Origin of the sequence: Staphylococcus sp. GDY8P131P (assembly GCF_017891975.1) — a bacterium.
In the GTDB taxonomy this organism is placed as follows: domain Bacteria; phylum Bacillota; class Bacilli; order Staphylococcales; family Staphylococcaceae; genus Staphylococcus; species Staphylococcus nepalensis.
Map to the genome: position 1 here is coordinate 1 of NZ_JAESKF010000010.1, position 57,671 is coordinate 57,671.

At 30.7% G+C, this 57,671-nt stretch carries 67 protein-coding genes and 1 riboswitch; of the genes, 46 read left to right on the forward strand and 21 right to left on the reverse strand.

The genetic code is table 11. From position 1 onward, the window contains the following. Nucleotides 1-405 precede the first annotated feature (405 nt). Nucleotides 406-768: a hypothetical protein gene (locus tag KA894_RS09405; protein WP_115342347.1), complete on the reverse strand. Its 363-nt coding sequence runs from the start codon at nucleotides 766-768 to the stop codon at nucleotides 406-408. A 581-nt stretch (nucleotides 769-1,349) separates the two neighbouring features. On the opposite strand from KA894_RS09405, the gene KA894_RS09410 reads away from it, so the two are divergent. Further along, the gene (locus KA894_RS09410) at nucleotides 1,350-1,556 is read left to right on the forward strand and encodes a hypothetical protein (RefSeq protein WP_096810646.1); all 207 of its coding nucleotides are present in this window, start codon (nucleotides 1,350-1,352) and stop codon (nucleotides 1,554-1,556) included. Between the two features lie 529 nt (nucleotides 1,557-2,085). Next, complete coding sequence (locus KA894_RS09415; RefSeq protein WP_119488195.1) at nucleotides 2,086-2,685, forward strand: short chain dehydrogenase; 600 nt, start codon at nucleotides 2,086-2,088, stop codon at nucleotides 2,683-2,685. A gap of 236 nt (nucleotides 2,686-2,921) precedes the next feature. Here the strand turns inward: KA894_RS09415 and KA894_RS14720 are convergent, their stop codons facing one another. Continuing rightward, nucleotides 2,922-3,359, reverse strand: a complete 438-nt coding sequence (locus KA894_RS14720; RefSeq protein WP_315969031.1) for a LysE family translocator — start codon at nucleotides 3,357-3,359, stop codon at nucleotides 2,922-2,924. A gap of 290 nt (nucleotides 3,360-3,649) precedes the next feature. Beyond that, nucleotides 3,650-4,243: an NUDIX hydrolase N-terminal domain-containing protein gene (locus tag KA894_RS09425; protein ID WP_199194476.1), complete on the reverse strand. Its 594-nt coding sequence runs from the start codon at nucleotides 4,241-4,243 to the stop codon at nucleotides 3,650-3,652. A 554-nt stretch (nucleotides 4,244-4,797) separates the two neighbouring features. On the opposite strand from KA894_RS09425, the gene KA894_RS09430 reads away from it, so the two are divergent. From KA894_RS09430 to KA894_RS09455, 6 genes are all read left to right on the forward strand, one after another. Then, entirely contained in the window at nucleotides 4,798-5,478 is a 681-nt protein-coding gene (locus tag KA894_RS09430; protein WP_096810642.1) for an alpha/beta hydrolase family protein, read from the forward strand. Between the two features lie 474 nt (nucleotides 5,479-5,952). Then, nucleotides 5,953-6,366: a hypothetical protein gene (locus KA894_RS09435; RefSeq protein ID WP_119488196.1), complete on the forward strand. Its 414-nt coding sequence runs from the start codon at nucleotides 5,953-5,955 to the stop codon at nucleotides 6,364-6,366. Between the two features lie 289 nt (nucleotides 6,367-6,655). After that, nucleotides 6,656-7,453, forward strand: a complete 798-nt coding sequence (locus KA894_RS09440) for a glycerophosphodiester phosphodiesterase family protein (RefSeq protein WP_119488197.1) — start codon at nucleotides 6,656-6,658, stop codon at nucleotides 7,451-7,453. A gap of 350 nt (nucleotides 7,454-7,803) precedes the next feature. Continuing rightward, the gene (locus tag KA894_RS09445) at nucleotides 7,804-9,828 is read left to right on the forward strand and encodes a heavy metal translocating P-type ATPase (protein ID WP_369967585.1); all 2,025 of its coding nucleotides are present in this window, start codon (nucleotides 7,804-7,806) and stop codon (nucleotides 9,826-9,828) included. A gap of 231 nt (nucleotides 9,829-10,059) precedes the next feature. Then, nucleotides 10,060-10,530, forward strand: a complete 471-nt coding sequence (locus tag KA894_RS09450; protein ID WP_096810638.1) for a GNAT family N-acetyltransferase — start codon at nucleotides 10,060-10,062, stop codon at nucleotides 10,528-10,530. 1,322 nt (nucleotides 10,531-11,852) lie between these two features. Beyond that, on the forward strand, nucleotides 11,853-12,611 hold the full coding sequence (locus tag KA894_RS09455; protein ID WP_115342343.1) for a GolD/DthD family dehydrogenase: 759 nt from the start codon (nucleotides 11,853-11,855) through the stop codon (nucleotides 12,609-12,611). A gap of 391 nt (nucleotides 12,612-13,002) precedes the next feature. On the opposite strand, the gene KA894_RS09460 is transcribed toward KA894_RS09455, so the two are convergent. The 3 genes from KA894_RS09460 to KA894_RS09470 form a co-directional block, all read right to left on the reverse strand. Then, complete coding sequence (locus tag KA894_RS09460; RefSeq protein ID WP_245337207.1) at nucleotides 13,003-14,433, reverse strand: YfcC family protein; 1,431 nt, start codon at nucleotides 14,431-14,433, stop codon at nucleotides 13,003-13,005. Nucleotides 14,434-14,684: 251 nt separating this feature from the next. Continuing rightward, nucleotides 14,685-14,876 carry a hypothetical protein gene (locus tag KA894_RS09465; protein WP_096810636.1) on the reverse strand — a complete coding sequence of 64 codons (192 nt, stop codon included), beginning with the start codon at nucleotides 14,874-14,876 and terminating at the stop codon, nucleotides 14,685-14,687. Between the two features lie 177 nt (nucleotides 14,877-15,053). Next, on the reverse strand, nucleotides 15,054-15,326 hold the full coding sequence (locus KA894_RS09470; protein WP_096810635.1) for a hypothetical protein: 273 nt from the start codon (nucleotides 15,324-15,326) through the stop codon (nucleotides 15,054-15,056). Nucleotides 15,327-15,663: 337 nt separating this feature from the next. On the opposite strand from KA894_RS09470, the gene KA894_RS09475 reads away from it, so the two are divergent. Next, nucleotides 15,664-16,479 (forward strand): alpha/beta hydrolase, encoded by an 816-nt coding sequence (locus tag KA894_RS09475; protein ID WP_107644577.1) that lies wholly within the window; start codon nucleotides 15,664-15,666, stop codon nucleotides 16,477-16,479. 132 nt (nucleotides 16,480-16,611) lie between these two features. Further along, nucleotides 16,612-16,794: a hypothetical protein gene (locus KA894_RS09480; protein ID WP_096810632.1), complete on the forward strand. Its 183-nt coding sequence runs from the start codon at nucleotides 16,612-16,614 to the stop codon at nucleotides 16,792-16,794. Nucleotides 16,795-17,046: 252 nt separating this feature from the next. Here the strand turns inward: KA894_RS09480 and KA894_RS09485 are convergent, their stop codons facing one another. Further along, on the reverse strand, nucleotides 17,047-17,247 hold the full coding sequence (locus tag KA894_RS09485; protein WP_096810631.1) for a helix-turn-helix domain-containing protein: 201 nt from the start codon (nucleotides 17,245-17,247) through the stop codon (nucleotides 17,047-17,049). Between the two features lie 234 nt (nucleotides 17,248-17,481). Here KA894_RS09485 and KA894_RS09490 point away from each other — a divergent pair, with 234 nt between their 5' ends. Beyond that, a complete protein-coding gene (locus KA894_RS09490) occupies nucleotides 17,482-17,868 on the forward strand; it encodes a VOC family protein (protein WP_096810630.1) in 387 nt (128 codons plus the stop codon). A 318-nt stretch (nucleotides 17,869-18,186) separates the two neighbouring features. Beyond that, complete coding sequence (locus KA894_RS09495; protein ID WP_096810629.1) at nucleotides 18,187-18,621, forward strand: GNAT family N-acetyltransferase; 435 nt, start codon at nucleotides 18,187-18,189, stop codon at nucleotides 18,619-18,621. Nucleotides 18,622-19,002: 381 nt separating this feature from the next. Here the strand turns inward: KA894_RS09495 and vraX are convergent, their stop codons facing one another. Next, nucleotides 19,003-19,167, reverse strand: a complete 165-nt coding sequence (gene vraX, locus KA894_RS09500) for a C1q-binding complement inhibitor VraX (RefSeq protein WP_158266109.1) — start codon at nucleotides 19,165-19,167, stop codon at nucleotides 19,003-19,005. Nucleotides 19,168-19,580: 413 nt separating this feature from the next. Here vraX and KA894_RS09505 point away from each other — a divergent pair, with 413 nt between their 5' ends. Continuing rightward, nucleotides 19,581-19,820: a hypothetical protein gene (locus tag KA894_RS09505; RefSeq protein ID WP_232164691.1), complete on the forward strand. Its 240-nt coding sequence runs from the start codon at nucleotides 19,581-19,583 to the stop codon at nucleotides 19,818-19,820. A 113-nt stretch (nucleotides 19,821-19,933) separates the two neighbouring features. On the opposite strand, the gene KA894_RS09510 is transcribed toward KA894_RS09505, so the two are convergent. From KA894_RS09510 to KA894_RS09520, 4 genes are all read right to left on the reverse strand, one after another. Further along, nucleotides 19,934-20,110 (reverse strand): hypothetical protein, encoded by a 177-nt coding sequence (locus KA894_RS09510; RefSeq protein ID WP_170006885.1) that lies wholly within the window; start codon nucleotides 20,108-20,110, stop codon nucleotides 19,934-19,936. Between the two features lie 168 nt (nucleotides 20,111-20,278). Further along, nucleotides 20,279-21,241 carry an arsenic resistance protein gene (locus KA894_RS09515; protein ID WP_119488178.1) on the reverse strand — a complete coding sequence of 321 codons (963 nt, stop codon included), beginning with the start codon at nucleotides 21,239-21,241 and terminating at the stop codon, nucleotides 20,279-20,281. Between the two features lie 298 nt (nucleotides 21,242-21,539). Beyond that, nucleotides 21,540-21,674 (reverse strand): hypothetical protein, encoded by a 135-nt coding sequence (locus KA894_RS14795; protein ID WP_255201748.1) that lies wholly within the window; start codon nucleotides 21,672-21,674, stop codon nucleotides 21,540-21,542. 126 nt (nucleotides 21,675-21,800) lie between these two features. Beyond that, complete coding sequence (locus KA894_RS09520) at nucleotides 21,801-22,049, reverse strand: hypothetical protein (RefSeq protein ID WP_096810626.1); 249 nt, start codon at nucleotides 22,047-22,049, stop codon at nucleotides 21,801-21,803. A gap of 174 nt (nucleotides 22,050-22,223) precedes the next feature. On the opposite strand from KA894_RS09520, the gene KA894_RS09525 reads away from it, so the two are divergent. Further along, nucleotides 22,224-22,433, forward strand: a complete 210-nt coding sequence (locus KA894_RS09525; RefSeq protein ID WP_096810625.1) for a hypothetical protein — start codon at nucleotides 22,224-22,226, stop codon at nucleotides 22,431-22,433. A gap of 209 nt (nucleotides 22,434-22,642) precedes the next feature. Here KA894_RS09525 and tsaT read toward each other — a convergent pair whose 3' ends face one another. Beyond that, the gene (gene tsaT, locus KA894_RS09530; protein WP_096810624.1) at nucleotides 22,643-22,825 is read right to left on the reverse strand and encodes a type II toxin-antitoxin system toxin TsaT; all 183 of its coding nucleotides are present in this window, start codon (nucleotides 22,823-22,825) and stop codon (nucleotides 22,643-22,645) included. Nucleotides 22,826-23,052: 227 nt separating this feature from the next. Between tsaT and KA894_RS09535 the strand changes: the two genes are divergently transcribed. The 3 genes from KA894_RS09535 to KA894_RS09545 all read left to right on the forward strand — a co-directional run bounded on the left by KA894_RS09535 (nucleotide 23,053) and on the right by KA894_RS09545 (nucleotide 24,718). Then, nucleotides 23,053-23,544, forward strand: coding sequence for a hypothetical protein (locus KA894_RS09535; RefSeq protein WP_207572460.1), 492 nt, complete (start codon nucleotides 23,053-23,055; stop codon nucleotides 23,542-23,544). Between the two features lie 166 nt (nucleotides 23,545-23,710). After that, entirely contained in the window at nucleotides 23,711-23,917 is a 207-nt protein-coding gene (locus KA894_RS09540) for a TM2 domain-containing protein (RefSeq protein ID WP_096810622.1), read from the forward strand. 585 nt (nucleotides 23,918-24,502) lie between these two features. Further along, a complete protein-coding gene (locus KA894_RS09545) occupies nucleotides 24,503-24,718 on the forward strand; it encodes a sterile alpha motif-like domain-containing protein (RefSeq protein WP_096810621.1) in 216 nt (71 codons plus the stop codon). Nucleotides 24,719-24,729: 11 nt separating this feature from the next. Here the strand turns inward: KA894_RS09545 and KA894_RS09550 are convergent, their stop codons facing one another. From KA894_RS09550 to KA894_RS09565, 4 genes are all read right to left on the reverse strand, one after another. Further along, nucleotides 24,730-24,963, reverse strand: coding sequence for a hypothetical protein (locus tag KA894_RS09550; RefSeq protein ID WP_096810620.1), 234 nt, complete (start codon nucleotides 24,961-24,963; stop codon nucleotides 24,730-24,732). Between the two features lie 323 nt (nucleotides 24,964-25,286). Beyond that, complete coding sequence (locus KA894_RS09555) at nucleotides 25,287-25,553, reverse strand: hypothetical protein (protein WP_096810619.1); 267 nt, start codon at nucleotides 25,551-25,553, stop codon at nucleotides 25,287-25,289. A gap of 196 nt (nucleotides 25,554-25,749) precedes the next feature. Beyond that, nucleotides 25,750-26,286, reverse strand: coding sequence for a GNAT family N-acetyltransferase (locus KA894_RS09560; RefSeq protein ID WP_115342339.1), 537 nt, complete (start codon nucleotides 26,284-26,286; stop codon nucleotides 25,750-25,752). 475 nt (nucleotides 26,287-26,761) lie between these two features. Further along, nucleotides 26,762-27,187, reverse strand: a complete 426-nt coding sequence (locus KA894_RS09565; protein ID WP_096810617.1) for an organic hydroperoxide resistance protein — start codon at nucleotides 27,185-27,187, stop codon at nucleotides 26,762-26,764. Nucleotides 27,188-27,362: 175 nt separating this feature from the next. Here KA894_RS09565 and aroD point away from each other — a divergent pair, with 175 nt between their 5' ends. Together aroD and KA894_RS09575 are read left to right on the forward strand one after the other, a co-directional pair. Further along, on the forward strand, nucleotides 27,363-28,082 hold the full coding sequence (aroD, locus tag KA894_RS09570) for a type I 3-dehydroquinate dehydratase (protein WP_119488025.1): 720 nt from the start codon (nucleotides 27,363-27,365) through the stop codon (nucleotides 28,080-28,082). Nucleotides 28,083-28,148: 66 nt separating this feature from the next. Then, a complete protein-coding gene (locus KA894_RS09575; protein WP_103373566.1) occupies nucleotides 28,149-28,694 on the forward strand; it encodes a nitroreductase family protein in 546 nt (181 codons plus the stop codon). A gap of 256 nt (nucleotides 28,695-28,950) precedes the next feature. On the opposite strand, the gene KA894_RS09580 is transcribed toward KA894_RS09575, so the two are convergent. Then, a complete protein-coding gene (locus KA894_RS09580; protein WP_115342337.1) occupies nucleotides 28,951-29,271 on the reverse strand; it encodes a thioredoxin family protein in 321 nt (106 codons plus the stop codon). A gap of 142 nt (nucleotides 29,272-29,413) precedes the next feature. Between KA894_RS09580 and KA894_RS09585 the strand changes: the two genes are divergently transcribed. The 7 genes from KA894_RS09585 to KA894_RS09615 all read left to right on the forward strand — a co-directional run bounded on the left by KA894_RS09585 (nucleotide 29,414) and on the right by KA894_RS09615 (nucleotide 34,088). Then, entirely contained in the window at nucleotides 29,414-29,767 is a 354-nt protein-coding gene (locus tag KA894_RS09585; RefSeq protein WP_119488026.1) for an arsenate reductase family protein, read from the forward strand. A gap of 180 nt (nucleotides 29,768-29,947) precedes the next feature. Further along, entirely contained in the window at nucleotides 29,948-30,328 is a 381-nt protein-coding gene (gcvH, locus tag KA894_RS09590; protein ID WP_096810612.1) for a glycine cleavage system protein GcvH, read from the forward strand. A 280-nt stretch (nucleotides 30,329-30,608) separates the two neighbouring features. Continuing rightward, nucleotides 30,609-31,001 (forward strand): toprim domain-containing protein, encoded by a 393-nt coding sequence (locus KA894_RS09595; RefSeq protein ID WP_096823905.1) that lies wholly within the window; start codon nucleotides 30,609-30,611, stop codon nucleotides 30,999-31,001. After that, the gene (locus KA894_RS09600) at nucleotides 30,998-31,297 is read left to right on the forward strand and encodes a thioredoxin family protein (protein ID WP_103373565.1); all 300 of its coding nucleotides are present in this window, start codon (nucleotides 30,998-31,000) and stop codon (nucleotides 31,295-31,297) included. The genes KA894_RS09595 and KA894_RS09600 overlap by 4 nt, the downstream gene beginning before the upstream one ends. Before the next feature lie 53 nt (nucleotides 31,298-31,350). Further along, a riboswitch (SAM riboswitch) is annotated at nucleotides 31,351-31,456 on the forward strand. A gap of 83 nt (nucleotides 31,457-31,539) precedes the next feature. Then, on the forward strand, nucleotides 31,540-32,565 hold the full coding sequence (locus KA894_RS09605; RefSeq protein ID WP_119488027.1) for a methionine ABC transporter ATP-binding protein: 1,026 nt from the start codon (nucleotides 31,540-31,542) through the stop codon (nucleotides 32,563-32,565). Further along, entirely contained in the window at nucleotides 32,558-33,253 is a 696-nt protein-coding gene (locus tag KA894_RS09610) for a methionine ABC transporter permease (protein ID WP_096810608.1), read from the forward strand. Before KA894_RS09605 ends, KA894_RS09610 begins: the two co-directional genes overlap by 8 nt. Before the next feature lie 19 nt (nucleotides 33,254-33,272). After that, entirely contained in the window at nucleotides 33,273-34,088 is an 816-nt protein-coding gene (locus tag KA894_RS09615; RefSeq protein ID WP_096810607.1) for a MetQ/NlpA family ABC transporter substrate-binding protein, read from the forward strand. 704 nt (nucleotides 34,089-34,792) lie between these two features. Here KA894_RS09615 and KA894_RS09620 read toward each other — a convergent pair. Then, nucleotides 34,793-35,821 carry a hemolysin family protein gene (locus KA894_RS09620; protein ID WP_096810606.1) on the reverse strand — a complete coding sequence of 343 codons (1,029 nt, stop codon included), beginning with the start codon at nucleotides 35,819-35,821 and terminating at the stop codon, nucleotides 34,793-34,795. A gap of 372 nt (nucleotides 35,822-36,193) precedes the next feature. Next, complete coding sequence (popT, locus tag KA894_RS09625) at nucleotides 36,194-37,045, reverse strand: polyprenyl-phosphate transporter PopT (protein WP_107644244.1); 852 nt, start codon at nucleotides 37,043-37,045, stop codon at nucleotides 36,194-36,196. A gap of 366 nt (nucleotides 37,046-37,411) precedes the next feature. Here popT and sufC point away from each other — a divergent pair, with 366 nt between their 5' ends. The 12 genes from sufC to KA894_RS09685 all read left to right on the forward strand — a co-directional run bounded on the left by sufC (nucleotide 37,412) and on the right by KA894_RS09685 (nucleotide 50,136). Further along, nucleotides 37,412-38,173: a Fe-S cluster assembly ATPase SufC gene (sufC, locus tag KA894_RS09630; protein WP_096810604.1), complete on the forward strand. Its 762-nt coding sequence runs from the start codon at nucleotides 37,412-37,414 to the stop codon at nucleotides 38,171-38,173. 98 nt (nucleotides 38,174-38,271) lie between these two features. Continuing rightward, entirely contained in the window at nucleotides 38,272-39,579 is a 1,308-nt protein-coding gene (sufD, locus tag KA894_RS09635; RefSeq protein ID WP_115342335.1) for a Fe-S cluster assembly protein SufD, read from the forward strand. 173 nt (nucleotides 39,580-39,752) lie between these two features. Further along, entirely contained in the window at nucleotides 39,753-40,991 is a 1,239-nt protein-coding gene (locus KA894_RS09640; protein ID WP_242692894.1) for a cysteine desulfurase, read from the forward strand. Next, nucleotides 40,981-41,430, forward strand: coding sequence for a Fe-S cluster assembly sulfur transfer protein SufU (sufU, locus tag KA894_RS09645; protein WP_096810601.1), 450 nt, complete (start codon nucleotides 40,981-40,983; stop codon nucleotides 41,428-41,430). The genes KA894_RS09640 and sufU overlap by 11 nt, the downstream gene beginning before the upstream one ends. 138 nt (nucleotides 41,431-41,568) lie before the next feature. Further along, on the forward strand, nucleotides 41,569-42,966 hold the full coding sequence (gene sufB / locus KA894_RS09650; RefSeq protein WP_096810600.1) for a Fe-S cluster assembly protein SufB: 1,398 nt from the start codon (nucleotides 41,569-41,571) through the stop codon (nucleotides 42,964-42,966). A 231-nt stretch (nucleotides 42,967-43,197) separates the two neighbouring features. Beyond that, nucleotides 43,198-44,220, forward strand: a complete 1,023-nt coding sequence (locus KA894_RS09655; protein WP_096810543.1) for a hemolysin family protein — start codon at nucleotides 43,198-43,200, stop codon at nucleotides 44,218-44,220. 70 nt (nucleotides 44,221-44,290) lie between these two features. Continuing rightward, nucleotides 44,291-45,358 (forward strand): NAD(P)H-dependent flavin oxidoreductase, encoded by a 1,068-nt coding sequence (locus tag KA894_RS09660; RefSeq protein WP_119488028.1) that lies wholly within the window; start codon nucleotides 44,291-44,293, stop codon nucleotides 45,356-45,358. Nucleotides 45,359-45,551: 193 nt separating this feature from the next. Next, entirely contained in the window at nucleotides 45,552-46,400 is an 849-nt protein-coding gene (locus tag KA894_RS09665; protein WP_103373724.1) for a DUF72 domain-containing protein, read from the forward strand. 12 nt (nucleotides 46,401-46,412) lie between these two features. Next, the gene (locus KA894_RS09670; RefSeq protein ID WP_096810541.1) at nucleotides 46,413-47,237 is read left to right on the forward strand and encodes a sulfite exporter TauE/SafE family protein; all 825 of its coding nucleotides are present in this window, start codon (nucleotides 46,413-46,415) and stop codon (nucleotides 47,235-47,237) included. Between the two features lie 20 nt (nucleotides 47,238-47,257). Then, on the forward strand, nucleotides 47,258-48,577 hold the full coding sequence (locus KA894_RS09675) for a bifunctional metallophosphatase/5'-nucleotidase (protein ID WP_096811231.1): 1,320 nt from the start codon (nucleotides 47,258-47,260) through the stop codon (nucleotides 48,575-48,577). 81 nt (nucleotides 48,578-48,658) lie between these two features. Continuing rightward, complete coding sequence (lipA, locus tag KA894_RS09680) at nucleotides 48,659-49,588, forward strand: lipoyl synthase (protein ID WP_096810540.1); 930 nt, start codon at nucleotides 48,659-48,661, stop codon at nucleotides 49,586-49,588. A 164-nt stretch (nucleotides 49,589-49,752) separates the two neighbouring features. Beyond that, nucleotides 49,753-50,136 carry a YutD family protein gene (locus tag KA894_RS09685; RefSeq protein ID WP_115342334.1) on the forward strand — a complete coding sequence of 128 codons (384 nt, stop codon included), beginning with the start codon at nucleotides 49,753-49,755 and terminating at the stop codon, nucleotides 50,134-50,136. A gap of 264 nt (nucleotides 50,137-50,400) precedes the next feature. Here KA894_RS09685 and KA894_RS09690 read toward each other — a convergent pair whose 3' ends face one another. Then, nucleotides 50,401-50,667 (reverse strand): DUF3055 domain-containing protein, encoded by a 267-nt coding sequence (locus tag KA894_RS09690; RefSeq protein ID WP_096810538.1) that lies wholly within the window; start codon nucleotides 50,665-50,667, stop codon nucleotides 50,401-50,403. 143 nt (nucleotides 50,668-50,810) lie between these two features. On the opposite strand from KA894_RS09690, the gene KA894_RS09695 reads away from it, so the two are divergent. From KA894_RS09695 to dltD, 8 genes are all read left to right on the forward strand, one after another. Next, entirely contained in the window at nucleotides 50,811-51,245 is a 435-nt protein-coding gene (locus KA894_RS09695) for a DUF86 domain-containing protein (RefSeq protein ID WP_096810537.1), read from the forward strand. 6 nt (nucleotides 51,246-51,251) lie between these two features. Beyond that, a complete protein-coding gene (locus KA894_RS09700; protein WP_096811230.1) occupies nucleotides 51,252-52,031 on the forward strand; it encodes a TIGR01457 family HAD-type hydrolase in 780 nt (259 codons plus the stop codon). Nucleotides 52,032-52,041: 10 nt separating this feature from the next. After that, nucleotides 52,042-53,007: a 2-hydroxyacid dehydrogenase gene (locus tag KA894_RS09705; RefSeq protein WP_115342333.1), complete on the forward strand. Its 966-nt coding sequence runs from the start codon at nucleotides 52,042-52,044 to the stop codon at nucleotides 53,005-53,007. Between the two features lie 316 nt (nucleotides 53,008-53,323). Beyond that, complete coding sequence (locus KA894_RS09710; protein WP_096810535.1) at nucleotides 53,324-53,470, forward strand: teichoic acid D-Ala incorporation-associated protein DltX; 147 nt, start codon at nucleotides 53,324-53,326, stop codon at nucleotides 53,468-53,470. Nucleotides 53,471-53,484: 14 nt separating this feature from the next. Further along, the gene (gene dltA, locus KA894_RS09715; RefSeq protein WP_107644523.1) at nucleotides 53,485-54,948 is read left to right on the forward strand and encodes a D-alanine--poly(phosphoribitol) ligase subunit DltA; all 1,464 of its coding nucleotides are present in this window, start codon (nucleotides 53,485-53,487) and stop codon (nucleotides 54,946-54,948) included. Next, the gene (gene dltB / locus KA894_RS09720; RefSeq protein WP_119487990.1) at nucleotides 54,945-56,159 is read left to right on the forward strand and encodes a D-alanyl-lipoteichoic acid biosynthesis protein DltB; all 1,215 of its coding nucleotides are present in this window, start codon (nucleotides 54,945-54,947) and stop codon (nucleotides 56,157-56,159) included. Before dltA ends, dltB begins: the two co-directional genes overlap by 4 nt. Nucleotides 56,160-56,176: 17 nt before the next feature. After that, nucleotides 56,177-56,413 (forward strand): D-alanine--poly(phosphoribitol) ligase subunit 2, encoded by a 237-nt coding sequence (gene dltC, locus KA894_RS09725; protein WP_096810532.1) that lies wholly within the window; start codon nucleotides 56,177-56,179, stop codon nucleotides 56,411-56,413. Further along, entirely contained in the window at nucleotides 56,410-57,555 is a 1,146-nt protein-coding gene (gene dltD / locus KA894_RS09730) for a D-alanyl-lipoteichoic acid biosynthesis protein DltD (RefSeq protein ID WP_210133921.1), read from the forward strand. Before dltC ends, dltD begins: the two co-directional genes overlap by 4 nt. Nucleotides 57,556-57,671 lie beyond the last annotated feature (116 nt).

Below are 57,671 nucleotides of genomic sequence, written 5' to 3' on the forward strand. Positions count from 1 at the left end.
AGTCCTCTTTGACAAAGAGCCAATAAATAAAACAAAAGGGTAACATTATTGTGATTTTAAAATATAAAAATAATATACAAAAAATATTACGATTGTTGCAGGTAAACTGATAGTTAATGTTTTTATAAATTTGTTACTAATTAAAATAAACATTTTGAGAAAGGGCGCGTGAATTATTTCGCTGATTTCTGTTTCAGCTGGTCTGAAAATAATTGTTAAAAAAGTAATAATTAAAAAAAGACAAGTGAATATTTCAAGCTCTTTTTAAATCTCATAAAACACCTCTTTTGTATTTGTTTAAATATCTATTTTGATATTTAATTAAACGTTTATATTTGCTTCGATACAATAAAAATAAAATTTTAGCATGATCATTTTATCGAAAAAAGATACAGTTGAAGGTGTTTAATTTTTATTTATTTCATCATTCATAATTTCTGATACGCTATCGTTATGTTTTTCTTGTGATAAACCTTCAAAATCTTTTTGTCTTGTAAGCTTATCTATTTCATTTTGTGCTTCTTCAGACATACCTTCAGTTGAAAAATCTCCGGCAGGCATTGAATTTAAATCTATTTTTTGATTTTGCCCTGGATTTTCATTTTGATTATTTGGCGTAAATGTGCCCATTGGTGTTTCTATTGAATGGTTATTTTCATTTGCTATCTTTTGTACTTGTTCATTTAATAGCTGTTCATATTCTTCATTTGAGACATTGTTGGCTTTAGGTATATTATTTTCTAGAAGTTGATATTCTTCGCTTGTCATACCTTTTGGCGGGATAACGCCGAAGGGTCTATTGCCTTGTTGTGTTTGGTCTTCAGCATTTGTATTAGGATTCTTTTCTTGTATGTTATCTTTATTTTGTATGTGTGGACGTTCTTCAGAAGTTTCATCTTGCTTGTTTACAGTATCAGCTGCTTGAGTATTGCTAGCACCTGTCTTATTTTCGCTAGTATTTTTATCAATATCAGATTGTGTATCGTCGTCTTTAGTATAATTTTTTTCGTGTCTTTAGATGATGATTCAGTTTCTTTATTATCACTCGATTTACTATCTTCACTATTACTACATGCGGATAAAATTAAGAAACTTGATATTAATAAAAAAAGGCTTTCTTCATTTAGCTCCTCCTAAAAAACTATTGTTATAATTTAATTGCACTATATTAAAAATAAATGTGTGCAAACATCTTATTATTATAAGAAATTTGTATATTTTTGTGTAATGGATGAAAACTGTTTTAACCGTCCAATATACACGCATAGTGGAGAGGAAATATACGATATGTTAAAATTTACTATATTTCTAGAAATTAATAATAAGGTATGAAGAAAAGGAGTGTTGATATGACTCATATTTATGCAAATTTAATTGGCACTTGGACTGATCTTACAAATATGAAAGACGTAGTTATAAATGATATTTATGACTCACCAATAGAATGGTTGATTGAAAATAAAAATACTATTTTCGAACAACGTAGTATAAAAATAAATATTGGAGAAATAACTTATTTCATACATCCGAGCTGTTTGCAAATTATAACTAAGTAGTTAAAACGATTAGAAATATTACGTGTTGATTATTGTTTTTAAATAAATGAAATCTTCGAATTATAAAGCATCTTCGATAATATAAATCACATAATGTAATAAGCCTTAATTACTTAAATATGTAACTCGTTATTTATGTGCAATACAGTGCTTTTTTTAAATAATATTATTTGAATGTTTATAAAGCCTTTTTAATCTTTACCATCCCATTAGAAAGCTTTAATGCGCTAAACTCATAGGCGTCCCACATATCAATTGGTAGTGGCTCAAAGATATATTAATATTAGGGAATACCCTTATACAGTAAATACAAATGATATGATAATCTATATACAGGTAAACTTCAGACATTTACCCAAACAAATTTTGTGCAACCACTCTTCGGAGTGGTTATTTATTTTATTGACTATATATCTTTTGGTTACAAATTGCATAAATTTTTGAGTTTTTAAATTATTTCAATATTCTGAAATAAATAAATTTACTTTTTCTTTTCCGGTTGTTAACTTTAAGTAAAGGGGTGGTGGGTTTGAAAATATTATTAATAGGATATACAGGTTTATTAGGTTCTGTTCTAAAAAAGGAGTTAGAAAAAAAGCATAAAGTCATTGGTGCATCTAGACATAACGCGGACGTTGAAGTAGATATTACTGATACTGAAAGCATTAAGCAAATGTATAAAGAAGTAGGCAAGGTTGATGCTGTTATAAGTGCCACAGGAGCTGCACATTTTGGCCCATTAAATGAAATGACACCAGAATTAAATGATATAAGCATCGATAGTAAGTTGAAAGGACAAGTTAATTTGGTTTTATTAGGGATGGAGTATATTAATGATGGTGGCAGTTTTACATTAACAACAGGTGTCATTATGGATTGCCCTATTTTTGAAGGCGCATCATCTGCTTTAGCAAATGGTGGTGTAAAGACCTTTGCTAAATCAGCAGCTGCAGAAGCACCGAGAGGAATTCGTATTAATACAGTTAGTCCAAATGTTTTTGAAGAGTCTCCAGATCAATTGAAGGCGTATTTTCCCGGTTTTAAACCAGTGCCATTAAAAAGAGTTGCATTAGAATATATAAAAAGCGTCGAAGGCATTCAAACGGGACAAAGTTATGAAATTTATTAACTTTATTGTATATAATTTAAAATTTACTGTCACAACCACTCACTAGGGTGGTTGTTTTAATATGATATTCTATAATTTAAAATGAATCATAACATAGAAAATAATTGTGAATTTGATAAGATTTAGTGATGGTTCAGAATGAAAGATATTGATTAATATCTCGAAGTAAGATCAAAAAACTGAGACACTAGTTTATATCTCAGTTTAATGGATTAAAAATTTACGTTACAAATATATCATTGTTTTGTGGTCAAAATTTTAACTGATAGCGCAATTAAGGTAATACTAATAATGTAGTCAAAAACCATTTTAAATTTAGGTTTTTGAAAAATTGCTTTTACATAATTAAATATAAAAGTACACAAACTAAACCACGTTATTACAGTTACAATAAACAATCCTGAAAGTATTGCGCCTTGTACACTTTCATTGTTCTGATGGTTTATAAATTGGGATAAGATACTAATATAAAATAAAATAGCCTTTGGATTTAAAATCATAGTAGTAAATCCTTCTTTATAAGCGTTAAACAAATTTATTTTTTTCGTATTTACAGAATCAATCCTTTGATAGTTGAATTTATGCGCATTAATTATATTGTTAAGACTTAAATAAACAATATATAGAGCACCTAATACTTTGATTGCTAAAAAACAGTATGGGAACTTACTAATATAAAAATAAGGCCTAAAGTGGCTAAAATTGCGTAAATTAAATAGGCGTTTGCTATCCTTAAAGTTGTGAAAATGCCACTTTTGATTCCAACGTGTATGCTGTTTTTTATAACAGCAAAAAGCTTTGGCCTGGTGCGATGAGAATCAATAAAGACATCACTATAAAATTAATCCAATTTTCTATATATAACCCCTTGTTTGAATATTAAAAGATTAATGATGTTTTCTCTACTAATTATAGGATAAAAGAAATAAACAAAAATACCACGAATTAGTAGAGGAAGTTCATATTATTCAATAATGGTTTTTCCATTTTTGTTATTAAAACAATCAATGATTTGTTGTTCAGTATTTCTTTTAGTTGATAGCACCGGTAGCCTTTTTAAGTCAAAGAAAGCTACTGAACTAGTTTCAATACTAGTCGTTAAATTGCCACTTAATTTTTTACAGTAATATATTAGTTTGTAATATTGCGCTAAGGCGTTCTCTGGATTCGATTTATTTGTATCGTAAACAGCGATGAGATTTTTGACAGTAGTATTTAATCCTGTTTCTTCTTTAACCTCTTTAATTATATTTTCAACTGGTGATATGCCTATTTCTGCAAATCCGCCTGGTAGTGCCCATAATTTAGTTTTAGAGTCTTCCACTAATAAAATATGATCGTTATGGTCTAGGATCAACGCTCTCACGTCGATTTTGGGTGTTGGATAACCTTGCTCTTTGTGAAAATTTATAGGTTTTTGTGTTAAATGCGTATTTATAAATTTTTGCGTTATATCAAATAGGTTATTGTATCGCTCAATGTCATATGGATCTTTAGAATAATTTAAACCTTCGTTAGAAATAGCTAATAATCTTTGGAAAAATTCTTTTTCGCCCACATTAATCACTCCAATATATTTCTTCCAACTTTACTAAAAAATCTCAAGCATTTCTAATGACATGAACTTAAAATCAGAGGTAAGTAAATTTGCATCTCGCGTTTTTTTATGTGCTACTTCAACAGAGCTATGCGTGGTCATGCTATAGTATCCTCAGATATGCTATTAAAGTAATTAATTTAGTGAATGAAGGCGATATAGATTCAGCCGTTACAGAAAGAGAAAACCAAATTCAAATTGCATTAGACATTAAAAAAACACATGACTGATATTTAAAAATTTAAGATATAAATGAATATGCTTCCTTTAAAGTAGATACTAAAAAATGAAAAATTAATGCTTAGTTTTTATAATTAAAATCATATAAGGCGGTTTTTAAATAATAGTAATTATTCTACAAGTTTTAATTAAAAAAGCACTTATATCAATTGTTTACAAGTTCAGTGATTTGGTTATAGGTAAATGGATATTAAAAACTACAAGGCGTTTTGGTATGAAAAAATTAAATAAAGACATGTTGTGTATTGTATTTAGAACATAGGGGTGGTTTTTAAATGGAAAAAATAATGTATTCGGATCATGAAGAAAATTTTTTTGAAGTATATCAAAAAGAAAATAGTAATGGGCAATGGATATTACTTATTCATGGAGGGTATTGGAGACAAAAATTTAGCAAAAAGCTAATGGAACCTTTAGTTGAAACGTTTTTAAATGAAGGGTTTAATGTGGTTAATATTGAATATTGTAGAGGCGAGCATAGATGGCCGATACCCTTTGAAGATATTAAACAAGCAATCAAAACGTTTAAAGAGACGGATTATTATAAATCAAAAGATGAGATTATCTTATTAGGTCATTCAGTAGGTGGGCAATTGGCCTTGTTAAACGAAAACAGTGTAGATAGAGTGATTGCTTTAGCGCCAGTTACAGATGTGTTATTTACAAAATCAAAAGGGCTTGGAGATAATGCAGTCGTTGAATATTTTGGAAATACAAATGACGCTAACTTAGAAAAAGCTTCTCCTATTCATAAAGATGGCTACAATTCAAAAATTTTAATTGTGCATGGGTTAAATGATCAATCGGTATTAATAGATACGACTTTAAACTTTGTAAACAAATACAAGCAAAGTACTATATATTTATTTTCTTTTCCATTTTTAAGTCATAAAGCATGTATTGATCCCAAAAACTATTGTTTTCAGTATATATTGGGTTGGCTGAACCAGGACTAAAGAGGTCATAACAATATATTTTTAATCACTATGAAAAGATTATTGAATTAATTTTTGTATTTACATCTAATTTGTTATATTAATCATTTCATTATGAAGTATTATATTATAATTAGCTTTTCATGACTGAATTTTAATATGTGCGATGCGTTAACCAATCGTCATTTTAATGATATATATAAATTATTTGTACGTTGATATGTAAGGTAACAGCTTTCGGTTACTGAATAGTAATCATTTAAACATTGTCAAGATCATCTGGCTATATGATGCTGAGGCATTTATGTCTCAGCATTAAATATTATAATAACAGAATTAAATATATGTTTAGAATACAAATTTTATCGCAAAAAACGAATGATATATCGTACGTGATGTAACTCATATTAAAGACAGAGTGACTTACATAAACTAATATATTAGAACATTAAATATAGGGTATGTATAAGAAAGTGTTTTAAAGAGGTGGTATATTTGGATTTAAATCAAAACATAAATGAATATTTAAAACTATTGTCAAATGAAAGTTCAAAATCATTAAAACATTACAAAGATAGAAATATTATTTCTAAGTTCTTTTATAACTTATTTAAGCACCCGAGAGATAAGAGAAAAGAGTTACTTTATTTAGATTCTATCGATGAAGATGCATTTTACCAATTGTTTTGTGCATATATTATAGGAAGTGACATTTTAACAATACCAGATTGTTTAAATTACGATATTAAAAAAGTTGGTGGAATAGAACCGTATTTTAAAGAAAACGTTAATTTACTAAAAATCAGATTACCTATAAAGCACGAAGCAGCCTTACATTTTAAGGATAAAGATTGTAATTTTGTTATAGAATCTCTTGTAGCCTTTCAGAAGCGTTTTTATATGCAATAAGATTTCAACAAAAATAACTGTTAACCATAAAATCGATAGGATTAAAACAAAAACATATAGATTTCAGGAGTTGTCTTTTTAAATTAGCTAAATTCAAGAGGGATCCTTATAGTATAAATATGAATGTAAACTTCACATACTTGTTGCTTAGTAATCTTCGCTTTCTATCTTTTTAATGCTTAACATGAATCTAAGTAAAAAAATTACTGTATTAAAAAACTAAAATATTTAACTTAATCAAATGTGCTAAAATAGATTGTGTATATAATAAATCTAGGTAGGTATAAAATTGAAAAAGTTAATATTTGTTAGTTTATTAAGTATCATATTATTATCTGCTTGTTCTGGTAATGTTTTAAGTAAAAAATATTTAAACATTGCACATAGAGGCGCAAGTGGATCGGCTCCTGAGCACACGTTTACTGCTTATGATAAAGCTATTACACAAAAAGCGGATTACATTGAACTAGATTTACAAATGACAAAAGATAATAAATTAATTGCTATGCATGATAAAGAAGTAAATAGGACTACGAATGGCAATGGTTTGGTAAATGATTTATCACTATCAGAAATCAAAGCGTTAGATGCTGGTTCACATTTTGATTCGAAATTTAAACATGAGTTAGTACCTGAATTATCTGAAATACTAAAAGAGTATAAGGATAAAACTAATTTTTATATTGAAACGAAACATCCTGATATATATCCATTTATGGATGAAATTTTAATGAAAGATTTAGAGAGTGAACATTTATTAAGTGATAAAAATTTAAAAAAAGGAAAGGTAATTATACAATCATTTTCAGAAATGAGTTTACAAAATATACATAATTTAAACGAGGATATTCCATTAATAAAGCTTATAGATGATAAAGACATTTCAAATTTAACTAATGCAGAATTAGAACGGTTAGCAAATTTTGCTTATGGTATTGGGGTTAATCAAAAAGCTGTTACAAAAAATATTGTTAAACGCGCTCATAACAATGGATTGAAGGTACATGTTTTTACTTTGAACAACAAAAATGAGGCACTTAAAATGAAAAAAATGGGAGTAGACGGTGGTTTTAATAATAATCCATAGAAATACACAGTACGATATGTTTTTAAGTTCCTCCAAAATATGTCGTGTTATACCAACAGAGTAAGCTACCTTATAGCGAAACCATAGTGAAAATAAATTTTTAAGCAAATTAATATTAATTATGTTAAACAAATAGTTATCTTTCATAAAACGGGACTGAAATCAAGACAAGTCATTAATTTGATTTCAGTTCCGTTTTTTACTTATATAAAAACAAAGCAAAATTATTATACCTAGACGGGGTATATGTTATGCTTGTTTATGTTAAGAGAACAATATAAACAAGACAAGGAGGTTGTAAAATGACAAACCTAAAAAATCACGGCTCACATAACGTTCATAATCATGAGATGCACGAAGCATCTCACACACACAGCCACGAAAACCATGAAGCGCATAACCATGACGCTCATTCGCATCACCATGGCAATTTTAAACGTAAATTTTTTGTGTCACTGTTCTTCGCAATACCGATAATTATTTTATCACCAATGATGGGAATAAAATTACCATTTCAATTTTCATTTAATGGATCTGATTGGATTGTATTAGTTCTCGCCACATTTTTATTCTTTTATGGAGGTAAGCCTTTTTTAATAGGAGCGAAAGATGAACTTGTTTCTAAAAAACCTGGTATGATGACGCTTGTCGCATTAGGTATTTCAGTCGCTTATATTTACAGTTTGTATGCATTTTATATGAATCATTTTAGCAATGCATCTGCCCATACCATGGATTTCTTTTGGGAATTAGCTACATTAATTTTAATTATGTTATTAGGTCATTGGATAGAAATGAATGCTGTTGGCAATGCAGGCAATGCACTGAAAAAAATGGCTGAATTATTACCTAACACAGCAGTTAAAATCATAGATTCTGATCATAAAGAAGAAGTACAACTATCAGAAATAGCAATGAATGATATTGTAGAAGTGAAAGCTGGAGAGAGTATACCAGCAGACGGCACGATTGTTCGAGGTAGTACGTCTATAGATGAATCATTAGTAACAGGGGAATCTAAAAAAGTTACTAAGGCTCAAAATGATGAGGTTATAGGCGGTTCTATTAATGGTTCAGGAACTATACAAGTTCAAGTAACTGCAACGGGACAAAATGGCTACTTATCTCAAGTGATGGAACTTGTAAATCAAGCCCAAAATGATAAATCCGATGCGGAGTTATTATCGGATAAAGTAGCGGGTTATTTATTCTATTTTGCGGTAAGTATTGGGGTAGTATCTTTTATCATATGGATGCTAATATATAATAATATTGATTTTTCACTAGAAAGATTAGTAACCGTATTAGTGATTGCATGTCCGCATGCTTTAGGATTAGCTATACCATTGGTGACAGCACGTTCAACGTCCATAGCTGCACATAATGGATTAATAATTAAAAATAGAGAATCAGTAGAATTAGCGCAATATATTGACTATATTCTGATGGATAAAACAGGTACATTAACAGAAGGTAACTTTTCAGTTAATCACTATGAGAGTTATTTAGAACAAAAGAGTGATAATCAAGTATTATCTTTATTTGCATCATTAGAAAGCAATTCAAATCATCCACTTGCTATAGGTATTACAGAGTTTGCTAAAAGTAAAAATATAGATATTATTAATCCTGAAGCGGTTAATAATATACCAGGCGTGGGTCTAGAAGGAACTATAGAAAATCAGAAATATCAAATAACTAATGTTAGCTACTTGGAGAAAAATAATTTTAAATATGATGAAAACCAATTTCAAAAACTTGCTCAACAAGGTAACTCAGTGAGTTATTTAATTCATAATGATAAAGTGATAGGCATTATAGCTCAAGGAGATAAAATTAAAGAAAGTTCTAAACAAATGGTTTCAGATTTGTTATCAAGAAATATAACGCCTGTGATGTTGACAGGGGATAACAGTGAAGTAGCGAAGACAGTAGCAAATGAGCTAGGTATAAAAGATGTACATGCGCAGTTATTACCTGAAGACAAAGAAAAAATAATTCAAGATTATCAAAATAAAGGGAATAAGATAATGATGGTTGGAGACGGTATCAACGATGCACCTAGTTTAATTAGAGCAGACATCGGTATGGCAATAGGTGCAGGTACAGATGTAGCTGTTGAATCAGGTGACGTTATTCTTGTTAAAAGTTCACCTTCAGATATTATTCACTTCTTATCACTTTCTAAAAACACCATGAGAAAAATGGTTCAAAATTTATGGTGGGGAGCAGGTTATAATATTGTTGCCGTGCCGCTTGCAGCTGGTGTATTAGCATCTATTGGACTAATATTGTCACCTGCTGTCGGAGCAGTATTGATGTCACTAAGTACCATTATTGTGGCTATAAATGCTATCACATTAAAATTAAAGTGATTTATAAATTATTGATTATTAAATGAGATGTTAAACCCGTTGAGTCCATTAACACGTTTTAAAGTAGAACAACAGAAAATAATCGCCAAAACCCATTTATCTCTATGCATATTTGTGGGAGCGAGACAATGAAGTTTTTAAGCAAAAGATTTCTGTCTCGCTCATTTTTTTATTAGTATTTGTAAAATAATTTGTGCTAAACTGTTCCTAATTTAAAGGGGGAATTATTAAATGACAATAAGTTTAGAGCGTATGACTCAATTGGATTATGATAACTTTTATGAAAACAGTATATATGAGTATGCTAACGAACATATTAAAAGTGGTAATTGGAAAAAAGAAGGCGCAATTGCTAGAGCTCGTAAGGCTTTTGAAAATCTACTACCAAATGGATTAGCAACAGATGGCGAATATTTATTTTCCATTTTTAATTCAAATGAAAATATTGGGTATTGTTGGTTGCATTTTTCTGGAGATAATAATAAAAGTTTTATTTATGATATACATATCGATGAAAAATTTAGAGGAGAGGGGCTAGGCGAAGCGGCGATGCTGGGTATAGAAAATTACTGTAAAGAGAGAAAAGTACAAAGTATTGGGCTACATGTGTTTGGCCATAACCAAAGAGCAGTATCTTTATATAATAAAATGGGATTTCAAGTTACAAATTATCGAATGGAAAAGGTATTGGATGAAGGATAGATGATAAATTCTAAGTAAGACAGATGATATGAATAACTGCCAGCATATTTGTTTGCTTCATCACTGTTATCATAAACAGAGAGTATTAAGAGATTAAATTTTTACGTTGTTTATCATTACATAACTTAAGGTACCTTATATAGATGGACTCAGTGATATCAAACCTCAAATTATTTTTGTTGAAGTAATTTTATCAATAAAAAGTAATTTTGAAATAATTTATTATTATAATATATTTAATAAATGAAACGGAACGTATGTTTCGTGTTATAATAATTGTAATAGTGAATAGTATAGAGTTATAAATGTACTTGATAACTATTAAATAGAGTGGGTTTTGATCGATATATTTTATTGGAAAATCAGAGTTGATCGCTCTGAGAGGTGGAAAAATGAGTGTTGCAATCATAATAACTCTCGCCTTTTTAGCGATTATGCTATTTAAAGTTAGTAATATAATCTTACAATTTTTAGTATCTCTAATTATTACCATTATATATATCTTCATTATTTTTAAAATTGTAATTTGGTTAATATATATATTAAGCTATTTAAAATAATGTATGATTATTTACAGCTAGATTTTCGTAAACGCAAAAAGGGTTTATTATAAACATGAATAAATAATTAATGAAAAAGACAGTCAATCAAACGACTGTCTTTTTTGAAAAGTATATTGGTTAATTGAAAAAGTAGTAGTGCGCCTCAAATTCAGTTGTATTATTATCTGTTAAAATATAGGATAGAAGTAATATTTTGTTGCTAAATATTAAATTTCAAGTAGCCATATTTAATACAAGTAAGATCAACTTACCTTTATATTGATTATTTTTACTAGATTCAATATCTGCTTTTCGTGGTTTTGTTTCATTATAAACTTCTTCAGCATCGTCCCCATCATAATAACCTACGTCGCTGGCATTTTTAGTCTAGAGTTCAGCTGATGATAAGGCGCTGTTATATTACTTTCTTCCTCTACAACGTTATTTTCATCATTTTGGTTTTTATTCGTTTTACTTTCTTTTAAATTATCTTTTCGAGCCTGTACTTTTTATTTGAATTATTATCTGAGTTACTTTCTTCCTCTACATCATTACGGCAAACTGTTAATACTAAGAAAATTGGCTAAGAAGGCAAAAAGCTTTTTCATAAAAAATACTCAATATTTATATTCTATAATTATTGTAATACATTAATTATATTAAAATTATGCAATATACTTCAGTTATATTATTTTGAACTTGAAACAATAAATTATACAATGATTTTGAAAGCGCTATATAACAATCGTATAATTTAGATAAGAAAGGGGTAATAGAAATATGAAAAAATTTAAAGGGTTTGATAAAAATTTTAATATCCCAGGTAAAGTCGCTGTTGTGACTGGTGGAAATAGTGGTATAGGTAAAGCCATTACTGATTTTTACATAGAAAAAGGAGCAGTAGTAGCAGTTTTAGATATCAAAAAAGATGTCCAAAAACTGAATAGCGATAACATCTTAGGTATACAATGCGATATTACAAAAGAAGTAGATATTGATAGTGCTATATCGCAAATTATTAAGAGATTTAAAAGAATAGATATTTTAGTCAATTCTGCAGGTGTAGCATTGTTAGATTATGCTGAAAACATGCCAGATGATATTTGGCAAAAACAAATAGATTTGAATTTAACAGCTTCATTTAAAATGGCTCAAAAAGTCGGAAATGTTTTTATAAAACAAGGAGACGGCGGGAAAATTATAAATATGGCAAGTCAAAATGCAATTATTGCGTTAGATCGACATACTGCTTACGGTGTCACTAAAGCAGGTATTACAAACATGACAAAAAGTTTAGCATTTGAATGGGCTAAATACGATATAAATGTAAATGCTATCGCTCCAACGATAGTTGCTACTGAACTATCAGATAAAGCATGGGTAGGTAAAGCAAGGGAAGATGCTTTAGCGGGTATTCCTTTAGGACGCTTTGGAGAGCCAGAAGAAGTCGCTGCAATTGCTTTATTTTTAGCTAGTGATGCAACGGATTTTATTACTGGTGAAACAATTGTTATTGATGGCGGAAACACGATTAAATAACGAGCTGTTTTTAAGTAAAGAATATGTTACTATCTAACGATATTAGTTCAAAATCCGTTAAATAAAAGCTATATAAAAAGTTGGGCGAAAACAAAAATCTAATGGGCTTTATAATGGTTTTCTAATTTTCAGCTATAAAACGTCTTCTTTTAAAATTTTCTTTTTTATGTGACTACTATAAAGAAAGTATATCAATACTATCATTTTGAATAGGTCCTCAAACATTTAATAATTAAGATGAAAATACATTTATATCAAACTACGATGCAAAAATCGAGATGAATCTCTAATTGCTTATAAAAAATGTTGCTCTATATAACGATAAAAAAGCTATAAAAAACCTATCATGATAGGTTTTTTATAGCTTTTTTGATATATTTGGATTTAACTTTTATGACCAGCCAATTAACTGTGCTACGATTAGTGAAATGATTGATATAAGCCCCCATATAATAAAAAGAGGGAAAAAGAATCTAATCCATTTAGTGTATGAAACACCGCCAATTGCTAATGCAGCCATGAAATAACCACTTGTCGGGTAGAATACATGAGTGAAACCATCACCCAGTTGGAAAGCTAAGACTGCTGTTTGTCTAGTAACACCTAACATATCTGCTAATGGAGCCATAATAGGCATAGTGACTAGTGCTTGTCCGCTTCCTGAAGATATGATGAAGTTAATTAACACTTGAACGATGTACATACCGATTACTGCAACAGTTGGCGTTGCACCATCAATAACTGATCCTAATCCATGAACAATACTATCCATGATTTTGCCATCTTCAAGCACCACTGCGATCGAACGCGCTAGTCCAACGATGATTGCGCCCATTAAAACGTCTTTGAAACCATCATTGAATGCTTCGCAAATATCACGTGTATTTAACCCCGTAATTAAACCAACGACGATACCCATAATGATAAATAATCCGGACATTTCAACCATAAACCAACCTTGCGTTGTCACTCCATACACAAGTATAACAAAAAAGGCTAATACGACAGCGATGCCCACTTTTTGACGTTTGGAAGCAACTAATGGTTTTTGTTTAGTAATGTCTTTATAAGTTTCTCTTTTTTCTGTATCTTCTTGGTAAACTAAACTCATATCGGGCGTTTGTTTTACCTTTTTAGCATAACGCATAATAAATAAAATCGTAACGAACAGTACAATTATAAATATAATTAGACGTAGTCCAATGCCTGAGAAAACAGGAATACCTGATAATTTTTGAGCTAGTCCAGTATTAATTGGATTTAATACTCCTACTGTAAAACCGACAACGGTCCCACATAATGCGATAGCAGTAGCAGTAATTGAGTCATAACCTAACGCGATGATTAAAGGAATGATAACTGGTATGTATACGAGTGAAAGCTCAGCCGTTCCAATCAAAGTAGCGATAATTGCAAATACAGTAGTAAGTACTGGAATAATAAAAATACTGTGGTTCAAAAATCGACGTGCCAGTTTATCAACACCAATTTCAATAATACCGGTACGTCTTAATACCATAAACATACCACCAATAATTAATGTAAAGAATACAATTTCCCTAGCTTCAATCAAACCTCTGGGAATAATTGAAATAAAATCCACGATATTAACTGGCGCAGCTGTTATATAATGAAATGAATCAGCATCTACCATTTCTCTACCCTCAGGTCCTTTAATTCGATCAAATTCGCCTGATGGAATAAGATAGGTTGATATTGTTGCTAATACGCCAAATATAAATAAAATAACGTAAATATGCGGCATACCAAGCTTTTTTCTGTTTTTGTTTGTTTCTTTTCCTTTGTTATTTGAAAATTTCAAATTTCCACCCCTTTTAAATAATATAAATAATGTTAATATATCATAATTTTATAAGAAGTAGAAAGAAAGATTTCAGAAAATTTACAGAACAAGATGTATTCTAGTAATAATTTTATAATACGCGTAAGTATAATTGATTTGAGTATTTTAAGAAAAGGCAGGTATATAAAAATTCTAGCGAATGAAATAGAATCAACATTTGCTAGAACGCGTGTGGAATATAATAGTTATTTGGTATGGCTAATAAAAATTCAGTTAAAATCTCTTGGTATTTTGGCACTATATTTTGATTTATCTACGTTATTACATAATAAATTTAAATAACGCTGAACGTTATGCGTAGTGACATCTTTAGGTAGCGCATGTGTAAAAACATTACCTTTTTTAGTTTCGACAGTATAAGTTATATTATAGTTGCTAATCTCCAAATTAATAATTTTCATAAATATCCCCTTAACAATGGTCATTGTTTTAAATTATGAAATTGAAAATAAAAATGAAAAACCGACCATTTATATAATTGTACTATACATAAATCTTTTAAGTATTAAAGAGTATAACACATTTTGAAAATTAACTTAAATAATATATAAAAAACACACTCAAATTATAGAATGTGTTTAATCATTAAGTAAATTTAATATTTCATCATATTTTTGTTCACTTAAAGTCCCTAAAGGGCTTTGCTCAATTTCAAATATTAAAAAATCATCATTTGAATTGAATGAACTTTTAATACTTTCGTAAATAGTGGCTTGATCTAAATCACTTTTTAAGAGCCAAAGCCCTCTATAAATATACAATGATTTACCGACACTATTTAATTTTGCAGGTAATTTTTCATAACCATACGAAATGGAATTTAAATTATAGGACAAAATATACTTTGCCATCAATATCACGCTCCAATATAAGCATATCATTAACTGAGATTTAAAAGTTGATAAAAGGTTGAAGGAAAAGTGAAAATTATAAAATCCATTACGTTATTAGTTTATAGATGGTCCAAAGTTAAAGCATCTATATATTTGTCTTTATGTAAAAATTACGTTTAATATACTTAAGAGAAAGTTATTAACTCAAAATGTGTGTTTATAAAACGTTTATTTATATAAATATACGGTGGGTCTTTATAATCATGATTTCATCCTTAATAAATGTTTATCAATTGTTTGTTATGGTTATTTGTGTAAATAAAATAGATCAACAATAAAAAATGAGGTGAAAGATTTGAACTATATAAAATATATAACATCAAAAGATGGTACGAATCTTTATACAAAAGTAAATGAGGTTAACAGTGCCAAGGGGAATATCATTATTGTTCATGGGGTGGCAGAGCATTTGGATCGTTATGATGAGTTGACGAATTATTTAAATCATAATGGCTTTAATGTCATTCGATATGACCAAAGGGGTCATGGTCGTTCAGAAGGGCAACAAACCTTTTATAGCACTGCTAATGAAATAGTTGATGATTTAACAGCAATTATTAATAAAGTTAAGTCTCAATTTGACGGTGAGTTATATTTGATTGGACATAGTATGGGAGGCTATACAGTCACTTTATTTGGAACACAGTATCCGGGTAAAGTTGATGGTATCGTAACTTCTGGCGCTTTAACAAGATATAATAAAGAAACATTTGGCAAAATAGATAAAAGTGCTGATATGCATAGTTATATTGAGAATGTTCTAAGTGATGGTCTTTGTTCAGATGAGACAATCGTTAAAAAATATGCCTTAGATGACTTAAATGCGAAACAGATATCAAATGGGTTATTAATCACATTGATAGAAGGCGTAGAACACTTAAAAAATAACGCACAACAATTTGTTGATCCTATACTGATTTTACATGGTAAAGAAGACGGTTTAGTGAGTTATAAAGATTCAATTCAATTATTTGATGAAATCGGATCTGAACATAAATCGATACACATATATGATGATTTGCAGCACGAGATTTTTAATGAATCTAGTTATAATGAGAGCATTTTTAGGGAAATTGTAGACTGGTTAAATAGAGAAATACAGAGGTATTAAAATTTTTAAGGTATATTTACAATAATATTGTTTATTAAGTCATATTCAATTAAAAAATATTTGTTTTGAGCTTTTTAAGGTTTTACAATAAAAAAGATTAATTAGGTCACATTAACGGAAGGAGGAATTTGTATGATGATTAAAACATTGCATATGCAATATGAAGAGAGTTTTGAAGCGTTTGATGATCGTGTGAATGTATTTTTGCAAGAAATTAATGACAAGCAACATTGGGAACTTGTATCAGTTACTCCTTCCGTTACAAACACCGTTGAAGGCGTAGACTATTTTATAACAATTGTTTTTAAAAAATAACAACCATCATTTAAAAATAACCTGAACCATAATTCAATGGCCCAGGTTATTTTTATATAATGTTAGCAATAGCTGTGTAAATTGAAAATTAGATTACGTTAAAAATTTTCGATTTCAGTTACTATTGATAATACAGAACTACAGTGTCTGATTTAAAAAAATAGATTTTGTCCCGTTCTCTTTAATTTTAAAAATACGTTTCTATTTCAGTTTATCTAATTCATAATTATATGAATTNNNNAATTCATATAATTATGAATTAAAGGTTTTTTTAGGTACTTGGAAATAGTCGGCTAAAATTTTCGTATCTTTTTCTGAAGGTACTCTGTAATCATGTTCCCAATCCCAAATTTGGCAAATTCTGTAGTCTTTCTCATAGTTTTTGTTTAAATTAATTGCTAATTTAGACAAACTTAACTGTTTTTTTTCACGAAGCTCAGTTAAAGTTTTCAAACCCAAATCCCTCCTAAAATTTCTATAAATAACTTACAATTAATATTTTAGTACAGATAATCTATATCTTCAAATTAAGTTATTACTAATTTTTAATATATAATAATTAAAGTTTTGGACAATATTAGTGTTTTGAATAAAACACTAACTGTTATTTAATTATTTATAATGAAAAGTATAATATGAGGGTATAGATATTAGAAGAAACTAAAACATAAATGGAGGAAAAACGAATTGAAAATTATTGCAATGAGTATTTTTGTAGATAATCAAGAAAAAGCGAAACGATTTTATACAGAGAAGTTAGGATTTGAACTTGTGCATGATATGGATATAGGTGGAGGGTTTAGATGGTTAACAGTAAAAGAAAATAATTCTGACAATCCAGTTGAAATTGTCTTAGAACCCAATGATAATCCGATAGCTAAAACATATCAAAATGATTTGTTTAATTCGGGTATCCCAGTGACTATGTTTGGCGTTTCCAATTTAGATCAGTCTTATCAATCATTATCCAATTTAAATGTTAAATTTAAAACAAAGCCAAAAGAAGTTGAAGGGATTAAACTGGCAGTCATTGAAGATACATGTGGCAATTTAATTCAATTAATCGAGCAATAACTTAAATGTGAATTACAACTTTACTAAACGTAAGATAAGAGAATGAGAAAGAGATTATATTTTTTATGATTTCGGTATCTGACGCGGTAAACATGACTAGAAAAAGAGGCTAGGTAAAGCGTACTATATATGCATTGGGTTATTTATAAATTTTGCAAACTAGAAAGAAGGAATACAAGAGTTAAGGCTCATACACAAATGCCGCTAACTCAATAAAATTTATATCCCAGTCATCTACTGTCAATATGATATCCATGCCCAAGATATTAAGTATATTTTGGGTCTCTTTTTACATATTAAATCAAAGGAATGAGTAAGGTGAGGTTAGAAGTAAAGTATACTGAGGAACTATCGAATATTGAATTATTAGAAATATTAAAAGAAAGAGTGAAAATTTTTGTTGTAGAGCAAAAATGTATTTATCAAGAAATAGACGATAAAGATAGAAATGCTCAACATGTTATATTATATGATGAAAACAATATTATAGCATATACCCGCATTGTCACTTCTGAAAATGGTATTAGTTTTGGTAGGGTGCTAGTAACTCAAAATTATAGAAAAAAAGGTTATGGTCGCGAAATTGTACAATGTACGATTGACATTATAAAAAAACAATACCACCATAAATTTTTAAAAATATCAGGACAAGCTCATTTGAAAACATTTTATGAATCCTTTGGGTTTCAAGCAAATTCAAAAACATATATGGAAGATGGTATCCCGCATATTGAGTTTATGATGTACATTTAGAAATAACAATGGTATAAGCGAGGGCAAAAATGCTTTTTTCTAAAATAATCTTTTGCTATCCAGTATTAATCCTAATTAAAAATGCAAGAGCTTAAGCCCTTGCATAAATAAGAACAACTTCGTTATAAATGTAAAATTGGTTCTGTGAAATTGAATATAAACAATTTGAGTCTAATCGATGAATGCAAACAACATATTTCATATTGAGACAGTTTGCACTTCAACTTTTATAAAACAACTGGCTAATATTTTTAATATTTATATATTTCAATATTATGGATGATATTGGCCTGTGTTACTAAAATCGATAAATTAAAAAGAATTTGATACTATTTAACCCCTTATTGAATAGTCATCCTAATTATATAAACGGAAGGTTATTTATTTTTTCATTTTATCAATATCTTGAGCAACTAGAGTTAATAGTTCTTGAGTTTCAGCATCCGTTAACTCGTCAGACCCTTTAATTCTAATTACAGAACCCTTGTCAGTTTTGACATGATAAATAGGTTCTTCATCCTTATAAACTTTACGCAATATTTTCATCTCATCACCCTTTTTTTTATAAAAACAAGTTTTCTATTATATAAAATAATACATGCGTAGAAATATTATTTTTAAAGAAGAATAAAGTCGCATTTTATAACTGTAGTTATTAATACTTTAACTATAGGATAACTTTTTATTTAATTCTTTTCCAATGGTAAGATTAAATTTATTTGATTATTTTGCTTAATCATATGTAAATTAATACACTGTAAACCTTAAACATTAATTTAGCGATTTTTTTTAGAAAATTTAGTTTTTTATGTTTTTAATTTATAATGAGGGGTATAAAATACTAAGCACAAAAAGTCCTCCAAACTTTAGTGTGGAATATATTTTTGAGATTGGCGCCGCTTTTCGAAGCGGCGTTTTTGTTTTATACTGCATATAGTGTAAATAATTTTTTATAAAGGATGTATATTGTGAAATTGCTTAATGTATTATCAATTTTATGTAGTTTAGTAATAATCATCGTTATCATATACGGCGTTATCATGATGATTGGTGACTTAATGGGAATAACAACATTTAATAATCAATTATTAATTGTTGGTTTAGCATTTGTATTATTAAGTGGTTTATTTGGTAAAAGTAGACCAAGATTATCAATGCTAGTACTATTCATTGGTTTTATTATCGTAGTTATAAATTAATAAATATAAAAAGGAGCGAAAAAGAAATCACAATTAATTAAATGATTTCGTGTTTTCGCTCCTTTTTATACGCACTTAAAATGTTTTCTTTTCAAAAATCATAAAGAAATAACTTACTCAATATTACTTTTTAGCTTGTTATCCATGTCTTTTGCTACATTTATCAACAGTTTTTTTACTTCTTTTGGTGTTAAATCATTGCCAGCCGTCACTTTTATAATTAAACCTAAATCTGTTTTAATGTGATATGTTGTTCGATTATTTTCAGATACACTTCTCAAAATTTGCATCTTAATCACCTCATTATTAAATTACCCTAACAACTCTTCCTGAGATAGCTATATAGCATTAAGCAAGTTATTCAAATTAACTAAAGTGTAAAATGTTAATTAAGCATTATTTTAATATATTTAAAGTGAAATGGATAATAATTAGCTTCTTTTAAATAGTTAAAAGTATTATCTAATCAATTTAGGTATTGCTTTTATGAAAATAATTTCTCCCAATAATTCACATAATGTTTGTGTAATAACAACTGTTGTAGTAATTGTTACCCAGTCTTTTGGTAAAACTAAAGCTAAAGGTAGAACGACCAGTGCGTTCCTCGTACTTGAACTAAATGCTAATGTTCTTTTTGCTTCAGCTTCTAATTTAAATAGTTTGCCACAAAGAGCGCCTATAAAAGGAGAAATGATCAAAAAGCAAATATAAATCGGTACTACTATTAATACAATATCTAAGTTATGAATTATTTTATTTATTTGTGATCCTACTACAGAAAATAGAACGAATGACATGAATATTTCAGGAAGCCAAGCTGTTAATTGTAATATTTGATTGCTAGTTTTAGATTTGCTGCTAAAAAATTGTAATAACAGCGCGAATATCAAAGGCAATATGATAAACATAGAAAATGCTTTTATAAATGGAACAATGGTCATATGTGAAAAAATATCTATATCTAAAAATAAAGTGAAATATATAGGTAATAATAAAATTTGAAATATAAACAGGAGTGGTGTGGCAAATAGCATAAAGTGCTCATTTCCTTTACCTAAAGCAGTAAAGACGATAACGTAATCAATACAAGGTGTTAAAAGTACAAGATATAAACCGATAATGACAGGAGTATTTGTGATATTAAATAATTGTACTAAACAAAAAACAAATAACGGAATAACAATGAAATTTGAAATTAATAATGCAATTATAAACCTTACATTTAAAAAGTTTTGTTTAATTTTGAAAAATGGAATTTGAGAAAACATACTAAACATGAGTATGCCTATACACACGGAAACAATAGATTCTAAAAAGTTAGCAAAGGAATATGAAATTAAACCAGTGAGTACACCGCCTATAACCGCTGTAAAATATATATATATTTGATAATTTTCAATAAATGATTTGATGTGTTGCATAGTGACCTCTCTATAAATTATGTATTGTATTAGTATTTAATAATAATATAATTTGAAAAATTATATAAAAAGAGCAGAACTGAAATCATATTTTTATCAAATGATTCTGTTGTTCTGCCCAGATAAGGATAGCTAGGAAAAATATAAAGGCTGAACCCTGTGTATACGTATTACTAACTTAATAAATTAAGAAGTAACACTTTTAGAAATAGTTCTTAAGAAGTGCAATTTTACGTTTACATATCAGATGTCTACTATCTTTGAATCATTTTGAATTATAAGAAAATGATTCAAAAAACTATGTTCTTTTTTTATCTTGAACGCTCACTTTATTCTCTATTTTCTCTTCGTTTGTACTATCGATACTTAAAAGCAATGCACGAATGACTAAAACGCCAGATACAATTAATAATAAATTTTTAAAAAACTTCATAATGATCACTCACCTATATGAATTTAAAGTTCATGAAAAAATACCAGAACTTTGATTATATAATGATAATACCCGGAATTTAACTAAATGAATTAAATACCTATAATCAATGTGAATAAATTTGAATTAAAGATCAATGATATAAATAGTTAAAACTGCTTCATCAACTTCTATTTTAAGCTCATTACTATTATTTTCAATATTAATATTTACAACAACACCGTTTTCTATAGTGAAGAAAACCTGGCTCAAAATACCCATTGCATATTCATTAATAGGGCTTACTAGGGAAATTGATTTTGTATCTTCTTGAATCATAAATTGTTTTTGACTTTGATTTATTAGTTGCCATTTCGGTAAATAAGTGAGTTTCATAATAATCACTCCTTTGTTAGCGTCAAATTAATAGTGTACAGATCTGGCTCAATTCATTAAAACTTTAGTGAAGTATATAAATTTTGAAACTACACTTCTAAACTAAATTTTTGAATTAATTGCATATGAAAGGGAATAAGTGTTGTAAGCATATTCAAAATTTGAGGTGGAAAAATGAATATTATATTATCTATCATTTTAGCATTAATTTTTGCTTTTTTAGCAACAATGCCATTTTTATTTATAAATACGCGATTACATGAAAATATCAATCATTCTAAAGATGAAGTACGTCATGAAAAAATAAGAGCAGTAAAACGTTTTATCTATTTTTTTATTTTGATTATTATTTTGTTGGCGATTTACCATTTTATTACAAACTAAATATACTGCTATTTTAAAAAAATTAAGCGTTATTTTAAATTTTTGCAAAAATTTAAAAGATAGTTGAAAAACTCAACGTATTTAACAAACTTAAGTGACGATGATGAGGATTGGAAAAGCCTTGTTTGGTTGCATTTTCAATTCAGTCATCTACTGTTTGACTCGTATTTGAAGTTAAGCTGCCAGTTTATGTGCTAGTAGCATAATTTTTAACTAAAAATAATAGAAAATAGTACACCAACAACACCAAAAATAATTAAGATAACAGTTAATCCAAGCAGGGATTCTTTTGTTTCTTGAGTCCCTCTTACTTTATAAATAACTAGAGAAATAATGCCAGCAATTAAAAAGAATAATGAGAGCCAAAATATTATCATGAAATGTAGACTCAAAGTGCTGCACCTCCTTTATCGTTTTCATTTTACGCTAGGATATAAGTTGTTCAAATAATATTTTGAAAATTAACAGATGAGTTAATTAGATTAATATTAATTTTATCTTATCATTTATTAATGATATGCCATAGTGTAATTTTTCTTTATGCTTTTGTTTTAAATATTTATTTAAGGAAAAAGACTATTAGTTACATTATAGATAGAATACAAATGGGGGAATTTTTATGAGCAATATAACAGAAGATTTTGAAAATGCCAAAAAAGCGGTCAACGATTTGAAAGCAAGTAAGCGCACAGATTTTCAAGAAACAGAACAATTGATAATAAATTTAAAAAAAGAAGTAAGAAATGACTTAATGCCCAAGATTGAACAAGAAGATAAAAGATTAAAAGAAATTGCGAGTAAATTAGACGCGCATATCAAAACAGCATTTGAATCATTTAACACATTAGATGAAATTATTAATTATTTGGAATCGGCGTTCCAGCGTGGGAAAAAAGATAAAGCATATGGAAGGGCACTCATATTATTAGAAGAAAATCCAATGATTGAAAAAGCTAAAACATATTTTAGCGATAAAGAACAAAATGGCAAGTTTATTGGAATTATTTTGAATAAATTAATTGAACTAAGTGACGAAATTATGCCAGAAGAGTATACTGAATTATTGAAAGTTGAAAAATCCTTTTTTGAAGTGAAATATAGTAATTTGTAGCAATTTTGGTATAAAATAAGAAATGTTAAAATATAGTAAGTGATTACTTTTAAAAGCAGTGCCTTTTTTAAGACATAATGAAAATAATATGTATTAAAATTTTAGATTTTTATCACTGTATCGATGTATAATGAAATAAAATCAAATATGTAAGGAGATACATGCTATGAATGAAGTGAATAAAGTGATTTATATTGTTTTAGCAGTGTTTTTAGGTAGTTTTGGAATCCACAAATTTTATGCGAGAAAAACTGGAATGGGTCTTTTATTCCTTGTATTTTGTTGGACAGGCATCCCACAAATTTTAGCAATTATTGGTGCGGTTATTACTTTATTTAAACCTGCAGATCAAAATGGTAACGTTTTAGTATAAAAAATAATAGCTAAAGATAGGAACAGGATAAAAATCTTAGTTTTTGGTTAAGTTATACTGTCCCAGTGTGTTTAGAACTTATTTTTTACAACAATTTGAGGTCCAATAGGCTCTCTTTTTTGTGATAGCGAATAGGGAATGAGATAACACGGGTTAACACTCATTCATTTATAAGTAGCCACTAATGCAATAAATTGAGAGATAATACTTTAAAAGGTGATGAATGAAAAAGTAGTTATTTGAAAATATAATGCAATTACTTTTTGCTGGTGGGCTATTACCAAATTAAAAACAGGTTGAGATATTAATGTATCTCAACCTGTTTTTAGCTTTGAAAGTATAATGTGCTTAATAAAGTTAAAACTTATAATTATTAAATCCATTTTTATTTCGACAGTACATTTCATAAATTTTGCAATATTTACAATTTAAATCAAATACCCTGAGAACAATAATTAATTTGACTAATTTTAAAATTTAAAATGTAATGTAATAGACAAATAATTATTATTTGATATGATGGTAAAAAGACACAAAATGGTACAACATGTAACGATTAAAATATAGGTAATCGAGGTTATGCTGATGACATTCTATGATTTTATAATTGACTTTGTAAATGATGATACGCCGCTCGGTCAACTTGCCCATTTTATAAACAGAGATAAGCACTTCCCAAAACATGCAACGAGTTACCATGAAATATATGCATACTTCAAAATGAATTACACATATAATGAAGTTATGACATCTGCTAAAAGAGCATTAAGTTTATATCATAATAATTTAGATGTTAATTAAGTTTATATCAGTTATTCATAGTACCAATTTTGAATTTCTAAAGCCCATTTAATATCTTCAGTGCGAAAGTTGACTTCATTATGCCTTATAGAAAAAGGCTTTATAATATTTTGTGCCATCCATGTATTAATCAATTCGGTAGGCAATCCGTCCAATTCCATATCACTTTTACTGAGTACAAAACACTCCCAATCAAGAGAAATTTTTGAAGGATTAATATATTTACACTCATTGAGCTGATTCATAAAAACACTCCTTAACATTGTAAATCCAACGGTAAGTTTTACCCAACTCCAAATAAAATAAAACGGTAAATCTGAAAAATATTGTCGTATTAATAAGCGACTCAAAGGAATTGACAGCAATCATGATTTCAGTGCATAAACTCATAAAAAAATTGTAATTGCATAAGATATAACATTTTCTATATCTTTGATTTTTAACCCCCTTTTGTAATTAACTTACTTTTTACATTTTAAAATTTTGTAAAACTAAAAACAGCTAATTACTAAAATATATAGTAATTAACTGTTTTTTGGTCTAAAGTCGCTATGTATCATTAGATTTTTCATGAGAAAAAATTGAATACGTATACTTTCCAATATGGATAACTTAATAGCACAAAAGAAAATAAAGTTACCAACATAGCAAAGATATTAGCAATACGGTCGCCACGTAAACATGCGTATAAATTAATTAAAAACACACCTAAAATGAATAGGATAGCAGCTAATAATTGTAATTCTCCTTCTAAAACTTTATTAACGGCTAATAATGGAGTCAGTAATGTAACTAATGACAAGAACAGAGATAATAAAGTTGTAGTATATTTCAAATTGTTCAGCCCTCTCTAAGATAAACTTTTATAAGCACAATGTGATAAAAAATAACTTAATAAAATAATATTTGCTTAGCAATTTAATTGCAAGTGGTTTTTAACTACAGACTTATATTTACTGTTACTAATTAAATAAATGATACAAAAAGAGAGGCAATCATAACTGTAACAACCAGAAGAATTAAGTATAGTTTTAATCAAACAATCTCATCTCTTCACCGTTGAAATAATAACTTAACCAATGCTCATCGACGTAATCTTCACCATATTTTCTAGCATACTTTTCAAGAGCAAGCACTTCAAAATTCAAGTTACTTAAAAATACTTTTCCACTAATATTGTTAGAAATAAGAGAAGTCATTAAAATTTCAATATTTTTATCATTACAAATTTGGAAAACGTATTTCATTAATTGATTAGCAATTTGTTCTCTGAATGTATGACTATCACCCATTACACACATATTTTCAATAACTGCTTTATGTGCCAAACTATAAGTTTGGTTAAATATAAGTGTGACAGAGCCAATTAATATGCTTTCTTGGAAAGCACCAATGACCACTTTATCGTTTGGGTCAGAAGTAAGTAATTTTTCTATATTTAGCTCAGCTAAGCACCGCTCATTTTGCAATTTCCAAGCAAATACATCGAGGTCTTCATGAATGCCATGTAATAATAATTTTTTATAGTCTACTAAGTCATCGATTGATAAATAACGTATGTTTGACATTGAAAGCCTCCTAAAAAGTATACTTTTTTTATAAATTTTCCTGCTATATTAAATATAATATTAAGGGAAAAAGAATAATTGAGCAACACTATATTTAATATTTTTCTAAGATATTACTTCATTTTTAATTTATAAACTAAAAAATGTATGATCATTAAGAATATAATTGTAATTAATTTTATTTTTAATAAAAAGAAATGCATATGATAAATATGGTATAATATAGTGAGTTATACATTTTGAGTGGAGGCATGGTAAGTGGGGGCTTTAATAACTATTATTGTTTCTCTAGTATTGCTTATCCTGATTTCTTTTGTTGTATTGATGGTCTATATTTGTATTAATTGTAAAGATGAAGACGATTTGTAAATTAGAAAGCGAAGTATTCAAAAGACATCATGACTTAAGCATTTTGCAATCTTAAATAAATAAAACCCCCAAATTCTAAACAGAATTTGGGGGATATAATTATTTTTTATTCAACAACTTGTACGTTTAAATCTACGTCAATGTTGCCACGAGTTGCTTTTGAATATGGACAGAATTCATGTGCATCCTGTAAGTATTTTTCAGCATCTTCTTGAGATAATACGTTTTTGACTTTCGCATCAATAGATACGCTTAATTGAGGGCTTTCTGCATTTGGATCGTCTTCTAAACGAACTGTTAAAGTGACTTCAGGTTCAGCATCTCTCACCTTATTTTGTTTGAGAATTAAATCAAATGCCCCATTAAAGCATGACGCATAACCTGCTGCGAATAACTGTTCAGGGTTTGTTCCTTTTTCAGCATCAGCTTGTGCTGGAGGAATAACTGCTACATCAATTGCTTTATCATCTGTTTGAACGTGACCGTTACGGCCACCTGTATTAGTTGCTTTTGTTTCATAGTTTACTGCCATTATATTACCTCCTAAATTACTTCTATATAGGTTATACCCGTAAAATAAAATTTAAATCATATATAAATCAAAATGATTTGTGTGATTTATTTAAGCGAACCATGCTTAAGATTGTGTTACTACTGAGTATTGTTATACAATAATTTTAATTATCACTAAAAAAGGAAGTTTTTAAATGTCTGAAGTCAAAATTGCGGTAACAATAGAACCTGAAAATGATATACCACAATGTATCATCAATGATTTAATTAAATATCAAGCATCTTTCGATATTATAGAAGTGAGAATTGATCAATGGCTTACACCAAACGTAAAACAGATAGCTAAAGTTATAGATAAATTATATAATTTAAATTTAAATAAAAAATTCCTAGTTACTTATCGTAAACAATCACAAGGAGGCAAAGGAGATTTATCATTAGATGCGTATGTAGCATTATTAAAAGAAATTATAATTTTAGACCATGTGGATATGATAGATGTTGAATTTGAAAAAAATCAAAAACTTCAATATATGCGTAACTTAATCGATTTGGCGCGTAAAAATGACGTTGAAAGTATATTGTCTTATCACGATTTTCAAAAAACACCTTCATTGGAATCACTAAAACATTTGTATTATAAAATGCATCAAATGAATCCAGATTATTTAAAAGTAGCGGTTATGCCACATGGCAAGCAAGATGTGTTGAACCTGTTGTCAACTTTATCGGAAACAGTAGACTCAGTGCCACAACAAGTCATCGGCATTGCAATGTCCAAATTAGGTATGATATCAAGAACAGCGCAAGGCTTATTTGGTGGCGCGGTGTCATATGGTTGTTTAGACCAACCAAAAGCGCCTGGACAAATTCATGTTGAAACGTTGAAGTGTCAATTAAAAATGTACGAGTAGTTTGAAAACGAATCGTTCGTAGATTATAATTGAAAATAGTTATCAATAATGAAAGGACGATATCAGATGGAACTACAAGATGCTATAGCACAACGTAGAAGTATAAAAGCATTTAGAAGAGATATGAATATAGATGATCATGCTCTATATGAAGCAATACAACGTGCTACAGATGCACCAAATCATGGTTTGAGAGCACCATGGAGAGTGGTTCATATCGCTAAAAATAGATTGGGAGATATGAGTAAACAATTAACTGAGATTGCTTTCCCCAATATAAAGAAAAAGCAAGAAGACCATTATAAAGTGGCAACAAATCTCGGTGGAATGCTTGCTTTAATCGTGAAAGAAGACCCAAGACAAAAAGAAAATTTAGAGAACCATATGGCTTTTGGTGCATTTGCACAAAACCTAATGTTATTACTATATGAAGCTGGCATAGGCACTTGCTGGAAGACACCAGCATATATATTCAATCCTGAAATACGCAGCATTTTCGGTGTACAAGATGATGAGCAATTGGTAGGTCTATTATATTTAACTGATCTTAAAGATTTAGAAAAAATGCCACATAGAGAACGTCAACAGAGCCAAACCATTGAAACATTTTAAACTGACTAATCAATAAACTATGTGTTTACCACGGGGCAGACAGAAAAACTTGGTTTCTGTTCTGCTCCTTTATTTTTATACAAAAAATAAGACAACATAAAGTAGAAGTTGCTAATTTATGCTGTCCTATTAAGTATGACTAAAACAATATCGGGTTTACGGTGCTAGCGTTAAGTATTTAGTTACTTATCTTAAATGATAAGTTTAATCTATTAATTGATGGGAATCTAAATCTGACATCGCCTTAAATCATTGCTTATTCAAAAGTTTCAGCTAAGAATGATTCAACTTGTTCTGGCGATTTAGCATTAGCTGAATGTAAGTGCGCTAATTTTTCCCCATTTTTGAAAACTAAAAGGCTAGGGATGCCCATAACATCGTTATCTGCAGCAGCATCTTCTAATTCATCACGGTTTACTGTATACCAGTTATAATTGTTGTATTTTTCTACAATTGGATCAATCCACATGTCCATTGCTTTACAATCCGGGCACCATCCCGCTTCGAATTTAACAATGACTGGGTTGTCACTTTGTATCGTAGTTTTAAATTGGTCGTTAGTACTAATTGGTTCCATAATTATGCTCCTTTTTAAAGATATTAATAATAACATTATAACGGACAATTTCCTGTTATTAAAAAAATCAGCTTAATAATTAGAGCGTTTTTGTCATAATTTTGTTATATTAGTGTTAACTATACATAGGAGGTACAGAATAATGATAAAATTTTACCAGTATCCTAATTGTACGACTTGTAAAAAAGCTGCCAAATTTTTACAAGAATATGGGGTCAGTTATGAACCCATTGATATTGTGCAGCATACACCTACTAAAAAAGAGTTTAAAGAAATTATTGATGCTACCGGCATTGATATCAACAAACTTTTTAATACACACGGTGCCAAATATCGAGAATTAGGTCTTAAAGATAAACTTAAAGATCTATCTGATGAGGAAAAATTAGATTTATTATCTTCTAACGGTATGTTAGTAAAAAGACCCTTAGCTGTATTAGGGAACAAAGCAACTGTAGGCTTTAAAGAAGATCAATATAAAACAACTTGGATATAAACACATATTATCCTTGAAATATAATTTTATGCTATTTAAAAAATAGATAAACATTTATTGAGATTGTTTTATTTACTGCGATAAAAAATACGAGTTGCCTTATAAAAGCGCTTAAATAGTTGATTGTAAGCCTTTCATATGGCATCATTAATATGTAAAAACATTTAGGAGGGGATTCTCGTGGCAGTACCAAGTGAATTAAAATATTCTAAAGAACACGAATGGGTAAAAATTGAAGGAAATACAGTAACTATTGGTATTACTGAATATGCACAAAGTGAATTAGGAGATATCGTATTCGTTGAATTACCTGAAACTGATGATGATATCGAGGAGGGCGAATCTTTCGGTAGTGTTGAATCAGTTAAAACAGTTTCTGAACTTTATGCACCTGTTTCAGGTAAAGTTGTAGAAACAAATGATGAATTAGAAGATAGTCCTGAATTTGTTAATGAATCACCATACGAAAAAGCATGGATGGTTAAAGTCGAATTAAATGATGAAAGTCAATTAGACGAATTAATGTCAGCTGATCAATATTCAGAAATGATTGGTGAATAACATTGCGATTAAACTCCACGATATCTCTTATCATGGAGTTTTTATTTTACCCAAATTCAGAAAAAATTATTATTTATTATTCAAAACAATCCATTTATTTTGATGTATTTATTTAAAAAGTGGCTACAAGTTATTTGGATTGCTATAGAACGTATAAGATGACAAATGAAAGGTTCAATAATAAGATAATGTAAGAAACGATTATGAATGTTTATGCTAGCTAAATAGGGTGTAGAACTAAATATAAATGAATTTACTATCACATTAGAGGGTGGATGTCATGACGATACTAAACCAAGTTATTATTGTCGAAGGAAAATCAGACAAAAAACGGGTAAAGCAAGTTATTGATCAGCCAATCGAAATCATTTGTACTAACGGCACAATGAGTGTTGATAAGTTAGATGAGATGATCGAATCATTATATGATAAGCAAGTCTATATTCTTGCAGACGCAGATAATGAAGGTGAAAAGATACGTAAATGGTTTAAAAAATATTTAAGTGAAAGTAAACATATTCACATAGATAAACAATACGGTGAGGTTGCGAGATGTCCTAAGCCATATTTATCCAAAGTGTTAGCAAAACATGGATTTTTAGTTAAAGATGAAGAAAAAGTTGCGAAAGCAAAGTTAGATTATATTGCTGAAAGGGTTAGTTTATTAACATGAATGTAAAGCGTGAACCACGTGTTGATGTACAAGAACACGTAGATAAAGATAAATATCTTATATTTGGTTACACACCGACATGTGGCACATGTAAGGTGTCAGAACGAATGTTAGATATTGCTAATGAAATGTTAGAATTACCAATTACTAAGTTAGATTTAAATTTGCATCCTGACTTTAGTCAAGCATATGAAATACAATCAGTTCCTATTCTTATGCTTATGTCTAAAGGGGAAGAACAAAAAAGGATTTATGCGTTTCAATCGGTTCCTTATTTGTTAGAAAATTTAAAATAATCATTGACGAAACTATAGTGCAATGGTAGGATTATGGATAATTAAATAATGAACTCTTATCACGAGAGGTGGAGGGATGTGCCCTACGAAGCCCGGCAACCGTCTTTAATAGAAATGGTGCCAATTCACATAAAGTTATCAAACTTTAGAAGATGAGAGAAGCGGGTTATGCTTTCTCTATTCTTCGACAATAAGAGAAAGCATTTTTTTAATTGAATGAGCAATACAAGGAGGCAACAACAATGATTGAATTAAATCAAATCGTTAAAAGATATAAAACGAAAAAACACGATGTGTTAGCTGTAGATCATGTTGATTTAAGTATTCAATCAGGCTCAATTTTCGGTGTAGTTGGCTTTTCGGGTGCAGGTAAAAGTACTTTGATTAGACTTTTAAACAACCTTGAACAACCGACTTCAGGTGACGTTGTAATTGGTGGAGATACAATTGGGAAATTATCGAAATCAGAATTAAGAAAAAAACGTCAAAAAGTGAGTATGATTTTTCAACATTTTAATCTATTGTGGTCACGTAATGTTTTGAATAATATTACTTTTCCATTAGAAATCGCAGGCGTATCGCGTAGTGAAGCGAAACGACGTGCATTGGAGTTAGTAGAGCTTGTAGGACTAAAAGGTAGAGAAAATGCCTATCCCTCAGAATTGTCAGGGGGACAGAAGCAACGTGTAGGTATCGCCCGCGCTTTAGCAAATGAACCTAATGTTTTACTTTGTGATGAAGCTACAAGTGCATTAGATCCTCAAACAACTGATGAGATTTTAGAATTATTATTAAAAATTAAAGAAGAAAGAAATTTAACAATTGTTATTATCACCCATGAAATGCAAGTGATAAGACGTATATGTGATGAAGTGGCAGTGATGGAAAACGGCCGTGTCATTGAGCAAGGTCAAGTTTCGACTGTCTTTGAAAAACCTCAACATGAAGTAACAAAACGGTTTGTTAAAGAAGACTTAAATGATGAATTTGATGAATCACTGTTTGAATTAGTTGATATGGATGAAAGTTCATCAGTAGTACGTTTGAACTTTACTGGAAATAATACGACTGAGCCTATCGTGTCATACATAACAAAGACACATAATATTGATGTCAATATACTTGAAGCAAATATTAAACATACCAAAGATGGTTCACTAGGCTTTTTAGTCTTACATTTATTAGACGTAGATTCTGAAAAATTTGAAAAGTTCAAAAATGATTTAGAGGCGCAACATGTTTCTGTGGAGGTGTTAAAGCATGGGTAATTCATTTAGCGAGATTCTACAGGAAATGATTACAATGCCTAATGTAAGTTGGGATGAAGTTTGGATAGCTACATATGAAACGATTTATATGACACTGATAGCTACAGTGTTTGCATTTGTTTTAGGTTTGATACTAGGCGTTCTTTTATTCTTGTCTGCTAAAAGTAAATCACCTGTAGCTAGAATTTTTTACAGTGTTGTATCATTCATCGTTAATTTATTCAGAGCGATACCATTTATTATCTTAATTTTATTATTGATACCATTTACAAGTTTACTATTAGGAACTATTAGTGGCCCAACAGGTGCTTTACCAGCATTAATTATCAGTGCTGCACCTTTCTATGCAAGATTAGTAGAAATTGCTTTTAAAGAAATTGATAAAGGTGTTATTGAAGCAGCTTGGTCAATGGGAGCCACAACTTGGACAGTAGTTAGAAAAGTACTTTTACCAGAAGCGATGCCAGCATTAATTTCTGGTATTACTGTGACTGCTATTGCTTTAGTAGGTTCTACTGCAGTAGCTGGCGTCATTGGGGCTGGTGGTTTAGGTAATTTAGCTTACTTAACCGGATTTACAAGAAATCAAAATGATGTCATTTTTGTTTCGACAATTTTAATTCTAATTATAGTATTTATCATTCAATTTATTGGAGATAAAATGACTAACAAAATAGATAAACGCTAAGTTTAAAGGGGGCATTTATATGAAGAAATTATTTAGTTTAGCATTAGTATTAGCACTCACATTAGTATTAGCAGCTTGTGGTAATGGAGGCGGAGGCGATGATAAAACAATAACGGTTGGTGCTTCTCCTGCACCACATGCTGAACTTTTAGAACAAGCTAAACCCATCTTAGAAGATAAAGGTTATGACTTAAAAATCAAAACAATTAACGATTATACGACGCCAAATAAATTATTGGATAAAGGTGAGTTAGATGCTAACTTCTTCCAGCACACACCTTATTTGGACACTGAAAAGAAAGATAAAGGATATAAAATTGAATCTGCTGGTAACGTTCATTTAGAGCCAATGGCTGTTTATTCTAAGAAATATAAGGATTTAAAAGATTTGCCAAAAGGTGCCACTGTGTACGTTTCAAATAATCCAGCTGAAGAGGGCCGTTTCTTAAAATTCTTCTCTGATGCCGGATTAATTAAAATTAAAGATGGTGTTAAAACAGAAGATGCTAAATTTGACGATATTGTAGAAAATAAAAAAGATATCAAATTTAATAATAAACAATCAGCAGAGTACTTACCTAAAATTTATCAAAATGAAGACGCTGATGCAGTCATTATTAATTCAAACTTTGCAATTGATCAAAAATTAAGTCCTAAAGATGATTCAATTGTGTTAGAAAAAGCAAAAGATAATCCTTACGCTAATTTGATTGGTGTTAAGGAAGGTCATAAAGATGATAAAAAAATCAAAGCTTTAATGGAAGCACTACAATCTAAAGAAATCAAAGATTACATTAATGAAAAATATGATGGTGCTGTTGTACCAGCAAAATAATATCAAGCGTTTTATTCCCTCTTTAGCTGTAATGGCTAAAGGGGGGTCTTTGTTTGCGAAAAAAGATGTATTTATTTTCAATTTATATATAAAGCTACGGCTCTATTTTTGATTATTGTAAGGCAGTATGTATGTGTTTAGATATCAATTGATATTGATTTGAAGTAGGTAGTTATAAAATAGTATATTTTAAGAAGTTAATGTCTCCGGCAATCAAAATGATAGGAGACAAACAAGAGATAGATTGAAACTTGGGTAGAATGCTAAAACAAACTCTTTTCTATAATGTAAATAGTCTTGAGATTTATAGTTATGCACTATATAAAATGAAAGTATTTATTTGAAACGTCCAACTATATGACGTAAAATTAATTACATGTTTGAATGAGTTGCTTTAAAGTGTAAATACAACAAAGTATTAATTGCACTTATTTATTGTGATTAAATTCATCCAAACAGCAATAGGGAGAACTTTGAAATCCTCATATCTCACAACAGTATGAGATATGTCAATATAAATTCATTCATACATCATTACGCGATCGATGTATTTATATGAATGTAAAAAAGCTCGGATAGGGTATGGATTTGAATTTAAATCACTTAAGTGATTATAGAGACAAGTCATTACCAATCCGGGCTTTATTTTTGTTGGTTTTACTTTAAACTTTAGATATTAAAAAATGGGCACGTTCTTTAAACATTTAAATTTTATCGTATTCATCTTTAATATCACCAACAATATTTTCAAGAATGTTTTCCATCGTAATCATCCCTATAGTACGTTGCTTATCATCTAAAATGAGTGCTATGTGGATTTGATTAGCTTTCATTTGTTCTAATACATCATGATATTTGCTATTGTGGTTAAATTTTAAAATATGGCTTGTTATTTCTAAAAGTGAGCCTAAATTGTTAGTTAACAAATCTTTAGCATGAATATATCCGATAATATTATTTTTTGTATTTTCATAAACTGGGAATCTGGAATAGGAAGCTGATTGAACATATGATTTAATTTCATTGACGTCACTTTCAACATTGATTACAGCCATTTTTTCCCATGGGATATAACCATCTTTGATAAGCATTTCATCAAATGCAAAAGCACGATTAATATGTGTTAATTCATTTTCTGAAATTTCGCCACCTTCATGACTTTCTTTAATTAGCATTTTCAATTCTTCTTCTGAATGATATAACTCGCTTTCTTTTGAAGGCTGCATGCCAAATAGTTTTAATACGAACCTAGCTGACCCGTTAAGAATATAGATAAAAGGATAAAATAATTTATAAAACATAATAATTGGTTTGGCTATCATAAGTGTAATGTTTTCTGCTTTTTGTAGCGCTATCGTTTTTGGAGCCATTTCTCCTATAACCACATGTAAATACGTAGCTATCACAAAAGCGCTTATTAAAGTTAATATATGAATCATTGTTTCAGAAAGTCCAATACTACTAAAAAGTGGGTGCAGCAGAAATTCAAATGTTGATTCACCGACCATCCCGATACCTAAGGCCGTAATTGTAATCCCTAATTGACAAGCTGCTAGGTATTCATCTAAATGTGTAACAACTTTTTGTGCAGCTATGGCATTTTTGTTATTGTTGTTTGCTAAAGAATGAATCCGGGATGTGCGCACTTTAACAATGGCAAATTCTGTAGCCACAAAGAAAGCTGTTAGTGCTAGTAAAATAATAAAAGTAAGTAAACTAAAAAAGGTTCCCAAAAATTAATTAATTCCTCCGTTATTTTGAATTTAACCCAAAAAAGGGTTGAAGTAAAATTATATATAAAGTGTAAAGGTATTGCCACTAAAAAGGTGTGAAATTTAAGATTAATAATGTTTTGTCCATTTAATAAAATAGTTACATTTAAAAATGGGGGATTAAATTATTACACGCGCTTAAAACAATCTATAATAACACTTAAATGAACGGTCATTACTTAATATACAAAAAAGGATAGCTCGTTTTCAGAAATGTTTGTATTGAACATTTTGAATTTAACCATCCTTTTTTATAAGTATTTATATAAATAGAAATAATCAAATTGTCATGATTATTACAAAAGAATTTAATCAATCAATAACGTAGGTTGATTAAAAATCGTCGCTTGTAATACGTCCCAACCTATAGCTTATGAGGTAGCCTAACACAACCAAAATAATAGAAACACCCCATGTAACGGCACCGCTTGGCAAACCAGGGAAAACAGCATAAAGCGATCCGACTACAAAGCCAATAATAAGCGCATAAGTTAAGTAAGTATAATAATTTAAGAGATATTGAATCAGTTTACTTGAAAATAAGAAACCAAAAATAATACCCAAGCCTACTGTTAATAGAATAGGTATAGCGTTGAAGTTTAAAGACATAAATTCTGAAATTGAAAACATCACGGTACCATAAACGCCAAACACTAATAGCATAAAGGAACCTGAAATCCCAGGGAGTAACATAGCACTAGAAGCACAAACACCTGCAATAAAATATTTAATAATAAGACCAGTTGATAATTCAAGCGTTTCTCCTGCGTGTTTATCTCCATTATTTAATAAGGTAATAACTACAATAATGACAATGCCTAGTAACATAATTAAGTAATGGGATATATTAAATGTTTCTTTGACTCTTGCGGTTTTAAGTAAATAGGGGATAATACCTGCGATTAATCCTACAAAAAAGAACATCGTCGGTACTGTGTGTTCACTTAAGAGATAGTTAATTACTTTACTCAATAAACCTATGGCGATTACCATACCAAGGCCGATTGGAATCAGAAATTGTAAACTTTTCCAAATTCTTTTTGAAAATATCCCACTAACAGATTGTATAAAATCATCATAGATACCTAGCAATAAAGCGATTGTACCGCCACTAACACCAGGCACTAAATCAGTAGTACCCATCGCAAATCCTTTCCAAAGATTTGACCATTTAAACTGTGACATATCAAAACCCTTTCTATCTAAAATATAATAAAAATAATAGCATAATTTTACGTAGAACTATATTAAAAACAAAAGTAAAGACGAATTAATGATTATAGAATACACTTTGAGAAAAATATCATTGTTGACGTAAAATTGAGTTGAGAACATCATATCTTATATTATCAGTTAATCGATATATAATAGCGTTATCAAAAATAATTGTGTTTTGATAACAATTTTAATTTAGCACTTGAAAAGGTTTATATTCCAAGACAATTACGTTATAATTAGATGATGTAACAAGGGATCAGTCTTTTGACTGTAGATTAAAATTATTATAAACTAGATAGGAAAAACATATCATATAATACGGAGGGAATATGTATGCCATCAACATTAGAAATTAAAGACCTACATGTGTCTATTGAAGATAAAGAGATTCTTAAAGGTGTTAATTTAACAATTAACACAGGAGAAATACATGCAGTAATGGGACCTAACGGTACAGGTAAATCAACGCTTTCATCTGCAATTATGGGACATCCAAGTTTTGAAGTAACACAAGGCGAAGTACTTTTAGATGGTGTTAACGTTTTAGAATTAGACGTTGACGATCGTGCAAAAGCAGGCCTTTTCCTAGCTATGCAATATCCATCAGAAATTACTGGTGTAACGAATGCTGACTTTATGCGTTCTGCTATTAATGCAAAACGTGAAGAAGGCGAAGAAATTAACTTAATGCAATTTATTAAAAAGTTAGATAAAGAAATGGACTTTTTAGATATTGATCAAGATATGGCGCAACGTTATTTAAATGAAGGTTTCTCAGGCGGGGAGAAAAAACGTAATGAAATTCTTCAGTTAATGATGTTAGAACCAAAATTTGCTATCTTAGACGAAATTGACTCTGGGCTTGATATTGATGCATTAAAAGTTGTATCAAAAGGTATTAACCAAATGCGTGGAGAAACATTTGGTTCATTAATTATTACTCACTATCAACGTCTATTAAATTACATTACACCAGATCACGTACACGTTATGTATGGCGGTAAAATTGTGACTTCAGGTGGCCCTGAATTAGCAAAACGTCTTGAAGAAGAAGGTTATGAATGGGTTAAAGAAGAGTTTAACGCGGCAGAATAAGTCTAAATTCATATAAAACATTAATATAGATGAATAGTTAGGTTTTGATTTATACCAATGAATTAAATCATACAATCATCAAATGGGAGGAAAAAAGTATGACGACTGAAACTTTAAACATTTCTGAAGCGCAACTTGTTGAATATTCACAAGCCCATAACGAACCTTCTTGGCTAACTGAATTACGTAAAGAAGCGTTGAAATTAACTGAAACTTTAGAAATGCCAAAACCAGATAAAACAAAAATTACTAGATGGGATTTCGATTCGTTTAAAAAACATGAAACAACAGGTAATATTTATGAATCATTAGAGGAATTACCACATGAAGTTAGAGAGATTATTGATGTTGAAAACACTGAGAATTTAATTATTCAACATAATAATACATTAGCTTTTACAAAAGTTTCGGATTCAGCTCAAAATGACGGTGTTATTGTCGAAGGGCTATCAGAAGCTTTAGTAAATCATCCAGATTTAGTAAAAGCATATTTTATGAATGAAACTGTGACAGTTGATGAACATAGATTAACTGCATTACACACTGCACTCTTAAATGGTGGCGTATTTGTATATGTACCTAAAAATGTAGTAGTTGAACATCCAATACAATACGTAGTATTACACGATGATGAAAATACAAGTTTATTTAACCATGTTATCATTGCTGCAGAAGAAAGTGCTGAAGTGACTTATGTAGAAAACTATTTATCAATTGCTAGTGGAGAAGGTAACCAACTTAATATTGTTTCAGAAGTTACTGCTGGCGCTAATTCAAAAATCACATATGGTTCAGTGGATTATTTAGATAAAGGCTTTACTGGCCATATCATCCGTCGTGGCGTTACTGAAGCAGATGCAACAATTAATTGGGCGTTAGGTTTAATGAATGAAGGTAGCCAAGTTATTGATAATACAACTAATTTAATTGGTGACCGTTCTGAAAGTGAATTAAAATCAGTAGTTATTGGTACTGGCTCACAAAAAATTAACTTAACTTCTAAAATTGTTCAGTACGGCAAAGAAACAAATGGTTATATCTTAAAACATGGTGTCATGTTGGAAGGTGCACAAACGGTATTTAACGGTATTGGTTACATCAAACATGGTGGTACTAAATCAATGGCTAACCAAGAATCACGTGTGCTTATGTTATCTGAAAAAGCCCGCGGAGATGCTAACCCAATTCTACTAATCGATGAAGATGATGTGGAAGCAGGTCATGCTGCCTCAGTAGGCCGTGTGGATCCAGAGCAACTATACTACCTAATGAGTCGTGGTATTTCACGTCAAGAAGCCGAACGTTTAGTTATCCATGGTTTCTTAGACCCTGTTGTAAGAGAATTACCAATTGAAGATGTTCAACGTAAATTGCGTGAAGTAATTGAATTAAAAGTTAATAAATAATGAATGTTAAATAGGATCGAAACCACAGCAAACGCACATTAAGAGAACATGGTCGGTCATTAATACAAATGACGTGTTACATGTACTGACTTAATTTGAGACGTACTGTTATTTTCTTAGTATTTGCTATGGTTTCATTATTGATTTTTAAATAAGAAAGGTCTGTGAATAATTTGACCGAATCACTAAATGTTAACGAAATTATAAAAGACTTCCCTATCCTTAACCAAGAAGTTAATAATAATCGCCTTGCTTATTTAGATACAACTGCAACCAGTCAAACACCAATTCAAGTGATTGACGTTATAGATGATTACTATAAACGTTACAACTCTAATGTCCACCGTGGTGTGCATACGCTTGGATCACTAGCAACAGATGGTTATGAAAATGCACGTGAAACAGTGAGACGTTTCATCAATGCTAAATATTTTGAAGAAATCATTTTCACACGCGGTACAACCGCCTCAATTAATATGATCGCACGTAGCTATGGAGATGCAAATATTAATGAAGGTGATGAAATTGTAGTCACTGAAATGGAACACCATGCTAATATTGTTCCATGGCAACAATTAGCTAAACGTAAGCAGGCATCTTTGAAATTCATTCCATTGACTGAAGATGGTGAACTAGCAATTGAAGATGTAAAAGCGACAATCAATGATAATACTAAAATAGTAGCAATTACGCATGTGTCAAATGTGCTTGGTACAATTAACGATATTAAGGCAATCGCTGAAATAGCGCATGAACACGGAGCAATCATTAGCGTGGATGGTGCGCAAGGTGCGCCACACATAGATTTAGATATGCAATCGCTAGATGTTGATTTTTATAGTTTTAGTGGCCATAAAATGTTAGGGCCTACCGGCATTGGCGTATTGTATGGCAAACGCGCACTGCTGAATGAGATGGAACCAGTAGAATTTGGCGGAGATATGATAGATTTCGTTGAAAAATATGATGCTTCATGGGCAGATTTGCCAACTAAGTTTGAGGCAGGTACACCGTTAATTGCTCAAGCAATAGGCTTAGCAGAAGCGATTCGCTATATTCAAAATTTAGGCTTTGATGCGATACAAGCACATGAACATGAATTGACGGCGTATGCTTACGATAAAATGTCTGAAATTGAGGGTGTTGAAATATACGGCCCGCCTAAAGATAGACGCGCAGGTGTTATTACTTTCAACATGACTGATGTTCATGCGCATGATGTTGCAACTGCAGTAGATACTGAAGGTGTAGCAGTTAGAGCAGGCCATCATTGTGCGCAACCACTGATGAGATGGTTAAATCAATCATCAACTGCACGTGCTAGTTTCTACATTTATAATACTAAAGAAGATATTGATCAGTTAGTTGAGTCCTTGAAGCAAACGAAGGAGTTTTTCTCATATGAATTTTAATAATTTAAATCAGTTGTATCGTTCAGTAATTATGGATCATTATAAAAATCCGAGAAACAAAGGAAATTTAGATAGTGGTGCTATGACAGTTGATATGAACAATCCGACTTGTGGGGATCGTATCCATCTTACGTTTGATATAGAAGATGGCTTCATTAAAGATGCGAAATTTGATGGTGAAGGTTGTTCAATTTCAATGTCTAGTGCTTCAATGATGACAGAAGCTGTTAAAGGGCATTCCTTGGCTGAAGCAATGCAAATGAGTCAAGAATTCACTAAAATGATGCTCGGCGAAGATTATGAAATTAGCGAAGAAATGGGAGATATTGAGGCGTTGCAAGGCGTTTCTCAATTCCCAGCTAGAATTAAGTGTGCTACTTTGGCATGGAAAGCTTTAGAAAAAGGCACAGTTGAAAAAGAAGGCAACACAGAAGATTAATCGATCTTGATACGTTGACATTGTGTAAATTTCCATTCACACTAGATATAACAACAAGATTATGATTGAACATGATTAAAGTATAAACGAGTTTGCCTTGAACGTGAGTCGTTTTAATATATAAAAGGAGTGATTTAAATGGCTAAAAAAGCACCTGATGTGGGAAATTATCAATATGGTTTCCATGACGAAGATGTTTCCATTTTTAGATCAGAACGCGGTTTAACAGAAAATATCGTCCGTGAGATTTCAAATATGAAAGAAGAGCCAGAATGGATGCTTAACTATAGATTGAAAGCATTAAAACAATTCTATAAAATGCCAATGCCACAATGGGGTGGAGATTTATCTGAATTGAATTTTGATGATATCACTTATTATGTTAAGCCTTCTGAGCAAACAGAGCGTTCATGGGATGAAGTTCCTGAAGAAATCAAACGTACATTTGATAAATTAGGTATCCCTGAAGCTGAACAAAAATACCTTGCTGGTGTTTCAGCTCAATATGAATCAGAAGTTGTTTATCACAACATGGAAAAAGAACTTGAAGATAAAGGTATCGTCTTTAAAGATACTGACAGTGCATTAAAAGAAAATGAAGAGCTATTTAGACAGTATTTCTCAACAGTTGTACCTGCTGCAGATAACAAATTCGCAGCATTAAATTCAGCTGTTTGGTCTGGTGGTTCATTCATTTATATACCAAAAAATATCAAATTAGATACGCCTTTACAAGCTTATTTCCGTATCAACTCTGAAAATATGGGGCAATTTGAACGTACATTAATCATTGCTGATGAAGGTGCTTCAGTTAACTATGTTGAAGGTTGTACAGCACCAGTATATACAACAAGTTCTTTACACTCAGCTGTAGTTGAAATTATCGTACACAAGGATGCGCATGTCCGTTACACTACAATTCAAAACTGGGCTAATAACGTATATAACTTAGTTACAAAACGTACATTAGTTCATGAAAACGGTAATATGGAATGGGTTGATGGTAACCTAGGCTCTAAACTAACAATGAAATATCCAAACTGTGTGCTTATTGGTGAAGGCGCTAAAGGTAGTACACTATCTATCGCATTTGCTGGTAAAGGACAAGTACAAGATGCTGGGGCGAAGATGATGCATAAAGCACCTAACACATCATCAACGATTGTATCTAAATCAATTTCTAAAGATGGCGGTAAAGTTATTTATCGTGGTATTGTTCACTTTGGCCGTAAAGCTAAAGGCGCGCGTTCTAATATCGAATGCGATACTTTAATCTTAGATAATGAATCTACTTCAGATACAATTCCTTATAACGAAGTATTTAATGACAATATTTCATTAGAACACGAAGCTAAAGTATCTAAAGTTTCTGAAGAACAATTATTCTATTTAATGAGTCGCGGTATTTCTGAAGAAGAAGCAACTGAAATGATTGTAATGGGCTTCATCGAACCATTTACAAAAGAGCTTCCAATGGAATACGCAGTAGAAATGAACCGTCTAATTAAATTCGAAATGGAAGGTTCTATCGGCTAATTTTAAATAGTTGCTAATGCAATCTATAATCAAATTTAAAAACACGAGTGATGCCATTTTGGTGCCGTATTTTTCGGTATAATCAAATGTACATCACTTCGTGTTTTTTTATATTGATAAGTATATAAAACGTTTTCAAAATTTTAAAATAGCGTTTATTTCATAAAAAATAAGGGAAATAATAAATATCGTTTAAATTTTTACATAATATATAAAGGGAGTTATGCTTATATGATTATAGCCATAATCATACTTTTATTTGCTTCATTTTTCTTTTCGGGAAGTGAAACCGCTTTAACTGCGGCGAATAGAATGAAAATACAAACTGAAGCAGAGAATGGAGATAAAAAATCTGCAAAATTATCAAAGTTACTTACAAAACCTAGTGAATTTATCACTACTATATTAATAGGAAATAACATTGCGAATATTATTCTGCCAACTTTAGTTACTGTTTTAGCCGTGAATATAGGTGTGAATGTCGGAGTTGCTACAGCAATTACGACTGTTGCCATTATCATCATTTCAGAAGTGATACCTAAGTCTATCGCTGCAACTTACCCAGATCGTATGTCTAGACTGGTTTATACCCCAATCTCATTTTTTGTCATAATATTTAAACCAATTACTAAATTATTAAACTGGTTAACTGATATGATCAATAGTCTGCTTTCAAAAGGGCAAGAAGATCAACAACGATTATCTAAAGAAGAAATAAGGCAGATGGTTACAATTGCGGGAAGTGAAGGTGCTTTTAACGAAATGGAACGTAACCGAATTCAAGGTGTCATGGATTTTGAACAATTAAAAATAACAAATATCGATACAACACCGCGTATCAATGTGACTGCATTTTCATCCGATATTTCGTATGAAGAAGCTTATGATACTGTGTTGACTAACCCATATACACGTTATCCTGTTTATGATGGTGATATAGATCATATTATAGGTATTTTTCACTCGAAATATTTGTTAGCATGGAGCAAAGCACAGTCTAATAATATTCTACAATACGCTTCTGAACCTTTATTTGTAAATGAACATAATAGGGCAGAGTGGGTGTTAAGGAAAATGACTGTTTCTCGTAAACATTTAGCCATTGTACTAGATGAATTTGGAGGCACCGATGCTATCGTCTCTCATGAAGATTTAATTGAAGAAATGCTCGGTATGGAGATCGAAGATGAGATGGATGAACAAGAAAAAGAAAAATTAGAAGCACAGATGCAAGCGTACAATAACAAACCATAAATTACAGGAAATAATTAATAAACTTAAAGTGCTATTTGAGATGTTGATTTTAAATAAAGGGGTGTTTGATATGCACTTTTCTTCAAAGGTTACAGAAGTATTAGGTATTAAGTTGCCAATCATCCAAGCAGGGATGGCAGGGAGCACGACACCAGAATTAGTAGCAACTGTGAGCAATAGCGGTGGCCTCGGTACGATTGGCGCAGGTTATTTTACTGCAAATAGATTAGATTCAGAAATAACATACGTTCAAGAATTAACGGATTTACCCTTTGCTGTCAATTTATTTGTACCCAGTGAGCAATTATATGTGCCAGAAAATGTAGAACGTATGAACGCTTGGTTAAAACCTTATAGAAGAGCACTAAACCTTGAAGAACCAGTCATTGATATTAGTGAAGAGCAGCAATTTAATGAAGCGATTAATGTTGTAATTGAAAAAGGGATTCCAGTGGTTTCATTTACTTTTGGCATACCTAAGCAGAGCGTCATTGAAAAGTTGAAAGCGCGTCAAATCACGCTTGTAGGTACTGCGACGTCTGTTGAAGAAGCGATTGCTAATGAAAGTGCTGGTATGGATGCCGTTATCGCACAAGGTAGTGAAGCGGGTGGCCATAGAGGGTCATTCACTGTGACTTCTGGTGATCATACGCCGTTAATTGGCACAATGTCACTTATACCTCAGGTTGTCGATAATGTAAGTATTCCAGTGATAGCTGCAGGTGGAATTATGGATGGGCGTGGCATAGTTGCAAGTATGGTCTTAGGCGCTGAAGCTGTACAAATGGGTACGGCCTTTTTAACTTCAGAGGAAAGTGGCGCATCTACATTATATAAAAATGCGATACAACATAGTAAAGAAACAGATACCGTGATTACTAATGTTTTTACAGGCAAACCGGCTAGAGGTATAGATAATGAGTTCATACATAAAATGGATTATTATGACGATGACATCCCAGATTATCCTATTCAAAATCAATTGACGAATGGTATTCGTAAAGCTGCAGCTCAAAAGGGTAATGCACAATGGACACATTTGTGGAGCGGCCAAAGTCCTAGGTTGTCACAATTTGTATCAGCGTCTGTGCTGATTGACAATATTGTTAAAGAAACACGTAGTATTCTCAATAAATAATTAGTTTAAATATGATTGAATGCACAGTTGCTATTTCTAAAAAGTATAGCAACTGTTTTTATTTTTATATTGAAATAATCATGTTTTTTGAGATTTTATTACGCTTGCTAGAAATTGATTGAAACATTGGAGGAATAAATTTAATCTAGTGAATCTCTTAAAAGATCTATGGTATCATGTAACTGGTGATACTATGATAAATATTGGATTAACGGGTTGGGGTGACCATGATACTTTATATGAAGATTTGCAACGTAAATCAGATAAATTGATTACATATGCGAGCCATTTTCCTATCGTGGAATTAGATGCGTCTTATTATGCTATACAACCTGAAAGAAATATTAGAAAATGGATAAGAGAAACACCAGAAAGATTTGAATTCATTGTTAAAATTCATCAAGCGTTAACATTACATGCAGATTATCATGATTTTGCTGAAACGAGACAGACACTGTTTAATCAGTTTAAAGCGATGTTGGAACCGTTAAAATCAGAACATAAATTAGCAATGGTATTAGTACAATTTCCGCCTTGGTTTGATTGTACTGCACAAAACATCACATATATTCGTTATGTACGAGAACAGTTGAAAGATTTTCCAGTATGTGTGGAATTTAGGCATCAATCTTGGTTTAATCAAACATATAAAGAAGAAACTTTAGGTTTTTTAACAGACCATGACATTATTCATGCAGTATGCGATGAACCACAAGCTGGTCAAGGTTCCATACCACTAATTAATCGCATTACGAATGAAACAGCATTCGTTCGTTATCACGGTCGGAATATATATGGTTGGACTAAAAAAGATATGACAGATGAAGCGTGGAGAGATGTAAGATATCTATATGATTACAACAAGCAAGAACTTACAGATTTAGCGCAAAAAGTTAAACTATTAGAACAAAAAGCTAAAAATATTTACGTAGTGTTTAATAATAATTCTGGTGGTCATGCTGCTCAAAATGCAAAAACATACCAAAAGTTATTAGGTATTGATTATGAAGGCTTAGCACCACAACAATTAAAATTATTTTAGGAGCGATAAAACATGTTAACAATAATCATATTGATTTTAATTGGTGGTTTATCAGCCATCCTAGGATCTCTTGTTGGTATTGGCGGGGGCATCATTATCGTCCCTACATTAGTTTATTTAGGTGTAGAAAATGATCTATTACAAGGTATCACACCTCAAATTGCAATTGGTACATCTTCATTGATTTTGATTATTACAGGATTATCATCAACATTAGGCTATTTGAAAACAAAACAAGTAGACGTTAAAAATGGCTCAATCTTTTTATTCGGCTTATTACCAGGCTCATTAATTGGTTCTATACTAAGCCGTTTTTTAACATTAGATTCCTTTAATTTATACTTTGGTGTCTTCTTGATATTTGTAGCTGTTTTACTCATGATTAGAAATAATATAGAACCAATGAAGATGTTTAATAAACCTAAATATGAACGTACATATGTTGACGGTTATGGTCGAACATATCATTATAGCGTACCGCCAGTTTTAGCATTTATAGCAACACTATTTATCGGTATACTGACTGGTTTATTTGGTATCGGAGGGGGGGCGTTAATGACGCCATTAATGCTTATCGTTTTCAGATTTCCTCCCCATGTGGCGGTCGGTACAAGTATGATGATGATTTTCTTTTCAAGTGTGATGAGCTCTGTTGGGCACATTGCACAAGGACACGTAGCTTGGGTTTATTCGATTGTCTTAATTATCTCTAGTTATATCGGCGCTAAAATAGGCGTGAAAGTGAATCAATCTATAAAATCAAATACTGTCGTTATGTTACTAAGAACAGTTATGCTAATAATGGGACTATATTTAATCATAAAATCATTTTTATAAACTAAGAGGAGGGACCCATGGTGAAATTAACTATTTACCATACAAATGATATTCACAGTCATTTGCATGAGTACGAACGTATTTCCGAATATTTAGCTCAAGAGAGACCCAAATTAGATCATCCCTCGCTCTATTTAGATATTGGAGACCATGTTGATTTATCAGCCCCTGTTACAGAAGCTACGATGGGCATAAAGAATGTTGAACTTTTAAATAAAGCACATTGTGATATAGCGACAATTGGGAATAATGAAGGTATGACTATTTCGCATGAAGCTTTAAATACACTTTATGACAATGCAAAATTTGATGTGACGTGTGCGAATGTTTTTGATGAGCAAGGCCAATTACCGCGTAATATCACCTCATCTATAATTAAAGAAATAAACGGTGTGCGTATATTATTTGTTGCAGCAACAGCACCATTCACACCATTCTATAGAGCACTAGACTGGGTCGTTACTGATCCATTAGAAGCAATTAAAGATGAAATTAGCGCTAATGAAGATGCTTATGACTTATTAATCATTATGAGTCACGTAGGTGTGTTCTTTGATGAGAAATTATGCCAAGAAATTCCAGAAATTGATTTAATATTAGGTAGTCATACGCATCATTATTTTGAAAAAGGTGAAATCAATAATGGTGTTTTAATGGCAGCTGCAGGTAAATATGGCCGTTTTATAGGTGAAGTAACATTAGAAATTGAACACGATACAGTTGTAGATAAACATGCAGTGATTTATCCAGTAGAAACATTACCAGAAGTAGTGACACACTTCGAAGCAGAAGGTAAAGCTTTATTAAGCGACGCGGTCATTGATCATCCGATTAACTTACCAAGAAGAACAGATGTCATAACCCAAACGTCTTATATGTTAGCTGAAAGTGTATTTGAATTTACAAATGCAGACTGCACAATCATCAATGCGGGTTTAATTGTAAAAGGTATTTCAGCCAACCAAGTCACGGAATTTGATATTCATCAAATGTTACCTCACCCTATCAATGCAGTACGTATTCGATTAAATGGTTTAGAATTAAAAAATGTTATTATTAAAAGTCAAAAGCAAGAGTACCTTCATGAACACGCGCAAGGCCTAGGCTTCAGAGGAGATATATTTGGTGGTTACGTTCTATATAATTTAGGGCTGATTGAATCTGAATCAAGATACTTTATTAACGGTGAAGAAATTGAAGACGACAAAACTTATGTGCTTGGCACAGTGGATATGTATACATTCGGTCGTTATTTTCCGACTTTAAAAGAACAATCTATCGATTATTTAATGCCAGAGTTTTTAAGAGATATTTACAAAGAAAAATTACTTGGTTATTAAAATATTACATTTTACGTTTTAATTTAATCCGATTTTCGTTATAATGATTACAGATTTCAAATCAGGAGGAATTGTGCGGTTATGGCTACTAAAAATGAAGAAATTTTACGTAAACCCGATTGGTTAAAAATAAAACTGAATACTAACGAAAACTACACTGGTCTCAAGAAAATGATGAGAGAAAAGAATTTAAATACAGTGTGTGAAGAAGCAAAATGTCCTAATATACACGAATGTTGGGGTGAACGTCGAACTGCTACATTTATGATTTTAGGCGCAGTTTGTACACGTGCATGTCGTTTTTGTGCCGTTAAAACAGGATTACCAAATGAGTTAGATTTAGATGAGCCAGAACGCGTGGCAGAATCTGTTGAATTAATGAATTTAAAGCATGTTGTAATTACAGCAGTTGCGCGAGATGATTTAAGAGATGCCGGTTCCAATGTTTATGCTGAAACAGTTCGTAAAGTGCGCGAGCGTAACCCTTATACGTCGATAGAAATATTACCGTCTGATATGGGTGGCGATTACGAAGCATTAGAAACCTTAATGGCTTCAAAGCCAGATATTTTAAACCATAATATTGAAACAGTTCGTCGTTTAACACCTAGAGTTCGTGCTAGAGCGACTTATGACCGTACTTTAGAATTTTTAAGACGTTCTAAAGCATTACAACCTGATATACCAACAAAATCTAGTTTAATGGTGGGCTTAGGTGAAACTCACGAAGAAATTTATGAAACAATGGATGATTTACGTGCAAATGATGTTGATATCTTAACCATTGGTCAATATTTGCAACCTTCACGTAAACATTTAAAAGTTGAAAAATATTATACACCTTTAGAATTTGGTAAATTAAGAAAAGTAGCCATGGATAAAGGATTCAAACATTGCCAAGCAGGACCACTTGTGAGAAGTTCTTATCATGCAGATGAACAAGTTAACGAAGCTGCAAAAGAAAGACATCGTTTAGGTGAAGAAAAACTTGGTGTAGATTCTAATATTTAAATATAGATATTAAATACAAAGACTTAGTTCATTTTGGAAATTAGCGATGCCCGTTAATTAAATGATGGACTAAGTCTTTATTAGCAATAGAAAAGTTATTTTACTGACTTCTCGTATGTAAGTTTAGTATGGTTTTATTAAAAATAACAATTAGGGTGAATATAATGATAAAAGTGAATAGTTTCTATTTTGAAATTATAGAAGAATACCGAGAATGTTTTGATGAAGAATTATTTGCGCAACGGTACGCAGATATTTTAGATAAATATGATTATATCGTCGGAGATTTTGGATATGACCAATTAAGATTAAAAGGCTTCTATAAAGATTCAAATAAAAAGGCAGAATTGAGTAAACGATTCTCAACGATTCAAGATTATTTATTAGAATATTGCAATTTTGGTTGTCCATATTTTATTTTGAAAAAAATTCCAGAGGATGAAGTGCCATCTCAAATTGAAGATGATGATGACGTTAAATTAACATTTGAAAAAAATAAATTACAAGATGTAAAAATCCAGCCGACGATTCAAGATACAGAAAAATAATAGGATGTTATATTCAAGTATATGACAATCTCAACATAGCTAAGTTAGCATCATAGATTAATTCAGTAACTATAAAAATAAATAGATCATAGTATACTAGACCCATAAAGCTGTGTATGATTGAATTTTAAAATACGGACGATAAACCAAAAACACAAAAAGACTACAACCATTTTTATTGGGTTGTAGTCTTTTTGTGTTTTTAATCTGATAGTTTTGGTTTATTTGGTATTTAACATATAACGCGTTTAATTTTTATTTTAATTATTGTATAACTTGGTTAAGATATTCTGTGATTTCATTGCCTTCATCTTCTGTCACCCCTAAGATATGTGCAATATAACCTTCCTCTTCTAAATCATCTGTACCAATAATGCCGAATTTATTTGTCTGCATATTTAAAACGATTGTTTTACCAAAATGGCGATCGGTTTGTACAAGCATTAAATCATAACGGCTAAATTCTCCAACAAATCCTACAAATTGCACCTGTGATGATTCATTATCATCATAAAGATACATATCTATCATATAAACATCCTTTCACAATTGAGCTATGAGATTATTTAATTATTAAGGACAATTCTATATCAAAAAGTCTTGATTTACAGTATAACCATAAATGAATTTGACTGCAAAGGTATGGTATGATGAGAATGATAGGAGTGACGTAGATGTATTTTGTTAATAAAGATAAGTTAGATAAAAAGTTAAATTACTTACAAGAATTAGTTAATGATTATCCTAACCATAAAGATAACCATTACGCATTCGAAAGAATTTCACAAATGTTGATAGAATCATCTGTAGATATTGGTAATATGATTATAGATGGTTTTATTTTAAGAGATCCAGGAAATTACAAAGATGTTATAGATATTTTAGAATTAGAAAATGTTATTTCTAAAGATACACAAAGTAATATCAATCAAACCGTTGATGAAAGAAAACAATTCGTACATTATTATGATGAACTTGAAACGACACAGTTAGTACCACTTTTTGATAGAACGCTTGATTATTATCAACAATTTATTGATGAAGTTATCCAGTTTTTAAAAAATGAAAATGTCCCGATTACAGCATTTGGCCAAAAAGGAGAGAAATAAGCTTTGATGAAACATTATAAAGCGTACCTTATCGATTTAGATGGTACGATGTACAAAGGTAACGAACAAATTGATGGTGCAACACAGTTTATTGAGTATTTAAATAAACATGAGATTCCACATTTATTTGTAACGAATAATTCAACAAAAGAACCTGCCGAAGTAGTAGAAAAATTAAAAGCAATGGGCGTGACAGCTAAGCCAGATGAAGTAGTAACTTCAGCGATAGCTACCGCAGAATATATTGCTGAAGCACACCCAGGAGCTTCAATTTATATGTTGGGTGGCTCTGGTTTAGAACAAGCGTTAACGAATCATGGTTTAGTCATTAAAAATGATGAGTTCGTAGATTACGTAGTTATTGGCTTAGACGAAGCTGTAACTTATGAGAAATTGGCAACTGCTACATTAGGCGTGCGTAATGGGGCGACATTTATATCAACTAATAAAGATGTTTCTATACCGAAAGAACGTGGATTTTTACCGGGAAATGGCGCTATTACAAGCGTTGTATCCACATCGACAGGCGTTCAACCTACATTTATTGGTAAACCAGAACCTATTATTATGAATAAGGCGATGGAGATTTTAGGTTTAGATTGTTCTGAAGTGGCAATGGTGGGCGATTTATATGATACTGATATACTTTCTGGCATCAACGTTAATATGGATACAATTCATGTCCAAACTGGCGTTTCTTCGTTAGATGAAGTAAAACTTAAAGACGTTCCACCGACATACAGTTTTAAAGATTTAAATGAGGTAATCAAAGAACTCGAAATATAGGAGTGATTGAATGCAAAAAATTGTAGTGAGTAGAAAGATTCCAGAAAAATTCATTAAGCAATTAGAAACTATAGGTGAAGTAGAAGTGTGGGATGCATCATATAAGCCTATGCCGCGGGATAAATTTTTAACTGCTTTAAAAGATGCAACAGCATGCTTTGTCACATTGAGTGAAAAAATGGATGAAGAAGTTATTGAAGCTGCACCTAATCTTAAAGTCATAGCAAATATGGCAGTTGGCTATGACAATATTGATGTGCAACTAATGCAAAGCAAAGATATTGTGGTTACTAATACACCAGGCGTTTTGACAGAAACAACAGCAGAATTAGGATTCACTTTAATGCTTGCAGTAGCAAGACGTGTAGTTGAAGCGGAATCGTACGTTCAAAATGGTGAATGGCAAAGTTGGGGTCCGTATTTATTTGCGGGCAAGGATTTATTCCATGCGAACGTCGGTATTTATGGTATGGGGGATATTGGTAAAGCATTTGCGAGACGATTAAAAGGTTTTAACACTAATATTATGTATCATAATAGAACAAGACGCCCAGATGATGAAGAAGCACTTGGTGCCTTATACGTTCCATTTGAAACCTTATTAAAAGAGAGTGACTTTATCGTTTGTACCGCGCCGCTTACAGCAGAAACACGAGACAAATTTGATGAAAAAGCATTTAAAATGATGAAAAATGACGCCGTTTTTATTAATATTGGTAGAGGTGCAATAGTTGATGAAGAAGCGTTAGTATCAGCATTACAAAATGAAGAAATAAAAGCATGTGGTTTAGATGTTTTGAGAGAAGAACCTATTGATACGACGCATCCCTTATTATCAATGAAAAATGCAACTATACTCCCTCATATAGGGAGTGCATCAGTGATTACAAGAGATCGTATGGTACAACTTTGTGTAGATAATATTCAGTTAGTATTAAATGAGAAACAGCCTAAAACACCAGTAACCATAAATTAATTAAAAAAGCAGTTATCGAATTATTCGATAACTGCTTTTTTATATTTTCTTTACACGACTTAAAACATAATATATTTGTAATATAAATTAAAGTGCAAAGTATTTTGGAAAATAATAATTATGACTCTTTTATTTATAGGACATCTAACAATTTTGTTATATAGATGCATAAATATTTAATTGTATTAACGTAGAAAAAATTGTATAATTAATTGATGAAAAAGTTGAATATTTTTATAAAGTTTAACGTACAAAATTTAAAAGTTGATTTAATAAACATATTTAACTATAAATGGATAAAAATAAGAGGTGAAATATGCAAAAGGAAATCAATAAACAACCTTCTTTTCAAACATTCAAACCATGGTTATTAACTATCATGTACTTGGTTATTTTAATAGCCTTATACTTAATTTATGGTACTGGCGATACACATAATAACTTTATATATAATGAATTTTAATGAAGGAGATTAGCATGAAAGACATCATTCAGACAATTATAGAGAATGGAAAAAATTTTCCAGACCAAGTTGCAGTTAAGCACAACGATGAAAGTTTGACATATGAAGCATTAAACCAGTATGCGGACCACCTTGCTGTTATATTAAAAGATACTAAAAGCCCATTGATTTTATATGGGCACATGTCCCCGTATATGATAGTAGGAATGATAGGAAGTATTAAGGCAGGTTGTGGTTATGTACCGATTGATACCTCTATTCCTCAAGAGCGCGTTGTATCTATCATAAATAAAATAGCGCCCCAATATTTATTAAATACGACTGATGCGCAGTTACACATAGAGGGACCATCTATTATTACAACAACAGCATTATTAAACGTAGATGGAGATAGTCCCATAGAAAATAGTATAAATGATTCAGCTATAGCCTATACTATTTTTACATCAGGTTCTACTGGTGAACCTAAAGGCGTACAAATTAGTTATGAAAGTTTGAACCTCTTTACAAATTGGATGATACAACTAAATCAATTAGGATTAAACCAACAGTGGTTAAACCAAGCGCCATTTTCATTTGATCTATCTGTTATGTCTATTTATCCTTGTTTAGCAACAGCAGGGACGTTGAACTTAGTAGATAAAACAATGATCAATAAACCTAAGTTATTAAATCAAATGTTAGAAGAAACGCAGATCAATGTATGGGTATCCACTCCTTCTTTTATGGAAATGTGTTTGATGTTACCCCATTTAACAGAAGCGCATTATAGTAGTTTGAAAGAGTTTTTCTTTTGTGGTGAGATGCTCGCTCATAGAACTGCTCAATTATTACAACAACGTTTTCCTTCTGCGTTTATTTATAACACTTACGGACCGACAGAAGCTACTGTAGCAGTAACAAGTGTTTTGATTACTGAAGACATTATTAAAAAATATAACCCTTTACCAGTAGGCATACCACAATCAGGAACAAGTTTAACTTTAACGGAGGAGGGCGAACTTGTAATTTTAGGAAAATGTGTGAGTGAAGGGTATGTTAAAGATAAGACGCGTTCAGAGAAAGTGTTTAAAATGCAAGATGGACAGAAAGCTTACTATACAGGCGATAAAGCACAATTAAAAGACAACCAATGGTTTATAAATGGTCGGATCGATTATCAAATTAAATTAAATGGTTATCGAATGGAACTTGAAGAAATAGAGTGTCAGTTACGTGAAGTAGATTATGTTAGAGAAGCCATTGTTGTGCCAATGTACCGAGACGGGAAAGTGATCAATTTAAATGCTGTAGTTGTTCTTAATCATGTTGAAGACCATATGGATAACCAAACTATAACGCACCAAATAAAAAAGGAATTAAAACGTTTAATTCCTGAGTACATGATTCCTAAAAAGATAACTTATACAGATAAATTACCACTTACAATGAACGGAAAGTTAGATCGTAAGAAGATTGCTGAGGATTTATTGAAATGATTCCATACGGTGACTTTACATTCTTTTTTATAGCATTTTTATTATTAATACCAGTTATCATATTAGGGTTTTTGGGGAAACGTAGCAGAATTTATAATGGTTTAAGTACAGCCATCATGATTATGTTAATATTCTCTTCTGATAAACATAATCTTTTTGGACAAACGTATTTAAGCGTGCAACTAATCAATTTTTTACTTTATATTATATGGCAAGTAGTCATTATTATGTATTATTGGTACGCTCGCGCCAAAAACAATAAAATAACAATATTTATTACAGTCATTACGCTTTCTATCTTGCCCCTTGTAATAGTGAAAGTCATGCAGAGTTCATGGTTTGGAGCAGTACAATTAAAACTTCATGAAAACAAAGTAGTTGAGTTTATAGGGTTTTTAGGAATTTCATATGTGACGTTTAAAAGTGTTCAGTTATTAATGGAAATTAGAGATGGTTCAATCAAAGAAGTACGTTTTTGGAAAGTCATACAATTTATATCTTTCTTTCCAACGATTTCTTCAGGGCCGATTGATCGTTACAAGCGATTTGTTAAAGATGAAAATAAAGTTTTAAATGGCAATGACTATAGTAGTTTATTTGCTAAAGCAATCCATTTCATCATGTTAGGTTTTTTATATAAATATATTATTGCATATTTAATACAAACATTTGCTATTAATCCAATGATGCTAGATTTTACAGGTATGATAACAAAGTGGTTGTACATGTATGCTTATAGTTTATATTTATTCTTTGATTTTGCTGGTTATTCATTATTTGCTATCGCATTTAGTTACATATATGGCATTCAAACACCACCAAACTTCAAACAACCATTTAAAGCTAAAAATATTAAAGACTTCTGGAACAGATGGCACATGTCATTGTCTTTTTGGTTTAGAGATTGTATTTACATGCGTTCACTATTTTTTATGTCAAAGAAAAAGTTATTAAAAAATCAATTTGCAATGTCGAATGTTGCTTTTTTCTTAAACTTTTTAATTATGGGTATTTGGCATGGTATTGAAATATATTATATATTATATGGTTTATATCATGCGGCACTATTTATAGGTTATGGTTATTACGAAAAGTGGCGAAAAAAACACCCGCCACGTTGGCAAAATAAATATACCACTGCTTTAAGTATTATTGTGACATTTCATTTTATAACATTTGGTTTTCTTATCTTTTCTGGGAAACTGTTTTAAAATTAGGAGGAATTATAATGGAATTTAGAGAACAAGTATTAGCGTTATTAGCTGAAGTAACTGAAAATAACATCGTGAAAGAAAATCCAGATATCGCATTATTTGAAGAAGGCATTATTGATTCATTTCAAACAGTTGGGCTTTTATTAGAAATTCAAAACCAATTAGAGATTGAAGTTTCTATCATGGACTTTGATAGGGACGAATGGGCAACGCCTAATAAGATAGTAGCGGTACTAGAAGAATTACGATGAAAATAAAACCTTTTACCCCAATTATTATTAGCCTTTGTTTATTTGGAATTTTCTTAATATTACCATCAAGTTGGTTTAGCGGATTAATTACTACAAAAACATTGGAAAAACAACGCATTGCATTATCTGACCAAGTATTAAAAGGTACTTTAATCCAAGACAAAATGTTTCGTTCAAATGCATTTTATCCTATATATGGATCGAGCGAACTAGAAAAAGATGATCCATTTAACCCAGCCATCTTATTACGTGATCAAACGGTATATTCACAACAACCATTTTTAATTGGAACGGGCGGATCTACTGACTTGATTAATGCAATAGAATTAGCAGCACAGTATGACAATTTAAAAGGAAAGAAAATGGCTTTTATTATTTCGCCCCAATGGTTTACGAATCACGGGTTGACGAATAAGAATTTTGATGCGCGCATTTCAAAAACGCAATTAAATCATTTATTTAACCAAAAAAATTTAAGCCCGGAACTTAAACAACGTTACGCGAAGAGATTATTGAGTTTTAAAAATGTATATAATAGAAATTATTTAGAAAAAATGTCTAAAGACAATGTAAGTGAGACAGACCACTATTTATCATCATTTAATACCACTCAATTCGACAAAATTGAAGCGATCAAATCACGCGTGCCACTTTCAAAAACAGAATTAACAGATACCGAGCCTATTACAGCTCAAGAGGCATCCTGGCAAGCTATTCGTAAGCAAGCTGAAATTCATGGTGCAAAACACTCACAATCAAATGCATTTAAGATTAGAGATGAGTATTGGGACTTAATAAAAGCGCATAAACGCAAAATTAATAGAGATTACGAATTTAATGCGCATTCGCCAGAATTCAAAGATTTAGAGTTACTAGTAGACACAATGCGTGAAGCTGGCGCTGATGTTGAATATATTAGTATCCCTTCAAATGGCAAATGGTATGATCATATTGGCGTTCATAAAGAAAAACGTCAAAAAGTGTATGATAAAATTAATCACACTGTTATTAGTCGTGGTGGGCGAATTTATGATATGACAGATAAAGATTATGAACCGTACGTGATTAGTGATGCGGTACATATAGGATGGAAGGGTTGGGCTTATATTAGTGAGCATATTGCGCAACATATGCATCGCTGACTAACAGGTAATAGTATACCTTTATTTATAATTTGAAACATATTTTAAAAATCATGATATAAATGTAACATGAATCGGACCCGAAAATGCTTGCTATAAGCTTATTTTCGGGTCCA

Bases quoted from the DNA above. Each gene is read 5' to 3' on its own strand.
- KA894_RS09595 (WP_096823905.1), top strand. From the start codon at position 30,609: ATGACGATACTAAACCAAGTTATTATTGTCGAAGGAAAATCAGACAAA.
- KA894_RS09410 (WP_096810646.1), top strand. From the start codon at position 1,350: ATGACTCATATTTATGCAAATTTAATTGGCACTTGGACTGATCTTACA.
- KA894_RS09615 (WP_096810607.1), top strand. From the start codon at position 33,273: ATGAAGAAATTATTTAGTTTAGCATTAGTATTAGCACTCACATTAGTA.
- KA894_RS09525 (WP_096810625.1), top strand. From the start codon at position 22,224: ATGAATATTATATTATCTATCATTTTAGCATTAATTTTTGCTTTTTTA.
- KA894_RS09545 (WP_096810621.1), top strand. From the start codon at position 24,503: ATGACATTCTATGATTTTATAATTGACTTTGTAAATGATGATACGCCG.
- KA894_RS09520 (WP_096810626.1), bottom strand. From the start codon at position 22,049: ATGAAACTCACTTATTTACCGAAATGGCAACTAATAAATCAAAGTCAA.
- KA894_RS09470 (WP_096810635.1), bottom strand. From the start codon at position 15,326: ATGGCAAAGTATATTTTGTCCTATAATTTAAATTCCATTTCGTATGGT.
- lipA (WP_096810540.1), top strand. From the start codon at position 48,659: ATGGCTACTAAAAATGAAGAAATTTTACGTAAACCCGATTGGTTAAAA.
- aroD (WP_119488025.1), top strand. From the start codon at position 27,363: ATGTCTGAAGTCAAAATTGCGGTAACAATAGAACCTGAAAATGATATA.
- KA894_RS09610 (WP_096810608.1), top strand. From the start codon at position 32,558: ATGGGTAATTCATTTAGCGAGATTCTACAGGAAATGATTACAATGCCT.
- sufC (WP_096810604.1), top strand. From the start codon at position 37,412: ATGCCATCAACATTAGAAATTAAAGACCTACATGTGTCTATTGAAGAT.
- dltD (WP_210133921.1), top strand. From the start codon at position 56,410: ATGAAAATAAAACCTTTTACCCCAATTATTATTAGCCTTTGTTTATTT.
- sufB (WP_096810600.1), top strand. From the start codon at position 41,569: ATGGCTAAAAAAGCACCTGATGTGGGAAATTATCAATATGGTTTCCAT.
- dltB (WP_119487990.1), top strand. From the start codon at position 54,945: ATGATTCCATACGGTGACTTTACATTCTTTTTTATAGCATTTTTATTA.
- KA894_RS09580 (WP_115342337.1), bottom strand. From the start codon at position 29,271: ATGGAACCAATTAGTACTAACGACCAATTTAAAACTACGATACAAAGT.
- KA894_RS09505 (WP_232164691.1), top strand. From the start codon at position 19,581: ATGTATATTGTGAAATTGCTTAATGTATTATCAATTTTATGTAGTTTA.
- dltA (WP_107644523.1), top strand. From the start codon at position 53,485: ATGAAAGACATCATTCAGACAATTATAGAGAATGGAAAAAATTTTCCA.
- dltC (WP_096810532.1), top strand. From the start codon at position 56,177: ATGGAATTTAGAGAACAAGTATTAGCGTTATTAGCTGAAGTAACTGAA.
- KA894_RS09535 (WP_207572460.1), top strand. From the start codon at position 23,053: ATGAGCAATATAACAGAAGATTTTGAAAATGCCAAAAAAGCGGTCAAC.
- KA894_RS09465 (WP_096810636.1), bottom strand. From the start codon at position 14,876: ATGAAAATTATTAATTTGGAGATTAGCAACTATAATATAACTTATACT.
- KA894_RS09605 (WP_119488027.1), top strand. From the start codon at position 31,540: ATGATTGAATTAAATCAAATCGTTAAAAGATATAAAACGAAAAAACAC.
- KA894_RS09685 (WP_115342334.1), top strand. From the start codon at position 49,753: ATGATAAAAGTGAATAGTTTCTATTTTGAAATTATAGAAGAATACCGA.
- KA894_RS09600 (WP_103373565.1), top strand. From the start codon at position 30,998: ATGAATGTAAAGCGTGAACCACGTGTTGATGTACAAGAACACGTAGAT.
- KA894_RS09550 (WP_096810620.1), bottom strand. From the start codon at position 24,963: ATGAATCAGCTCAATGAGTGTAAATATATTAATCCTTCAAAAATTTCT.
- KA894_RS09690 (WP_096810538.1), bottom strand. From the start codon at position 50,667: ATGATAGATATGTATCTTTATGATGATAATGAATCATCACAGGTGCAA.
- KA894_RS09665 (WP_103373724.1), top strand. From the start codon at position 45,552: ATGATAAATATTGGATTAACGGGTTGGGGTGACCATGATACTTTATAT.
- sufD (WP_115342335.1), top strand. From the start codon at position 38,272: ATGACGACTGAAACTTTAAACATTTCTGAAGCGCAACTTGTTGAATAT.
- KA894_RS09430 (WP_096810642.1), top strand. From the start codon at position 4,798: ATGGAAAAAATAATGTATTCGGATCATGAAGAAAATTTTTTTGAAGTA.
- KA894_RS09450 (WP_096810638.1), top strand. From the start codon at position 10,060: ATGACAATAAGTTTAGAGCGTATGACTCAATTGGATTATGATAACTTT.
- KA894_RS09670 (WP_096810541.1), top strand. From the start codon at position 46,413: ATGTTAACAATAATCATATTGATTTTAATTGGTGGTTTATCAGCCATC.
- KA894_RS09710 (WP_096810535.1), top strand. From the start codon at position 53,324: ATGCAAAAGGAAATCAATAAACAACCTTCTTTTCAAACATTCAAACCA.
- KA894_RS09515 (WP_119488178.1), bottom strand. From the start codon at position 21,241: ATGCAACACATCAAATCATTTATTGAAAATTATCAAATATATATATAT.
- KA894_RS09445 (WP_369967585.1), top strand. From the start codon at position 7,804: ATGCACGAAGCATCTCACACACACAGCCACGAAAACCATGAAGCGCAT.
- KA894_RS09480 (WP_096810632.1), top strand. From the start codon at position 16,612: ATGATGATTAAAACATTGCATATGCAATATGAAGAGAGTTTTGAAGCG.
- KA894_RS09560 (WP_115342339.1), bottom strand. From the start codon at position 26,286: ATGTCAAACATACGTTATTTATCAATCGATGACTTAGTAGACTATAAA.
- KA894_RS09510 (WP_170006885.1), bottom strand. From the start codon at position 20,110: ATGCAAATTTTGAGAAGTGTATCTGAAAATAATCGAACAACATATCAC.
- KA894_RS09405 (WP_115342347.1), bottom strand. From the start codon at position 768: ATGACAAGCGAAGAATATCAACTTCTAGAAAATAATATACCTAAAGCC.
- KA894_RS09660 (WP_119488028.1), top strand. From the start codon at position 44,291: ATGCACTTTTCTTCAAAGGTTACAGAAGTATTAGGTATTAAGTTGCCA.
- KA894_RS09565 (WP_096810617.1), bottom strand. From the start codon at position 27,187: ATGGCAGTAAACTATGAAACAAAAGCAACTAATACAGGTGGCCGTAAC.
- KA894_RS09575 (WP_103373566.1), top strand. From the start codon at position 28,149: ATGGAACTACAAGATGCTATAGCACAACGTAGAAGTATAAAAGCATTT.
- vraX (WP_158266109.1), bottom strand. From the start codon at position 19,167: ATGAAAATATTGCGTAAAGTTTATAAGGATGAAGAACCTATTTATCAT.
- popT (WP_107644244.1), bottom strand. From the start codon at position 37,045: ATGTCACAGTTTAAATGGTCAAATCTTTGGAAAGGATTTGCGATGGGT.
- KA894_RS09695 (WP_096810537.1), top strand. From the start codon at position 50,811: ATGTATTTTGTTAATAAAGATAAGTTAGATAAAAAGTTAAATTACTTA.
- KA894_RS09655 (WP_096810543.1), top strand. From the start codon at position 43,198: ATGATTATAGCCATAATCATACTTTTATTTGCTTCATTTTTCTTTTCG.
- KA894_RS09455 (WP_115342343.1), top strand. From the start codon at position 11,853: ATGAAAAAATTTAAAGGGTTTGATAAAAATTTTAATATCCCAGGTAAA.
- KA894_RS09705 (WP_115342333.1), top strand. From the start codon at position 52,042: ATGCAAAAAATTGTAGTGAGTAGAAAGATTCCAGAAAAATTCATTAAG.
- KA894_RS14795 (WP_255201748.1), bottom strand. From the start codon at position 21,674: ATGAAGTTTTTTAAAAATTTATTATTAATTGTATCTGGCGTTTTAGTC.
- sufU (WP_096810601.1), top strand. From the start codon at position 40,981: ATGAATTTTAATAATTTAAATCAGTTGTATCGTTCAGTAATTATGGAT.
- KA894_RS09540 (WP_096810622.1), top strand. From the start codon at position 23,711: ATGAATGAAGTGAATAAAGTGATTTATATTGTTTTAGCAGTGTTTTTA.
- KA894_RS09700 (WP_096811230.1), top strand. From the start codon at position 51,252: ATGAAACATTATAAAGCGTACCTTATCGATTTAGATGGTACGATGTAC.
- KA894_RS09585 (WP_119488026.1), top strand. From the start codon at position 29,414: ATGATAAAATTTTACCAGTATCCTAATTGTACGACTTGTAAAAAAGCT.